Raw genomic sequence first — 55712 nt, forward strand, 5'->3', positions numbered from 1 at the left:
CCCCGCCCCGGCCCCCCCCCGCCGCTCCGGCTCCCGCGCCGGCCCCGGCCGCCGCACCGAAGCCCGCGGCCGCCGCACCGGCTCCCGCGAAGGCCGCCGCGCCCGCCGCGAAGCCGGCCGCCGCGAAGGCCGAGCCCGCCGCCGCGCCCGACGGCCCCGAGTTCGTGACGCTGCGCGGTCCGTCCGCCGCGGTGGCCAAGAACATGAACGCCTCCCTGGAGCTGCCCACGGCCACGTCCGTGCGCGCGGTCCCGGTGAAGCTGCTGTTCGACAACCGCATCGTCATCAACAACCACCTCAAGCGCGCCCGGGGCGGGAAGATCTCCTTCACGCACCTGATCGGCTTCGCGATGGTGCAGGCCATCAAGGCCATGCCGTCGATGAACTGGTCGTTCGGCGAGAAGGACGGCAAGCCGACCCTCATCAAGCCGCCGCACGTCAACCTCGGCCTGGCCATCGACCTGGTGAAGCCCAACGGCGACCGCCAGCTCGTCGTCGCCGCCATCAAGAAGGCCGAGACGCTGAACTTCTTCGAGTTCTGGCAGGCCTACGAGGACATCGTCCGTCGCGCCCGCGACAACAAGCTGACGATGGACGACTTCACCGGCGTCACGGTCTCCCTGACCAACCCCGGCGGCCTGGGCACCGTCCACTCCGTGCCGCGCCTGATGCCCGGCCAGTCGGTGATCATGGGCGTCGGCTCCATGGACTACCCGGCGGAGTTCCAGGGCACCAGCCAGGACACCCTGAACAAGCTCGGCATCTCCAAGGTCATGACGCTCACGTCGACCTACGACCACCGGGTCATCCAGGGCGCCGCCTCCGGCGAGTTCCTGCGCGCCGTCGCCAACCTGCTCCTCGGCGAGAACGGCTTCTACGACGACATCTTCGAGGCGCTGCGCATCCCCTACGAGCCGGTCCGCTGGCTCAAGGACATCGACGCCAGCCACGACGACGACGTCACCAAGGCCGCCCGGGTCTTCGAGCTGATCCACTCCTACCGGGTCCGCGGCCACGTCATGGCCGACACCGACCCGCTGGAGTACCGCCAGCGCAAGCACCCCGACCTGGACATCACCGAGCACGGGCTCACCCTGTGGGACCTGGAGCGCGAGTTCGCCGTCGGCGGCTTCTCCGGCAAGTCCCTGATGAAGCTGCGCGACATCCTCGGCGTGCTGCGCGACTCGTACTGCCGCACCACCGGCGTCGAGTTCATGCACATCCAGGACCCCAAGCAGCGCAAGTGGATCCAGGACCGCATCGAGCGCCCGCACACCAAGCCGGAGCGCGAGGAGCAGCTGCGCATCCTGCGCCGACTGAACGCGGCGGAGGCCTTCGAGACCTTCCTGCAGACGAAGTACGTCGGCCAGAAGCGCTTCTCCCTGGAGGGCGGCGAGTCCGTCATCCCGCTGCTCGACGCGGTGCTGGACTCGGCCGCCGAGTCCCGCCTCGACGAGGTCGTCATCGGCATGGCCCACCGCGGCCGGCTGAACGTCCTGGCGAACATCGTCGGCAAGTCGTACGCGCAGATCTTCCGTGAGTTCGAGGGCAACCTCGACCCGAAGTCGATGCACGGCTCCGGTGACGTCAAGTACCACCTGGGCGCCGAGGGCACCTTCACCGGCCTGGACGGCGAGCAGATCAAGGTCTCCCTGGTCGCGAACCCCTCCCACCTGGAGGCGGTCGACCCGGTCCTGGAGGGCGTCGCCCGCGCCAAGCAGGACATCATCAACAAGGGCGGCACGGACTTCACCGTCCTGCCGGTGGCGCTGCACGGCGACGCGGCCTTCGCGGGCCAGGGCGTGGTGGCCGAGACCCTGAACATGTCGCAGCTGCGCGGCTACCGCACCGGCGGCACGGTCCACATCGTCATCAACAACCAGGTCGGCTTCACCGCGGCCCCCGAGTCCTCGCGTTCCTCCATGTACGCGACGGACGTGGCGCGGATGATCGAGGCCCCGATCTTCCACGTCAACGGCGACGACCCCGAGGCCGTCGTCCGCGTGGCCCGGCTGGCCTTCGAGTTCCGTCAGGCGTTCAACAAGGACGTCGTGATCGACCTCATCTGCTACCGCCGCCGCGGTCACAACGAGTCGGACAACCCGGCGTTCACCCAGCCGCTGATGTACGACCTGATCGACAAGAAGCGCTCGGTGCGCAAGCTGTACACCGAGTCCCTGATCGGTCGCGGCGACATCACCCTGGAAGAGGCCGAGCAGGCCCTCCAGGACTACCAGGGCCAGCTGGAGAAGGTCTTCACGGAGGTCCGCGAGGCCACCGCGCAGCCGGCTCCGGGCAGCTCCCAGGACCCTCAGGACGGCTTCCCGGTCGCGGTCCCGACCGCGGTCTCCACCGAGGTCGTCAAGCGGATCGCCGAGTCCCAGGTCAACATCCCCGACCACATCACCGTCCACCCGCGTCTGCTGCCGCAGCTCCAGCGCCGGGCGGCGATGGTCGAGGACGGCACCATCGACTGGGGCATGGGCGAGACCCTCGCCGTCGGCTCCCTCCTCCTGGAGGGCGTCCCGGTCCGCCTGGCGGGCCAGGACTCCCAGCGCGGCACCTTCGGCCAGCGGCACGCGGTGATCATCGACCGTGAGACGGGCGAGGACTTCACCCCGCTGCTGTACCTGTCCGAGGACCAGGCCCGCCTGAACGTCTACAACTCCCTGCTCTCCGAGTACGCGGCGATGGGCTTCGAGTACGGCTACTCGCTGGCCCGCCCGGACGCGCTGGTGATGTGGGAGGCGCAGTTCGGCGACTTCGTCAACGGCGCGCAGACGGTCGTGGACGAGTTCATCTCCTCGGCCGAGCAGAAGTGGGGCCAGACGTCCGGCGTCACCCTGCTGCTGCCGCACGGCTACGAGGGCCAGGGCCCGGACCACTCCTCGGCCCGCCCGGAGCGGTTCCTCCAGCTCTGCGCCCAGAACAACATGACGGTCGCGATGCCGACCCTGCCGTCGAACTACTTCCACCTCCTGCGCTGGCAGGTGCACAACCCGCACCACAAGCCGCTGGTCGTCTTCACCCCGAAGTCGATGCTGCGTCTGAAGGCCGCCGCGTCGAAGGCGGAGGAGTTCACCACGGGCCAGTTCCGCCCGGTCATCGGCGACACGTCGGTGGACCCGGCCGCGGTCCGCAAGGTCGTCTTCTGCGCCGGCAAGGTCTACTACGACCTGGAGGCCGAGCGGGTCAAGCGCGGCGTCACGGACACCGCGATCATCCGCATCGAGCGCCTGTACCCGATCCCGGGTGCCGAGCTCCAGGCGGAGATCGCCAAGTACCCGAACGTCGAGAAGTACCTGTGGGCCCAGGAGGAGCCGGCCAACCAGGGCGCCTGGCCGTTCATCGCCCTGAACCTGATCGACCACCTGGACCTGGCCGTCGGCGCCGACGTGCCGCACGGTGAGCGTCTGCGCCGCATCTCGCGGCCGCACGGCTCGTCCCCGGCGGTCGGCTCGGCCAAGCGCCACCAGGCCGAGCAGGAGCAGCTGGTGCGTGAGGTCTTCGAGGCCTGACGTCCCCTGTCGCGCGGCTGGGCCGCACCCTCGTCCCGGGGGTGCGGCCCAGCCGTTCGCGCGCACTTATCCTTGACCCATGTACTTCACGGACCGTGGCATCGAAGAGCTGGAGAAGCGGCGCGGCGAGGAGGAGGTCACCTTCGAGTGGCTCGCCGAGCAGCTGCGGACGTTCGTCGACCTCAACCCGGACTTCGAGGTGCCGGTGGAGCGGCTGGCGACGTGGCTGGCGCGACTGGACGACGAGGACGAGGACGACGAGTAGACCTCGGTCGGTCATGTGCGAGGGCGCCCCTGGTGGGCGCCCTTTTTGCGTGCGGAGGTCCACGAGAGCCGGTGATGATCACCCGAACGGGTGCCTTGACTTTCGACGGCCGCGATATATCGTGAATTAGGTGAGACGCGATATGGCGTGTCGTGTCGTCGAGGAGGTCTGCACCATGTCCGAGTGGTCCGTCGCCGAGCCGCACAAGCTCTCTTTCGACGAGCCCGTCAGCGACCTGCGCGTACGCATCGTGGGCGGCACGGTGAACGTGGTGGGCACCGACGAGGGCCCCGCCCGTCTGGAGGTCTCCCACATCGAGGGACCACCCCTGCTGGTGAGCCATCGCGACGGCACCCTGACGGTGGCGTACGAGGACCTGCCGTGGAAAGGCTTCCTCAAGTGGCTGGACCGCAAGGGGTGGCGGCGCAGCGCGGTCGTCTCCCTGGCTGTTCCGGCGGACACGCGCGTGGAGGTGGGCGTGGTGAGCGCCGGGGCGGTCGTCTCCGGGATCGACGGGCGCACCGACGTGAAGGGCGTCTCCGGGGACACCACCCTCGTCGGACTCGCCGGCCCGGTGCGCGCGGACACCGTCTCGGGGAGCGTCGAGGCCCAGGCCCTCACCGGGGACCTGCGCTTCAACTCCGTCTCCGGGGACCTGACGGTGGTGGAGGCGGGTTCCTCCGTGAAGGCCGACTCGGTGAGCGGGTCGATGATCGTCGACCTCGACCCGGTGAGCCGCCCCACCGACGTCGGTCTGACCAGCGTCTCCGGTGAGATCGCCATCCGGCTGCCGCACCCGGCGGACGCGGAGGTGGAGGCGAACACGACGAGCGGCTCGGTCTCCAACGCCTTCGAGGATCTGCGGGTCAGCGGCCAGTGGGGCGCCAAGCGCATCACCGGCCGGCTCGGCGCGGGCAACGGCAGACTGAAGGCGACGACGATCTCCGGCTCGATCGCCCTGCTGCGCCGCCCGCCGACGGAGGAGGACGAGCCGTGGGAGGCGGCGGCTCCCGCCGACGGTCCTCCGACCGGTCCCGGGGACGATTCCCCTTCCGGCAGCCCGGCCGACAGCACGACCGACAAGAAGGTGCTCTGACATGCCTCCCGTCTTCGCCCACGGCCGCCTCCGCCTCTACCTGCTGAAGCTCCTGGACGAGGCTCCGCGCCACGGCTACGAGGTGATCCGCCTGCTGGAGGAACGCTTCCAGGGGCTGTACGCGCCCTCGGCGGGCACGGTCTACCCCCGGCTGGCCAAGCTGGAGGCCGAGGGCCTGGTCACCCACACCACCGAGGGCGGCCGCAAGGTGTACGCCATCACCGACGCGGGCCGGGCGGAACTCGCCGACCGCAGCGGCGAACTGGCCGATCTGGAGCTGGAGATCCGCGAGTCGGTGGCGGAGCTGGCCGCCGAGATCCAGGCCGATGTGCGCGGCGCGGCCGGTGATCTGCGCCGCGAGATGCGTGCCGCGCTCTCCCAGGCCCGCCGCACGCCCCCGTCGGGTTCCGGCGGCCGGGAGGAGACCGGCGGCCCGGGCGGCCCCGGTGTCCACGGCGACTTCGGCGACCACGGCGACTTCGGCGACCAGGAGGCGTGGCGTGCCGCCAAGGAGGAGATGCGCCGCGTCAAGCAGGAGTGGAAGGAACAGGCCCGTCGGGCCAAGGACGAGAGCCGCCGGGCCCGCGAGGAGGCCCAGCGGGCCCGCCGCCAGGCCAAGGAGGCGCAGGACCGGGCCCGCGCCCAGGCCCAGGAGGAGGTGCAGCGGATAGCGCGCCGCGTCCAGGAGCAGGTGCAGGACCACTTCGCGCGGGGCGACTGGCCGACGGGCGTGAGAGAGGGGCTGACCGAACTGGCCAAGGAGTTCGGCGAGTTCGGCAGGGACTTCGCGTTCGGCCGCACGGGCGGCAAGGAGGGCCCGGCGGCCACGGGGCCGGTGTACTCGCAGACCCCGGAGGACTTCCCCGCCGACTACGAACCGGCCTGGGCCCACGAGGACTCCAGCGGCGACCCGGCCCGCGACCTGGACCGGCTGCTGGACCGCTTCCGTGACGACATCCGCGACGCGGCCCGCGACCACGGAGTCACCACCGACCAGCTCCGCGATGCCCGCCGCCATCTGTCGACGGCGGCGGCTCACATCGGGGCGATCCTGCGGTCCCCGAAGAACTGATCGGTAGGTCCGCGCCGGGTGTCGCGGGGCGCCCCGCCCCGCCCCGTCAGCCGGCCCGGGCCTCTCCCTGGACGTACAGCACTCGGGTCAGGGAGGTGTGGGTGATGCCGTGGTCGGCGAGGGTTTCGGCGGCGAGGCCGGGGCGGGCGGTGAGGGCGAGCAGGATGTGCTCGTCGCCGATGCACCGGTCGCGGTGGGCCAGCGCCATGCGCAGGGACTTCTCCAGGACGTCCTTGGCGTCCCGCCCGAAGGCGGGGCGGGAGGTCCACCCGCCCCTGCCCCGCCGGTCACCGGACATCGCCCCGACGCCGTGCACCTCCTCGACGCGGGAGACGATCTCCGAGACGTCGATGCCGAGGCCGGCGAGGGCGTCGGCGTCGGCCCGGGACAGGCCCGCGCGCCGGCGGGCCTCGTGCAGCGCCCGGCGTACCGGCTCCCTGCGTTCGGGCGCGAGTCCGAGGGCGGTCAGCGCGAAGGAGCCGCGGCTCGCCTCACGGTCCAGCAGGGCGAACAGCAGATGCTCGGGCCCCACGGTCCGCGCCCCCGTGTCCTCGCACCGCTGGAGTGCGCCCCGCACGACTTCGCGGGCGTCCTTCGTGAACCGCTCGAACATCACTGCCTCCCGTACTTCTTGTGCACGGCCTGCCTGCTGACTCCGAGTTCCGCGGCGATCTCCTGCCACGACCAGCCCTGATGGCGCGCACTGCGCACCTGCACCGCCTCCAGCTGTTCCAGCAGCCTGCGCAGTGCGGCGACGGCGCGCAGTCCGACCCGTGGATCGCGGTCGCCGGCGCGCTCGGCGAGATCCGTTGCTTCGGTCATGCTGTCAACCTACATTGACACCACCGGGTCGTCAATCACGGTTGACACATGTCGACGGCCGGCCCGGAGAACCGGACCGGCCGTCGGACAGGACCAGCGGTCAGCCGTGGGTGAGCACGATCTTGCCGAACTGCTCGCCCGAGGCGAGGCGTTCGAAGCCCTCACGGGCCCGGTCGAGCGGGAGCACCTCGTCGATGACCGGGCGGACACCGGTCGCGGCGCAGAACGCGAGCAGGTCCTCCAGCTCGTCCTTGGTGCCCATGGTGGAGCCGACCACCTTGAGCTCCAGGAAGAAGATGCGGGTCAGCTCGGCGTGGGAGGGGCGGTCACCGCTGGTCGCGCCGGAGATGACGAGCGTGCCGCCGGGGCGCAGGGACTTCACCGAGTGGGACCAGGTGGCCGCGCCGACGGTCTCGATGACGGCGTCCACACGCTGCGGCAGCCGCGCCCCCGGCTCCACCGCCTCGACGGCCCCCAGCTCCAGTGCCCGCTTGCGCTTGGCCTCGTCCCGGCTGGTCGCGAAGACCCGCAGACCGGCGGCCTTGCCGAGGACGATCGCGGCCGTGGCGACCCCACCGCCGGCACCCTGGACGAGGACGGAGTCGCCGGGACGCACCCCCGCGTTGGTGAAGAGCATCCGGTAGGCCGTCAGCCAGGCGGTGGGCAGACAGGCGGCCTCCGCGAAGGACAGCTCCTTCGGCTTGGGCAGGATGTTCCAGGTCGGTACGGCGACCCGCTCGGCGAACGTGCCCTGATAGTGCTCGGTGAGGATGGAGCGGGGCTCTCGGGGGCCGACTCCGTGACCGGTCTGGCCGATGACGGAGTGCAGGACGACCTCGTTGCCGTCCTCGTCGACGCCGGCGGCGTCGCAGCCGAGGATCATCGGCAGCTTGTCCTCGGCGAGGCCGACGCCCCGCAGGGACCAGAGGTCGTGGTGGTTGAGGGAGGCGGCGCGGACGTCGACCGTGCTCCAGCCGGGGCGGGCCTCGGGGGCCGGTCGCTCCCCCAACTCCAGGCCGTTCAGCGGCTGGTCGCGGTCGATTCGGGCGGCGTAGACGGCGAACATGAAGCCGACGATAGGTTCCCGGGGCGGCCGGGGAAACCAGGGGGGCGTGTGAGACACGCCCTCTTGTCAACGCACCCGCGCCCCACTCCCCCGTGGGCGGGCAGGCAGCGGGACGGCCCCGTCCCGTGCGGCCGGAGCCGTCGGGGCGGGGCCGTCCATGCGGCCTCAGCGACGCGCGACGCCCTCCGCCCGGGCGGCGGCGGCGACCGCCGCCGTCACCGCCGGGGCGACCCGCTCGTCGAAGGGCGACGGGATGACGTAGTCCGCGGCGAGGTCGTCACCGACGACCCCGGCCAGCGCCTCCGCCGCCGCGATCTTCATGCCCTCGGTGATCCGGGACGCCCGCACCTGGAGCGCGCCGGCGAAGATGCCCGGGAACGCCAGCACGTTGTTGATCTGGTTGGGGAAGTCCGACCGCCCGGTGGCGACGACCGCCGCGTACTTGTGGGCGACGTCCGGGTGCACCTCGGGGTTGGGGTTGGCCATCGCGAACACGAAGGCGCCCTCCGCCATCGAGGCGACCGCGGCCTCCGGGACCGTACCGCCGGAGACGCCGATGAAGACGTCGGCGCCGGCCAGCGCGTCCTCCAGCGAGCCGGTGACACCCGCCTTGTTCGTGAAGCCGGCCAGCTCCCGCTTGACGTCGGTGAGGTCCTCGCGGTCCGCCGAGACGACGCCCTTGCGGTCCGCGACCGCCACGTCCCCGATGCCGGCCTCGACCAGCATCTTGGCGATGGCGACACCGGCCGCTCCGGCGCCCGAGATGACGGCGCGCAGGTCCGCGATCGACCGCCCGCTCAGCCGCGCCGCGTTGCGCAGCGCCGCCAGCGTCACCACGGCCGTGCCGTGCTGGTCGTCGTGGAAGACGGGGATGTCGAGGGCCTCCTGGAGCCGGCGCTCGATCTCGAAGCACCGGGGCGCCGAGATGTCCTCCAGGTTCACTCCGCCGAACGACGGCGCGAGGCGCACCACCGTCTCGACGATCTCGTCCACGTCCGTGCAGGCCAGCGCGATCGGGACCGCGTCCACGCCGCCGAACTGCTTGAACAGGATCGCCTTGCCCTCCATCACGGGGAGGGAGGCCTCCGGACCGATGTCACCGAGCCCGAGCACGGCCGTGCCGTCCGTCACGACGGCCACGACCGAGGACTTCCAGGTGTAGTCGTTGACCAGTTCCGGCTGTTCCGCGATCGCGGTGCACACGCGGGCGACGCCGGGCGTGTAGGCGAGGGACAGGTCGTCCTTGTCGCGGATCGGGACGGTGGCCTGCACGGCCATCTTCCCGCCACGGTGCAACGCGAAGGCCGGGTCGAACGAGTCGAGGGGCTCCGCACCGCCCTCCGGTCCCGTATGGTCCGTTTCGCTCTCGCTGCGAGGATTGACGATCTCCGCTGCCACTGTGTCGTACCCCTTAGGTGTTCATGGATGAGGGTGGCCACTCCTGGTTGAGAAGTGGGCGGGCACCGCCCAGGGCCCAGTGCTGATACGTACGGGCACCTGCGCGTCGGGCGCGCCGCACACGCGCCCTGAGCCCCGGATGAGGGGTGTAAAAAACCTTCTTACCGGACGGACACCACCGACGACGAGTCCAATCCGTGCAAGGTCACATCCTGGATATTGCAGGAGTCCCACAGACGGTCGCGCCGCGCCGCGGACAGTCATATCCCAGCGGCATGGCAGTGACATGACTCATGCGTCAAGAGTGGACAAGCGCTGGACATCCCCTTGACACGACCCCGGTTCAGTGCATTCACCGCGGCTCGTTGGCCCGCATTCTGAGACGGAACCGAAGATCTTCCGGCCGGAAGGAGGGATTCCCGTAGATGGTCCGGCCTACTCCGGTCGTGATGTACCGGACTGATGTGGTTCGGGGGTCGCCCGTTATCCGATTTTGACATGGCTGGCCCCCTGAATGCCGCCGTCCGAATGGCAAGATGCCGTAATCACACGAGGTCGCGACACCCGAAGGTGTGTGTTCTCGTCGACCCATCGGCATCTCCATCCATCCGCCGGAGGCACTCACCATGACCGCACGCTCCATCCGCCGTACCACCGCCGCGCGCACCCGGCTAGCCGCGGTCGGTTCACTCGCGGTCGCGGGCGCCCTGCTGCTCACCGCCTGCGGTGACCAGACCGACAGCGGCAGCGGCGGCGGCTCCTCCGAGGCGTCGGGCAAGGCCAGCACCGCGCCCCTCTTCTCCAAGCTGCCCAAGGAGATCCAGGACAAGGGCGTCATCGAGGTCGGCACGAACGCCGAGTACGCCCCGATGGAGTCCGTCGAGAACGGCAAGATCGTGGGCGTCGACCCCGACATCGCCGCGGAGCTGGGCAAGAAGCTCGGCGTCGAGTTCAAGTTCACCTCCGGCTCCTTCGACGGCCTGATCACGGCGGTCAACACCGGCCGCTACGACATCGCGATGTCGTCGATCACGGACAACAAGCAGCGCCAGGAGGGCCTGGACGACAGCGGCAAGAAGCTCGGTGAGGGCGTCGACTTCGTCGACTACTTCACCGCGGGCACGGCCGTCTACGTCAAGAAGGGCAACCCCAAGGGCGTCAAGTCCATAGAGGACCTGTGCGGTCAGACGGCCGCGGTGCAGCGGGGCACGACGTACGAGCAGGCCCTGAAGGACCAGTCCAAGAAGTGCACGGACGCCAAGAAGAAGGCCATCAAGATCGAGTCGTTCGAGAACGACACCGAGGCCCAGACCCGCGTGAAGTCCGGCGGTGCCGTGGCCGGCGTCAACGACTACCCGGTCGCCGTGGACATGGCCCGCAAGGCCGACGGCGGCAACGCCTTCGAGGTCGTCGGCGAGCAGTACGACGCCGGGCCCTTCGGCATCGCCGTCGACAAGAAGAACACCCAGCTGCGCGACGCGCTGAAGGAGGCCGTCGACGCGATCATCAAGGACGGCTCGTACCAGAAGGTGCTGGAGAAGTGGGGCGCCCAGAGCGGCGCGATCGAAGCTGCCCAGATCAACGGCGGCAAGTGATCTCCTCGCACCACTGAAGGGCAGTCCCCATGACTGACAAGCTCGACAAGTCCGCCGCGGGAGCACCGCCGGCCGACCGGCCGCCGGTGGCCGACGACTCGGCGTTCTCCGGCCCGCCGGCGGCCATCAAGGCCATCCCGGTGCGCCACTACGGCCGTTGGGTCAGCGGCGTCGTCGTCCTCGCACTGCTGGTGCTGCTCGTCATCGCGTTCGCGCAGGGCGACATCCAGTGGCAGGCGGTGTCGGACAAGCTGTTCGACTCCACCGTGATCGCCGGCGCCGGCCGCACGCTGCTGATCAGCATCCTGGCGATGGTGCTCGGCGTGCTGCTGGGCATCGTCCTGGCCGTGATGCGGCTGTCGAAGAACCCGGTGACCAGCAGCGTGGCCTGGCTGTACATCTGGTTCTTCCGCGGCACCCCGGTCTATGTGCAGCTGCTGCTGTGGTTCAACCTGGCGCTGATCTTCCCGATGCTGAATCTCGGTCCGATCTACAAGGACGAGATGACGGACGTCATGACGCCGTTCATGTGCGCCCTGCTCGGCCTCGGTCTGAACGAGGCGGCGTACATGGCCGAAATCTGCCGTGCCGGCCTGCTCGCCGTCGACGAGGGGCAGACCGAGGCGGCGCACGCGCTCGGCATGAGCCACGGCAAGACGCTGCGCCGGATCGTCATCCCGCAGGCGATGCGGGTGATCGTGCCGCCGACCGGCAACGAGTTCATCAACATGCTGAAGACCTCGTCGCTGGTGTACGCGGTGACCTACAACGAGCTGCTGCGTTCGACCTCGGTGATCGGCTCCACGTCGTACGCCGTGATGGAGATGCTCTTCGTCGCCTCGATCTGGTACCTGGTGATGACCAGCGTGTTCAGCGTCTTCCAGTACTACCTGGAGCGGTACTACGCGCGTGGCTCCAGCCGGAGCCTGCCGCCGACGGTCCTGCAGAAGATCAAGGCGAACCTGTTCGGATCGAGGAGCGTGGCATGACCGCGATGGTGAAGGCCGAGGGCGTGCACAAGTCCTTCGGCGCGGTCGAGGTCCTCAAGGGCATCGACCTGGAGGTGAACTCCGGCGAGGTGTTCTGCCTGATCGGTCCGTCCGGCTCCGGCAAGAGCACGTTCCTCCGGTGCATCAACCACCTGGAGAAGATCAACGCCGGCCGTCTGTACGTGGACGGCGAGCTGGTCGGCTACCGCCAGAAGGGCGACAAGCTGTACGAGCTGAAGGACAGCGAGGTCGCGCTGAAGCGCCGGGACATCGGCATGGTGTTCCAGCGGTTCAACCTCTTCCCGCACATGACGGCGGTGGAGAACGTCATCGAGGCTCCGGTGCAGGTCAAGGGCGTCAGCAGGGCCCAGGCCAAGGAGCGGGCGATGGAGCTCCTGGCCCGTGTCGGCCTGGCCGACAAGGCGGGGAACTACCCCTCGCAGCTCTCCGGCGGCCAGCAGCAGCGTGTGGCCATCGCGCGGGCGCTGGCCATGGACCCGAAGCTGATGCTGTTCGACGAGCCGACCTCGGCGCTGGACCCCGAGCTGGTCGGTGACGTCCTCGACGTCATGCGCGATCTGGCCGAGTCCGGGATGACGATGGTCGTCGTCACCCATGAGATGGGTTTCGCCCGCGAGGTGGGCGACAGCCTGGTCTTCATGGACGGCGGCGTGGTCGTCGAGTCCGGCAACCCGCGCGACGTCCTCACCGACCCGCAGCACGAGCGCACCCAGGCGTTCCTGTCGAAGGTGCTGTGACTCCATTCACCGGCGAGGGGCGGTACGGGATTCCCGTACCGCCCCTTCCGTCATGAGGGCGCTTGCCTGCGGGGCCACTCCCTCCACGGTTCCTCCGCGGGGTGACTCCCGGTGGGGGTCACTTCAGCGCGAGCAGCAGCGTGTCCGACGGGGAGGCCCACACCGGGCGCGCCTCGGCGAAGCCCTGTTCCCGCAGCGCGCGCGTGTGCCAGGCCACGGAGGGCATCTCACCGTCGGCGTGCTCGCCGTAGATCTCGAAGCGGCGGGCGGTCGGAGGGCCGAGGACCGGGTCCTTGGCGGCCAGCGCCCACCACTCGGACCAGTCGAGGGCGCCGTCGCGGCTGGCCTGATCCATGCGGGCGTGGCGCACGGCGGACTCGGCCGCGTTGATCCGGGGGGTGGTGTCGTCGATCATGTGGTCGGCGTTGAGGAAGACACCGCCCTCGCGGACCAGTCCGGCGAGGCGGCCGTAGAGCGTCTGGAGAGGGCCGGTGCGCAGCCAGTGAAGCGCCGTGGCGGTGAGGACCGCGTCGTAGCTGTCGTACGGCAGCAGCGCGGGCCAGTCGGGGTCGGTGAGGTCGGCCTCGACGAGGGTGACGCGGTCGTCTCCGGCGAAGGTGCCGCGGGCGATCATGAGCAGCGCCGGGTCGAGGTCGACCCCGGTGCTGACGGCGCCGGGGAAGCGGTCCAGGAGGCGGGCGGTGATGGTGCCGGTGCCGCAGGCGAGGTCCAGGACGCGCGGCTCGGGGCCGGCGAACGCCTCCACCATGTCCAGCATGACGCGGAACCGTTCCTCCCGGTCGGGCAGGTACCACTCCTGCTGCCGGTCCCAGCTCTCCTGCCAGGCCTGCCAGTCGGTGCCGGTGCTCGTGGTCATGCGAACCCCCTCCGCGGTCGCCCGCTCGTCAGTCGCTCACGCCATACCGCATGCGTAATACCCTGGAAGCACGATCAGCTGTTACCGACCGCACTCACGACCATAGAGCCCCTCCGTAAGGACTACAAGTGGAACTGGCCTATTACTCGGACTATGCCGTTCGCCTCGTCAACACCGAGGAACCGGCTCGGGGCAAAGAAGCGCTGACCTCCGTCGAGGCCGTCCGCGACCTGTTCGGCGGGAACCAGTCGGCGGCCCGCCGCGCCACCGACGCGGACGTCACCCGGTTCCGCTCGGTACGGGCCCGGCTGCGCGCGGTCTTCGAGGCGGCCGACGCCGGCGACGAGACCCTCGCGGTCGACCTGCTGAACTCGCTCCTGCTGGAGTTCCCGGTCAGCCCGCAGATCTCCGGCCACGACTTCCGTGACGACGACGGCCGCCCGCTGTGGCACATGCACCTGGCCGACCACCCGTCGAACGCGACCGCCGGCTACGCGGCCATCGCCGCGATGGGCCTGGCCTTCCATCTGACGGAGTACGGCGTGGACCGCCTGGGCCTGTGCGAGGCGGTCCCGTGCCGCAACGCCTACCTGGACACCTCCACCAACCGCTCCCGGCGCTACTGCTCCGACCGCTGCGCCACCCGCGCCAACGTGGCCGCCTACCGGGCCCGCAAACGCCTGGAGGCCGACCGGTCGGCCAGCACCGGCCTGGCGGCGGAGAGCGCCCAGCGCAGCAGCGCGAGCAGCGAGCGCTGATCCCGCTTCAGCGGCCGGTAGCGGAACCGCACGGTGCCGAGGACCAGTTCGTCGGGCACGGTCCCGTAGTCGGTGCTGTCGCCACCCGCGTACGCGTTGTCCCCGAGCACCCACCAGCCGCCCTCACGGCGCTCCGCGGCCCGTTTGACGACGAGCAGGTCCTGCTGGAAGGGGTGCCGCAGCACGACGACGTCACCGGGCCTGACCCTGGCGCCGTACTGTACGACCAGCTGGTCCCCGTGGTGCAGCGTGGGCACCATGGACGGCCCGGTCACCTCGGCCACCCCGAAAGGCACGGCAGTCCTCCCCCGCTCGCTCTCCTGCGACAGCTCCGGCATCGCCCGGCACCTCCCCGGTCCGTTCCTCCACCAGTCTCAGTCTCACCCCGGACTTTTGTCCTAAGCCCATGGGGGCACTCGCGAAATCCCGTCTCGCAGGGAGTAATGTCCCACCTGAGAAGACGATCACGAGGAAGGAACGCTCCATGCTTTCCCGCCTGTTTGCCCCCAAGGTCAAGGTCAGCGCGCACTGCGACCTGCCCTGCGGTGTGTACGACCCGGCCCAGGCCCGCATCGAGGCGGAGTCGGTGAAGGCCGTGCAGGAGAAGATGGCCGCCAACGACGACCCGCACTTCCAGGCGCGTGCCACCGTCATCAAGGAGCAGCGCGCCGAACTCGCCAAGCACCACGTCTCCGTGCTGTGGAGCGACTACTTCAAGCCCCCGCACTTCGAGAAGTACCCGCAGCTGCACCAGCTGGTCAACGACACCCTGAAGGCCCTGTCGGCCGCCAAGGCCTCGACGGACCCGCAGACCGGCGAGAAGGCCCTGCAGCTGATCGCCGAGATCGACAAGATCTTCTGGGAGACCAAGAAGGCCTGATCTTCTCCGCCTTCTGACCTGCGATCTTTTTTCGTAGCCAGTTCTCCCTGCCCGCACCCGGCCCGCAGACCGCCCAGCGCGGTGTCCTCGAGCGGCCGGGTGCGGTCTTGTTCCCGCTGAGCGTGCGGGTCAGCTCAGGACCAGCAGTACGGCCAGTGCGAGGAGCAGTGAGTCGATCCGGTCCAGCAGGCCGCCGGAGCCGGGGAGCCAGCGGCCGGCGTCCTTGGCCCGCGCCCCTCTTTTGATCATGGATTCGAGGAGGTCGCCGGCCGGGCCGCCGACCGCCACCGCGACCGCCGTCGGCCAGCTCAGCGCGGACAGCACGGCGAGGACGCCGAGACCGGCCGCGGCACCGGCCAGGGTTCCGCTCCACCGCTTGGCCGGGGACAGCGGCGACAGTCGCGGCCCGCCGAGCCGTCGACCGGCGAAGTACGCCACGATGTCGGCGATCGAGACCGCGGCGAACAGCGCCAGCCCGCTCGCCCCGAGCGGCACCAGCGCGGCCAGGACACCCAGCCAGGCCAGCCCGAGCAGACCGGCGCCGAGCCGGCGCCCGCCGTCGACGGCATCCCCCGTCAGAAGCGGTACCGCGGCCACCGCGAGCGCCCCGGCCGCGACCACCCGGAGCACCTGTCCGGGCGCCAGCCACGCCGCCAGCACCACCGCTGTCACCGCCGCGGCCAGCACGATCCGGTCGGGCCACCCCAGCCGCATCAGCCCGCCGTACTCCAGTACCGCGATCACCCCGACGACGACGGCGACAGCGGCGGCGCCCGGGCGGCCCCACCAGAACGCCGCGGTGACCAGGGGCACTCCGACCGCCCAGGCGCACCACCGGATCATCAGCTCACGTCGCCGGGACGCCACCACCGCGACCCCGCCGAGCGCCAGTGCCCCGCCGAGGTAGGGCGCCAGGGAGGCCACAGTGGTCATCGAGCGGGTCCGGCGACCGGAACGGCCACGGCGGACGGCGCGGGGGACGACTCAGAGACCGGCCGCAGGATGTCCAGGGCGGCCCGGCAGGCGGCCACGATGCGGGCGTTCTCGGCGGTGTCCCGGACCGCGACGCGCACGGTCCGCCCCTGGTAGCGCGGCGACAGCGGCGACAGGTCGCGCAGGTACACGTCGTGACGGCGGCACTCGCGCACCAGTTGCGCGGCGCTGGGCCCGCCCGGCGGCAGGGTCAGGGTGAGGAAGTTCGCCACGGACTCCTCCACCTCCACGGCCTCGTCCAGCCCGGCCAGGTCGGTGGCCAGCCGCCGGCGCAGCGCGTGGGTGCGCAGCCAGCGGTCGCCGTAGTACGCCGGGTCGCGCAGGGCCGCCACGGCGGCCAGCTGGGCCGGGAGGCTGATCTGCCAGGGCGGTGTCCGTCGGCGCAGCTCCGCCGCGGTGGCCGGCTCGGCCACCAGGTACGCGGCCCGCATGCCGGACAGCGCGTACATCTTGGACAGGGAGGTGCAGACGACCACCCTCGGATCCGTGGCGGCGAGGGCGGCGAGCGACTCGGCCGGGCCGACATAGCCCAGGTAGGCCTCGTCGATCCACCAGCGGGTGCGCTCCGGAGCGGTGGCGATCAGCGAGCGCAGCTCCTCGGCCGGCGCGTGGCGCCCGGTCGGGTTGTTCGGGTTGACCACCACCACGAGGTCGTAGCGGCCGGACCCGACGACGGCGGACAGCCGGTCCGGATCGATCCGCCAGCCGTCCTCGCGGCGCAGCGGGAACCGGTCCACCCGGCATCCGATGACCCGCTCCGTGACATGGGCGTACTCGCCGTAGCAGGGGTCGGTCAGCAGCACTCTGCTCTGCGGGGTCAGCCACCGGCCGAACGCCCTGAAAATCAGGTCGGAGGAACCGGCGCCGACCGCGAGCGTGTCCGCCGGCAGCGCCCTGGCCGCGGCGATCTCCGACAGCAGGCCCTCGGCACCGGCCGGCGGCGAGGTGCGGGCGGCCCAGGCCGGGTCCTCCGCGAGCGCCGCCCGCACCCCGGGGGCCGGCGGGAACCAGGCGTCCAGCACATCGGCCGTCACCACCTCGTGCCGGCGGCGCAGGGTACGGAAGTCGGTGCCGATGGCGGTGAACGAGGCGCCGCCGTGTTCGCAGCCGTCGGGGCGGGGAGCGAACGCCATGTCCAGCCTCCAGTCCACGGCGGACCGCAGCCGCTCCAGCGTGCTGCCGTGGCGTTCCATCGCCCGCCTCGTCAGTTCGCTCACGTCTCCGGTCAGCACCTCGAAGGTCACGGCGCCGCTGTGCACCGTACGGCCGACCGGACGCAGGCCGACGGCCCGGTACAGGTCGAGCAGCTCGGTACGGCCCATCGCCACGACCCGCCGACCGCCCCGGGCGGCGACCCAGCGCAGCGCGGCGTACATCAGCAGGGATGCCGCCGCGGTGGCCCGCCAGTGCGGTTCGACGGTGAGGACGCGCACCTCGAACACGTCGTCGTCGCTCAGCAGCGGCAGTTCGTCGCGGGTCAGGTACTTGTCCAGCGCGTACCGCCCCAGCCAGGGCGGGGTCAGGCTGACGAAGCCGATGCGGGCCGTTCCGCGCGCCGCGACCAGGTAGACGTTGTCTCCGTCCAGCCCGTCGCGCAGCCGCCCGGACGGGTCGGGCGCGTGCTGGCCCAGCTCCTGTGCGTACACCCGGTGGCGCAGTTCGTGGATCCACTGGAGATCCTCCGCGGTGGCGGTACGCAGCTGCAGCAGGTCAGGGCCCATGAGCACCTCTCTCGACGTGGGATGCCCCCTATCGTCGGTAACCCCGGACCGGCCGCGGCAGCGCCGAGCGACGCAGTGGCTCTGAGTACGCGTACTCAGGCGGGTGCTCTCGAGGACTCCTGCGGCGCGGCCGCCCCCGTCCGTCGCCGTCCTGTCGGCGGTGAACGCGGGTGCGGGCTTCAGCGTCCTGCCGCGTTGTGCCAGGAGGGGCCCTGCGCGTCGCCGTCCGGCAGGTCAGTGGAACTGCGGCACGATCAGACAGATCCCGTACGCCACCACCGCCGCGCAGGCGAGGAAGCACAGGCCCGCCTGGGCGAGGCCCGCGGCGGAGGTGGTGCCCGAGGTGTCCCGGGCGTCCTCGACCCGGGCGAGGCCCAGCACGCCGAGGGCGAAGACGACGACCACCGCGACGGTGACGCCGAGGCTCACCGCGGCGACCTGGCCGAGTGCGCTCCAGTCCAGTTGCATGGGAGGGGCTCCCGTCTCTCAGGCGGCCTCGCCGACGGGCGTCGGCGGCGCGGTGCGGAGGGTGACTTCATGGGTGTCGTTGACGTTGTGCGCGCTCACCGGGTTGCGGCGGGAGGCCAGGACGATGCCGCCCGCGAGCGCGGCACCGGCCAGCGCCACGACCGCCGTGCCGGTGTCCCCGCCGTGCGTGACCACGCTCGCCGCGAGGCCGCCGACCAGCGCCGCCGCGGGCAGGGTGATCAGCCAGGCGATCACCATGCGGCCCGCGACGCCCCAGCGCACCTCGGCGAGCCGTCGGCCCAGGCCCGCGCCGAGGATGCTGCCCGAGGCGACCTGTGTGGTGGACAGGGCGAAGCCGAGGTGGGCGGAGGTGAGGATGACGGTCGTGGCGGCCGTCTCGGCGGCGAAGCCCTGCGGCGACCGGATCTCCGTCAGGCCCTTGCCCATCGTGCGGATGATCCGCCAGCCGCCCAGGTAGGTGCCGAGGCCGATGGCGAGGCCCGCGGAGGCGATCACCCACAGCGGCGGACCGGCGTCATGGCCGAGCGCGCCCGCCGAGATCAGGGTGAGCGTGATGACGCCCATCGTCTTCTGCGCGTCGTTCGTGCCGTGCGCGAGGGAGACCAGCGAGGCGGAGGCGATCTGCCCGATCCGGAAGCCCTTCGTCACCGACGTCTCACGGGCCCGGGCGGTCAGCCGGTAGGCGAGGTACGTCGCGACGAGCGCCGCCAGGCCCGCCACCAGCGGCGAGGCCACGGCCGGGATCAGCACCTTCTCGACGACCTTGTCGAAGTGCACGCCGTGCTCGCCGGCCCCCACCCACACGGCGCCGATCAGCCCGCCGAACAGCGCGTGGGAGGAGCTCGACGGCAGTCCCACCAGCCAGGTCAGCAAATTCCACAGAATCGCTCCGACCAGCCCCGCGAAGATCATCCCTGGGGTGACCAGGGTGTCGTCCACGATGCCGCCGGAAATCGTCCTGGCGACCTCGGTGGACAGGAAGGCGCCGACGACGTTCAGAATTCCGCTGATCAGGACGGCTGTTCTCGGTTTGAGCGCTCCGGTGGCGATCGAGGTGGCCATCGCGTTGGCCGTGTCGTGGAACCCGTTGGTGAAGTCGAAGACCAACGCGGTGACGATGACCACCGCCACCAGGAACGTAATGTGATCCATTCCCCCATGCAAACAAGCCCAGGCCAATCCCGGGCCAACCACAGGCAAAGCTCGTGCCAGGAACACGCGCAAGAGTGAGGGAGAGCGCACCTGCCTGACGGCTAGCCGGCCGTCGGCCCGTCCTACGCTGTCCCCCATGAGTCTCCGCATCCGCTGGACGTACGCCTTCGTGGACCGGCCCGCCGAGGGTTTCGAGCGGGCCTGCGCCTTCTGGACCGCCGTCACCGACACCCGGCTGTCCGAACCGAGGGGTGACAAGGGCGAGTTCACCACTCTGCTGCCGCAGGGCGCGGACGCCTGTGTGAAGGCCCAGGCGGTCGCCGACGGACCGGGCGGCGCGCATCTCGACCTGTGCGTCGAGGATGTGCCCGCCTTCGTGGCGTCGGCGCTCGGCCTGGGCGCGCGGACCGCCGCCGCGCACGACGGCTGGACCGTCCTGCGCTCCCCCGCCGGCCAGTTGTTCTGCGTGGTCCCCTGGCACGGCGAGGCGGTTCGGCCGTCCGTCGTGGCCGGCAGCCGCCTGGACCAGGTCTGCGTGGACGTCCCGCCGTCCGGGTACGACGCCGAAGTCGCCTTCTGGAGCGCCCTGTTGCCGCAGTGGACGTCCCGGCCGGGAGCCCTGCCCGAGTTCCATGTGCTCGCGCCGCCGCCGGGCCTGCCGATGCGCGTCCTGCTCCAGCGGCTGGACGACGAACGTCCCGTCCGCGCCCACCTCGACCTGGCCTGCGGCCCGGACATCGACGCCGTGCGCGCCCACCACGAGCGGCTCGGCGCACGGGTCGAAGCCGTCCGCTCCCAGTGGACGGTGCTGCGCGACCCGGCGGGCGGCCTGTACTGCCTGACCGGCCGCGACCCGCGGACGGGCGGGCTGCCGACGCCGGACGCCTAGGCCCTGGCGTAGAGGCACTGGACGTAGTGGCCGCCCGCGGCATCGCCCGTCGGGCAGGCGGGGGCACGCCAGCGCCTCACCTCAGGAGGTGGGGGCGGCGGGGGTGTCGGCCTCCTCGGCCGAGCCGGGACGGTCCTGCTGTTCCGGCTCATGGGCGTGCTGCTCGGGGTGGCCGTGCTGTCCGGGGTGGCCGTGCTGCTCGGCGCCGGGCTCGACGTACGCCTCGCAGTCCGGGTTGTGACAGGGGCCCGCGACCCAGCGCGGAACCCAGGCGCCCAGCGTCTTGTGGCGTCGGACGACGGTGTCTACGGGCTGCCCGCAGGAGGGACAGACATGGTGTTCCCTGTCCATGTCACCAGGGTAGGCCCGTCAGCGCTTGCGTGCGTAGACACGGACCAGCACCCCGTTGGAGAAGGTGCGTACCGACTCCAGGGAGAAGTCGGACACGGAGAACCCGGTGCCGCCGAACATCGGCATACCGGAGCCGTACACCTGCGGATACGTCTTGATGACCAGCTCGTCGACCTCGTCGAGCAGCTCACCGGCGACCTGCGAGCCGCCGCAGAGCCAGATGCCGAGCTTGCCGTCCTCCGCCTTCAGCTCGCGGACGCGGGCGACGAGGTCGCCGTCGATCACCTCGACGTTCGGGTCGGGCGAGGTGCCGAGGCTGCGGGAGGCGACGATCTCGCGGAGATGACCGTAGGGGCTGGTGAGGCCGGCGTCGAGGCCGATCTGGTAGCTGCCCCGGCCCTGGATCACCGTGTCGAAGTTGGGGTTCTCCGCGTCCTTGACGCCCAGTTGCTCGCGCCCTGGGGCCGAGATGGTGTCGGGGTAGGTCGAGGTGAGGAAGGTGAGGAACTCCTCGTCCAGGTAGGCGAACATCGACGAGGCGTCTCCGTCGGGGTCTCCGATGAAGCCGTCGATGGAGCAGGCGACGAAGTAGGTGAGCTTGCGCAAGCGGGTCTCTTTCCCTGTGACCGGTCTCTGAACCACTCCAGTTGTAGTACTCCGGCTGGAGTGGTCGCAAGGGAATTCGAGATCCGTTCCGCGATCGGCGACAAGTGAGAGAAAGGGCTCCGGTACGCGCGGCGGGCCCCGCGCGTACGGAGGGACCGCGCGGGGCCCGGCACGGCCGGAACCCCCGGTGATCGCGCGGAGTCAGGGGCCGCGGGGTCCGGGGGTTCCGGGGTCTCGATGTGGTCGGGTGCCGGGACTCAGGTGGTGCGCCGCGTCACGAACTCCGCCAGGGACAGCAGCCCGCCCGCCGTCTCCGGGTCCGGCACCGCCCGGGCCAGCTCGGACATCGCCAGGGCCATCCGGTCGGCCGCCTGCTCCTGCGCCCACGCCCGGCCCCCGGCCCGCTCGACGGCCAGAGTGGTGCGCTCCAGGTCGCCGGGCGCGTACGGCAGCCCGTACAGCTCGGCCAGTTCCGCGGCGGCCGGGGTGCCGGAGACCAGCGCGGCGACCACCGGCAGGGACTTCTTGCGGGCGGCCAGGTCCGCGCCGGCCGGCTTGCCGGTGCGCCGCGGGTCGCCCCATATGCCGATGACGTCGTCGATGAGCTGGAAGGCGAGCCCGGCCTGCCGGCCGAACGCGTCCAGGGCGTCGACGTCCTGCGCGGGCACCCCCGCGTACAGCGCGCCGAGGGCGCAGGCGCAGCCGAGCAGCGCGCCCGTCTTCGCCTCGGCCATGGCGAGCACCTCGTCGAGCGTGACCTCGGCCGGGCCCCGTTTCTCCAGGGCCGTGTCGGCGTGCTGGCCGGCGCACAGCTCGACCACACAGGCCGCGAGCCGGGCGGCGGCCGCCGGGGACGCCGGGTGCGGGTCCTCCGCGAGCAGCCCGAGGGCCAGCGCCTGGAGGGCGTCACCGGCGAGGATGGCGTCGGCGTCACCGAACACCGTCCAGGCGGTGGGGCGGTGCCGGCGGGTGGTGTCGCGGTCCATCACGTCGTCGTGCAGCAGCGTGAAGTTGTGGACGAGCTCCACCGCGGCGGCGGCCCGGACGGCCGCCGTCCGGGCCGCGGGACCGCCGAGGGCGGCGGCCGAGGCGAGGACGAGCGCCGGGCGGATCGCCTTGCCCGCGTTGCCCGTGGCCGGTGTCCCGTCGGCGTGCTCCCAGCCGAAGTGGTAGCGCGCGATCCGGCGCATGGAGCCGGGCACCGCGTCGAGTGCCGTGCGCAGGGCGGGGTCGACCGACGCCCGGGTGTCCTCCAGGATCACCGCGGCCTCCTGCCCGTCGAGCGCTCCCGGTCCGCTGTCGGTCTGGTTCCCGATGGGCCCCCGCCTTTCCGTCGTCCCCTCCGGGTGCGGCCTGGTCTCCGTCGCGAAGTCGGTCATGGAGTCCCCCTCGCAGGGTCCGCGCCCGGCGGCGGCAGTGCCGCGACCGGGCGGGTTCCCCGGGGGTGTACCCGCCCGGGCGGGCGGGGACACGGCGTGCGCACGGGCGAGGTCACCGCCAGCGGCCGATCTCGACGTTCTCCAGGACGCCCAGCGCGTCCGGCACCAGCACGGCCGCCGAGTAGTAGGCCGTGACCAGGTACTTGATGATGGCCTGTTCGTTGATGCCCATGAACCGCACGGACAGGCTGGGCTCGATCTCGTCGGGGATGCCCGACTGGCGCAGGCCGATGACGCCCTGGTCCTGCTCGCCGAGACGCATCGCGATGATCGAGCTGGTGCGGGCCTCGGTGACCGGGATCTTGTTGCACGGGTAGATCGGCACGCCGCGCCAGGTGGGGATCCGGTTGCCGCCGACGTCGATGGTCTCCGGGACGAGTCCCCGCTTGTTCAGCTCGCGGCCGATCGCGGAGATCGCGCGCGGGTGCGCCAGCAGCATCTTGGTGCCGCGCCGCCGGCTGAGGAGTTCGTCCAGGTCGTCGGGGCCGGGCACGCCGTCGTGCGGCTGGATCCGCTGGTCGTACTCGCAGTTGTGGAGCAGCCCGAACTCCCGGTTGTTGACCAGCTCGTGCTCCTGGCGCTCCTTCAGCGCCTCCACCGTCAGCCGCAGCTGCTGCTCGGTCTGGTTCATGGGCTGGTTGTAGAGGTCGGCCACGCGCGAGTGGATGCGCAGCACGGTCTGGGCGATGCTCAGTTCGTATTCGCGAGGGCGGGCCTCGTAGTCGACGAACGTGTGCGGGATGTCCGGCTCGCCGGAGTGGCCGGAGGCCAGGTCGACCGCCTTCTCGCCGTACTTGTTGGTGCGCTGCTCGGGGACCGAGCGCAGCGACCGGAGGTGCTCGCGCAGGGAGTCGGCGCGCTCCGCCACCTGCTCGACGTCCTGCCGGGCCAGGATCAGCACCGTGCAGGCCGTGTCCGCGCGGGCGGTGTACTCCCAGATGGCGTCGGCGTCGAGCAGCGCCTGGTCACCGAAGTAGGCGCCGTCCGCGAGGACTCCGAGGACCTGGTCGTCGCCGTAGGGGCCGGTGCCGACCTTCTCGACCCTGCCGTGGGCCAGCAGGTAGACCTCGTCCGTCTGGCTGCCGAAGGAGGCGATGACCTCGCCCGGCCCGTACTCCCGCTGCCGGCAGCGCTGGGCCAGCTCCCCGAGCACCTCCTCGTCCTCGTACGAACGCAGCGCGGGCAGCTCGCCCAGCTCGGCGGGGATCACCTCGACGCGGTCACCGGTCTTGACGAACGTGACCCGGCCGTCGCCGACCGCGTACGTCAGCCGCCGGTTCACCCGGTACGTACCGCCCTGCACGTCCACCCAGGGCAGATTCCGCAGCAGCCAGCGGGAGCTGATCTCCTGCATCTGCGGCACGGACTTGGTGGTGGTGGCCAGGTTCCGCGCGGCCGCGGTGCCGAGGCTCTGCTGCGCCCTGCCCGACTCCGTGCGGACCTCTTCGCCTACCGACATAGAGAAACGCCCTCCCAGTCATACACGGGCGCCGTACTGCGCCGGTGCACTGTTCACGCGCCACCCTTCCATCGCGCGGCGTGCTCGTGCTATTACCCGAAAGAGCGGGAATGGATCATCGCGGGCTGGGCAGAGCGTTCTTTCGCACCGAACAGTGTTCGACAATGGCCTGGTGACCGACCCCGCCGCCCTGCGCCCGCGTCTGCCCTCCCCGCTCCAGGAGGTGGCCGACGAGCGGTTCGCGCGACGCGGCGTACGGTTGCTGCTCAAGCGGGACGACCTGGTCCATCCGGAGCTGATCGGCAACAAGTGGCGCAAGCTGGCGCCCAACCTGCGGGCGGCGGCCGGGCGGCCGGTCGTCACCTTCGGCGGGGCGTACTCCAACCACCTGCGGGCCACGGCGGCCGCCGGCCGGCTGCTGGGCCTGCCCACCGTCGGCGTGGTGCGCGGCGACGAACTGGCGGAGCGCCCGCTGAACCCCTCCCTCGCCCGGTGCGCGGCCGACGGCATGCGACTGCACTTCGTCGACCGGTCGACGTACCGCCGCAAGACCGAGCCCGGCACGCTCCGGGCCGTCCTGCGCGCGGCCGGCGCCGAGGACGCGTACCTCGTCCCCGAGGGCGGCAGCAACGCGGCGGCCGTCCTCGGCTGCCGGGCGCTCGGCGAGGAGCTGCGCGGCCACGCCGACGTGGTGGCGCTCGCCTGCGGCACCGGCGGCACCCTGGCCGGCCTGGCCGCCGGGCTCGCCCCCGGTCAGCGGGCACTGGGCGTACCGGTCCTCAAGGGCGGCTTCCTCGGCGAGGCCGTGCGGGCGCTCCAGACGGAGGCCTTCGGCGGGCCGGCCGGGAGCTGGTCGCTCGACGAGCGCTTCCACTGCGGCGGGTACGCCCGCACCACCCCGGAACTCGACTCCTTCGCGGCGGACTTCGAGCAGCGCCACGGACTGCCGGTGGAACGCCTCTACGTCGCCAAGATGCTCCACGGGCTCGTCACCCTGGCCGGCGAAGGCGCCTTCGCGCCGGGAACCAGGGTGGCGGCCGTGATCACGGGGGCTCCGTTCTGACGGCCGGACCGTCTCATTCCGCCTCCCGGTACGCGGCCGCCTCCTCCAGGTCCAGCCGGCGCAGCAGGGTGCGCAGCATCTCGTCGTCGATGTGGCGGCCGTCGCGGAGACGGACGAAGACCTCGCGTTCGGCGCTGATCATCTCGCGGGCCAGACGGCGGTAGGTGTCGTCGACGGTCTCGCCGGTGACCGGGTTGGTCTGGCCGAGGCGTTCCCAGACGGCGTTGCGGCGGCGTTCCAGGACCGTGCGCAGACGGTCGGCGAGGGGCGGCGGCAGGGCGTTGCGCTCGTCGTCGAGGAGGGCGTCGAGGCGCTCCTCGGCGACCCGGGAGGCCTGGGCCTGCGCGTTGGCCTCGGCGAGGGTGGCGGCCCGCGGGTCGGGATCGGGGAACTTCAGCAGCCGGATCAGCGGCGGCAGCGTCAGGCCCTGCACGACCAGGGTGCCGATGACGGTGGTGAAGGTCAGGAAGAGGATGAGGTTGCGGTGCGGGAAGGGCTCCGCGCCGTGGTCGACGGTGAGCGGGATGGAGAAGGCGATGGCGAGCGAGACGACGCCGCGCATGCCGGCCCACCCGATGACGACCGGTCCGCGCCAGGTCGGGTCGTCCTCACGCGCGCGGACGCGCCTGGACAGCAGGCGCGGCAGGAAGGTCGCCGGGTACACCCACAGGAAGCGGACCGCGACGACCACGGCGAAGAGGGCCAGCGCGTACCAGGCGGCGTCGACGCCCTCGTAGGCGCCGAGGCCTCTGAGGACGACCGGCAGTTGCAGGCCGATCAGGGCGAAGACCGCCGACTCCAGGACGAAGGCGACCATCTTCCACACCGCCTCCTCCTGGAGACGGGTGGCGAAGTCGACCTCCCACGCGCGGTGGCCGAGGTAGAGGGCGACGACGACCACGGCGATGACCCCGGAGGCGTGGAACTGCTCGGCGGCGGAGTAGGCGACGAACGGGATGAGCAGGGAGAGGGTGTTCTGGAGCAGCGGCTCCTTGAGGTGCGTGCGCAGCCAGTGCAGGGGGGCCATCAGGATCAGACCCACGGCGGTGCCGCCGACCGCCGCCACCAGGAACTCCTCGATGCCGCCGGCCCAGGAGGCGCCCTCGCCGACGACGACCGCGAGGGCGACCTTGTAGGCGGTGATCGCGGTGGCGTCGTTGAGCAGCGACTCGCCCTGGAGGATGGTGGTGATCTTCGACGGCAGGCCGACCCTGCGCGCCACCGCCGTCGCCGCGACCGCGTCCGGCGGCGCCACCACCGCGCCCAGCACCAGCGCCGCCGTCAGCGGCAGCCCGGGGACGAGCAGGTGGGCGGCCCAGCCGACGACGACCGTCGCGAACAGCACGTACCCGACCGACAGCAACGCCACGGGCCGCAGCTGGGCGCGCAGGTCCAGGTAGGAGCTGTCGGTGGCCGACGTGTACAGCAGCGGGGGCAGCAGCAGCGGCAGGACGACCTCGGGGTCGAGGGTGTAGTCGGGGACCCCGGGGAGGTACGACACGGCCAGGCCCGCGGCGACCAGCAGCAGCGGCGCCGGCACGGGGGTGCGCCGGGCGGCCCCGGCGATCGCCGCGCTGCCCGCCACCAGCAACAGCAGTGGCATCACGTCCATGTCCCGCCCACCCTCGTTTTTCCGCGCGGCCGTCCGCACGCGCGTCGTAATCTGGCAATCATGAAACAGTGCACGCACGCCGACGCGCTGCCGTACCCCGAGCCAGGTCCGCTCAGCGAGACCTGTCCGGAGTGCGCGCGGGACGGCACCCACCCGGTGCAACTGCGGCTGTGTCTGACGTGCGGCCACGTCGGCTGCTGCGACTCCTCGCCGGGTCGCCACGCCACCGAGCACCACAAGGACTCCGGCCACCCGGTCATGCGGACCTTCGAACCCGGCGAGAGCTGGCGGTGGTGCTTCGTCGACCACGTCCTCGTATGAGCCACCCGAGGACGGTGAGGCCGTCCAGCGGGTACGGTTCGAGCATCTGACGCCTGGGTACGTCAACCCGGCGCGCCGTCTCCCCTATTTGGTTCCACAGACCCCCTAGACACGGAGCGTGTTCACAGCTTTACTGTGAGTGACACCAGGGGGCTGGGGTCCCGGGGACAGGACGGATGCGAGCGCGATAGCGTCACCGCTGCACCACACACGCGTTACCCCGGGGGGCGACCCTCGGCCCCGAAAAGCTTGTACCACCTTGGAGGTGAGGGTGTCCCAGATCGCAGGCGAGCCCGCGGGCCAGGACTTCGTGGAAGTCCGGCTGCCGGCTGCGGGTGCCTACCTGTCGGTGCTGCGGACGGCCACGGCCGGCCTCGCGGCCCGTTTGGACTTCACCCTGGACGAGATCGAGGACCTGCGCATCGCGGTGGACGAGGCCTGCGCGATCCTGCTCCAGCAGGCCGTGCCCGGCTCGGTGCTCAGTTGTGTCTTCCGCCTGGTCGACGACTCGCTGGAGGTCACCGTCTCGGCGCCGACCACCGACGGCCACGCGCCCTCGCGGGACACCTTCGCCTGGACCGTGCTGTCGGCGCTGGCCGGCAAGGTCTCCTCCGCCGTGGACGAGGACAAAACCGTTTCGATCAGCCTCTACAAACAACGCGGCGCGGGACCCGGGCCGGCGTGAGGAACGGGGACGGGCCGGTGCGGGACGAAGAGCGCGGCACCAAGGGGCGGCCGGCCGAGAGCGCCGGGGAACCGGGCTGCGCGAGCGGTTCCCGGCGCATGGCGGACGGCATCGACGGCATTCCCGAGCAGGCCCGGCCGCATCCGGAGGGCACATCGGCCTCCGCCGAGGCCGGCTCCTCGGAGAGCGCCGTGCAGGGCTCGCCTCGGGAGAGGCGGATCGGGGGCACCCAGGGCCGGGCCGAGGTGAGGGCTCGACAGAGGGCGACGGGCGGGACGATGAGCGAGCACGAGCGAGACGACGACCAGGGAGTGCGGGGCGTGCCGGCCACGCAGCACGAACCGCAGGACCGCAGTGGGGCGCGGGCGATGTTCGTCGAGCTGCGTACGCTGCGGGAGGGCAGCACGGAGTACGCGGAGCTGCGCAACCAGCTGGTCCGGATGCACCTGCCGCTCGTCGAGCACCTCGCGCGCCGCTTCCGCAACCGCGGCGAGCCGCTGGACGACCTGACGCAGGTCGCCACGATCGGTCTGATCAAGTCGGTGGACCGTTTCGACCCCGACCGGGGCGTGGAGTTCTCGACGTACGCGACCCCGACCGTCGTCGGTGAGATCAAACGGCACTTCCGCGACAAGGGCTGGGCGGTGCGGGTGCCGCGCAGGCTCCAGGAGCTGCGTCTGTCGCTGACGACGGCGACGGCCGAGCTCTCGCAGCTGCACGGCCGCTCCCCCACCGTCCATGAGCTCGCGGAGAAGCTGGCGATCTCGGAGGAGGAGGTCCTGGAGGGCCTGGAGTCCGCCAACGCGTACTCCACGCTGTCGCTGGACGTCCCCGACACCGACGACGAGTCCCCGGCGGTCGCCGACACGCTCGGCGCGGAGGACGAGGCGCTGGAGGGCGTCGAGTACCGGGAGTCGCTCAAGCCGCTGCTGGAGGACCTCCCGCCGCGCGAGAAGCGGATCCTGCTGCTGCGGTTCTTCGGCAACATGACCCAGTCGCAGATCGCGCAGGAGGTCGGCATCTCGCAGATGCACGTCTCGCGTCTGCTGGCGCGGACGCTGGCACAGCTGCGGGAGAAGCTGCTCGTCGAGGAGTGACGGCCGGGTCCGGGGAGACCGCTACTTCCGGGCGCCGGTATCGGCGTTGCCCGGCCCCCGGATCCCGAGGGCCCGCGTCGTCTCGCCGTTGACGATCAGGACGAGCGCGGTGACGGCGACGACCGCGAGCGCGATGCCCGCCGGGATGGCCACACTGTCGGCCTGGAGCAGGTTGTAGGCGACCGGCAGCGCCATGATCTGCGTGATCACGGCCGGCCCTCGGCTCCAGCCGCGGCGCCCGAGCAGCCCGCGCGCGGCCAGCAGCGGCAGCAGCGCGAGCACGATCAGCGTGACCCCGCCGGTGACGGCCTGCTGCCGGTCGTCGGGGTCCCCGCCCACTCCGAGGGCGAGCATCCACACCCCGCCGACGACCAGCGCCAGTCCTTCCAGACCGGTCAGCGCGGCGGCGTACGTCAGTCGCCGCGGACGGGGGCCTGCGGGGTCCGGGACGGCGGGAGTCTGCTCACTGCTCACGCCAGAAGGGTAGCCCCCGCCCGGACCACCGACCGGACGTGAGATGTCTTACCCGATCCCTACCTCGGTCTGTGCCCGGTACCCCCCAGTAGGTACGCTGCGGTCCATGCGTGCACTTCTCGTGGTCAATCCGGCAGCAACCACTACCAGTGCACGGACGCGTGACGTTCTGATCCACGCGCTCGCGAGCGAGATGAAGCTCGAGGCGGTCACCACCGAGTACCGCGGGCACGCTCGCGACCTGGGCCGTCAGGCGGCGCAGAGCGAGGACGTCGACCTGGTCGTGGCGCTCGGCGGCGACGGCACCATCAACGAGGTCGTCAACGGCCTGCTGCACGCCGGCCCGGACCCCGAGCACCTGCCCGGCCTCGCCGTGGTCCCCGGCGGTTCCACCAATGTCTTCGCCCGCGCCCTGGGCCTGCCCAACGACCCGGTGGAGGCCACCGGCGCCCTGCTGGACGCCCTGCGCGAGGGCCGTGAGCGCACGGTCGGACTCGGACTGACCTCGGGCACGCCGGGCACGGAGGACGAGGCCGTCCCCTCGCGCTGGTTCACCTTCAACGCCGGGCTCGGTTTCGACGCGGGGGTCGTCGGCCGGGTCGAACAGCACCGCGAGCGGGGCAGGAAATCCACACACGCTCTTTACCTCCGGCAGGCCATGCGGCAACTGCTGGGCGAGCCGCACCGCCGGCACGGTTCGATCACCCTGGAGCGGCCGGACGCCGACCCGGTGACCGATTTGGTGCTGTCCATCATCTGCAACACGGCTCCGTGGACCTATCTGGGCAATCGCCCGGTGTACGCGTCGCCTAAGGCCTCGTTCGATACGGGGCTCGACGTACTGGGTCTCAGCCGTCTGTCCACCGCCGCGGTTGCCCGGTATGGCACCCAGTTGCTCACTTCGTCCCCCCAGCGGGGACCCCATGGCAGGCATGCCGTCTCACTGCACGACCTGACCCAGTTCACCTTGCATTCGAAGGTGCCGCTGCCCCTCCAGATGGACGGTGACCACCTCGGGCTGCGCACCAGCGTGACGTTCACAGGCGTACGCCGTGCACTGCGTGTGATTGTGTGAGCAGAAGAGGCTAAAGTCCTTTCACTCGAACGTTTAGGCCAGGATCCACCCCATGGAAGTACGGCTGTGACCTAGTCGACACCGAGGAATCAAAAAAAACTTTCCGGAAGGGGTTGTATCCGCCGCTGAGGTTTGCGAGTCTCTACGTGGCGATCGGGACAGCCCGCAACACCGGCATCCACGGATCACCGGAACCCCTCTTCAACTCACAGGACCACGCCAGGGAACCTGGCTGGTGGCCCTTCACTTGTTGAGGGATTCGTGAAAGCGTTCACATTCACAAGCAACCTGCATGTAATACCAAGGAGAGGTAGCAGCCATGGACTGGCGTCACAACGCCGTTTGCCGCGAGGAAGACCCCGAGCTCTTCTTCCCCATCGGCAACACCGGTCCTGCGCTGCTGCAGATCGAGGAAGCCAAGGCCGTCTGCCGTCGCTGCCCGGTTATGGAGCAGTGCCTGCAGTGGGCGCTCGAGTCCGGCCAGGACTCCGGCGTCTGGGGTGGTCTCAGCGAGGACGAGCGCCGCGCCATGAAGCGCCGCGCCGCTCGCAACCGGGCCCGTCAGGCCTCCGCCTGACAACACCCACCCCGCACACAGCCTGAGCTTGGCGGCGCGTACAGCGAGTACGCATCTCCCGCCCCCGAGCCGCAGCGCGCAGTACCCCCGATGCGCAGCACACGCTGGCAACGAGCATGTTGAGCCCCGGACCCCTGAACGGTCCGGGGCTTCTTGCTGTCTATTTCTGGGACCGTACCGGGATGTCCAGGATCACCTGCGTACCGCGCTCCGGCGCCCGGACCATGTCGAAGGTTCCCCCCAACTCCCCCTCCACCAGCGTCCGTACGATCTGCAGGCCGAGGTTGCCCGAGGTGTGCGGGTCGAAGCCCTCGGGCAGGCCGACGCCGTCGTCCTGGACGGTCACCAGGAGGCGGGCCTCCCTCGTCGTGCCGCCGCGCACCGCGGTGACCTCGACCGTGCCGGTGTCGCCCTCACGGAAACCGTGTTCCAGGGCGTTCTGGAGGATCTCGGTCAGCACCATGGACAGCGGGGTGGCGACCTCGGCGTCGAGGATGCCGAAGCGTCCGGTGCGCCGGCCGGTGACCTTGCCCGGGGAGATCTCGGCGACCATCGCCAGCACACGGTCGGCGATCTCGTCGAACTCCACCCGCTCGTCCAGGTTCTGGGACAGCGTCTCATGGACGATGGCGATCGAGCCGACACGGCGGACCGCCTCCTCCAGGGCCTCCCGGCCGCGCTCGGACTCGATGCGGCGGGCCTGGAGGCGCAGCAGGGCGGCGACCGTCTGGAGGTTGTTCTTCACCCGGTGGTGGATCTCCCGGATGGTCGCGTCCTTGGTGATCAACTCGCGTTCGCGGCGGCGCAGTTCGGTGACGTCGCGGAGCAGCACGAGCGAGCCGATGCGGGTGCCCTTGGGCTTGAGCGGGATGGCGCGGAACTGGATGACGCCGTCGTTGGCCTCGATCTCGAACTCGCGGGGGGCCCAGCCGCTGGCGACCTTGGCGAGTGCCTCGTCCACCGGGCCCCGGGTGGGGGCGAGTTCGGCGGTGATCCGGCCGAGGTGCTGGCCGACCAGGTCCGAGGCGAGGCCCATGCGGTGGTAGGCGGACAGGGCGTTCGGGGAGGCGTACTGGACGATGCCGTCCGCGTCGAGGCGGATGAGGCCGTCGCCGACCCGGGGGGCGGCGTCCATGTCCATCTGCTGGTTGGCGAAGGGGAAGGCGCCGGCCGCGATCATCTGGGCGAGGTCGGAGGCGCTCTGGAGGTAGGTCAGCTCCAGGCGGCTCGGGGTGCGCACGGTGAGCAGGTTGGTGTTGCGGGCGATGACGCCCAGGACGCGGCCCTCGCGCCGTACGGGGATGGACTCGACGCGGACGGGGACCTCTTCGCGCCACTCCGGGTCGCCCTCGCGCACGATGCGGCCCTCGTCGAGGGCGGCGTCCAGCAGGGGGCGGCGGCCGCGCGGGACGAGGTGGCCGACCATGTCGTCCTGGTAGGAGGTGGGGCCGGTGTTGGGGCGCATCTGGGCGACGGAGACGTAACGGGTGCCGTCGCGGGTGGGGACCCACAGGACGAGGTCGGCGAAGGAGAGGTCGGAGAGCAGCTGCCACTCCGAGACCAGCAGGTGCAGCCACTCGAGGTCGGAGTCACCGAGGGCGGTGTGCTGGCGTACGAGTTCGTTCATGGAGGGCACGCTGCGAGCGTACCCGGGGCATGGGAGGTGTCCGAAAAACACCCGCGGGCCGCGGCGCCTGGGAGGGACCCTCAACCCTCCCGGCACCGCAGCCCGGAGCAATATCGGCCGCGGGGTGTGCGGTCCCGGTCTCGGCCGAAGGTGAGGAGCCGGGGCAGTCAGGGCAGAGAGCTCCGGATCCTCGGTCCGCCTTCCTGTGCGGGGAGGGCGGAAGTGTGGTGGTGCTTCTTCGCACGGCTACACACGCATTGTGGACTAGACCACTCCATGTGTCCATGCGTCGGAGGCTGTTCGTTGTTGTCAGTTCCCGAGCCGGTCGACCCGGGCCCGGTCACCTCTTCGGACGTATGGTCGTCCACCACGCAGCCTAGCCTGTGTGGGTTCCTGTGCGGGGCCAGATGGACAGGGCAATTTCGGCGACCGCGGCCAGCTCTTCCCGGCTCGCCCCGTCACGGGCCTGTTGCGACATGCCCTGGAAGACGGCGCCGACCAGCCGGGCGAGGGCGGCGGCGTCGGTGTCCGGGGGCAGCTCGCCCGCCGCGAGGCCGGCGCGGACACGGCTCTCGATGGCGGCGAGGCTCGCGTTGCGCTGCCGGCGCAGCGCGTCCTCCACCTCGGGGGTCGAGCAGTTGGCGGCGGCGTGGATGACCAGGCAGCCGTGCGGGTGGCCGGGCGCGGTGAACTCGGTGGCGGCCTCGGTCAGCAGGCGTCGGACGGCGCAGCGGGCGGTCGGCTCCTCCTCCAGCGCGCGGCGCGCGAAGGAGCCGTACGTCGTGTCGTAGGCGGCGACGGCCTCCTCGAAGAGGGCGCGCTTGTCACCGAAGGCGGCGTACAGGCTGGGGGCACCGATGCCCATGAGGCGGGTGAGGTCGGAGACGGAGGTGGCCTCGTAGCCGTGCTCCCAGAAGGCCATGACGGCCTTCTCCAGAGCGGCCGCGCGGTCGAAGGAGCGGGGGCGGCCGCGCGGGCGGGATTCCTCGGTGCTCACCATGGCGGACATTTTATAGCGAATGCTAGAGAAATCCGGCGGTGAAGGGCGGGTGACAGGGGCGCGAAAGGTCGGAAATCGCGGGCGGCCACACTCGGCCGACCTGGGCCGGTTCTGTTAGATTGGTCTAAACCACTTCTCTGATCGGCAGGCCAGCGTGGAAGTTGTCATCGTTCCGGACGCCAGGTCGGGTGGCGAACTCATCGCCGAGGCCATGGCGCGACTCCTGCGGCGCAAGCCCGACGCCCTGCTCGGCGTGGCCACCGGTTCCACCCCGCTGCCCGTCTACGAGGCGCTGGCGGGCAAGGTGCGCTCCGGTGCCGTGGACACCTCGCGGGCGCGGATCGCCCAGCTCGACGAGTACGTCGGGCTGCCCGCCGACCATCCGGAGTCCTACCGTTCGGTGCTGCGGCGCGAGGTGCTGGAGCCGCTCGGCATCGGCATGGACGCGTTCCTCGGCCCGGACGGCACCGCCGAGGACGTGCAGGGGGCGTGCGAGGCCTACGACGCGGCGCTGGCCGAGGCGGGGGGCGTCGACCTGCAACTGCTCGGCATCGGCACCGACGGGCACATCGGCTTCAACGAGCCGTGCTCGTCGCTCGCCTCCCGGACGCGGATCAAGACGCTCACCCAGCAGACCCGGGTGGACAACGCGCGCTTCTTCGACGGCGACATCGAGCAGGTCCCGCACCACGTCATCACGCAGGGCATCGGCACGATCCTGGAGGCGCGGCACCTGGTGCTGCTCGCCACGGGCGAGGGCAAGGCGGACGCGGTCGCGGCGACCGTGGAGGGCCCGGTGGCGGCCGTCTGCCCCGCCTCGGCCCTCCAGCTCCACCCGCACGCGACGGTCGTCGTCGACGAGCCCGCCGCCGCCGAGCTGAAGCTCGCGGACTACTTCCGCCACACCTACGCCAACAAGCCGGCCTGGCAGGGCATCTGAACCGCGGAGCCGGAACGAAGGCGCCGGGCGCTCCTCACGGAGGCCCGGCGCCTTCGTCGTGGCGGCGGCGGAGACGGCGAGGCGCCGGGCCCCTCCCCTCAGGACCCGGCGCCGCCGCGCGGCCGTCACCGGCCCGTGAGCGCCTCCGCCCCCTTGCGGCCGTCACCGGCCCGTGAGGACCTCCGCCGCCGCCCGGCCGCAGGCGCGGGACGCGCCGTGGGTGGCCAGGTGGAGGGCGCCCCGGGCGGGGGCCTGGGGGACGCCCGTCTCCACGACGACGGTGTCCGGACGGGCGGTCAGCAGGGTGTCGAGGGCCCGCGCCATCCAGGGGTGGCGGTGTTCGTCGCGGACGACGGCGACGACACGGCGGTCACCGGCCGCCCGCAGCGCCGCGTGGCCCGCTCCGTCGCCGGTGAAGCTGCCGGTCTCGGTGCCGGGCAGCAGGCGGGAGAGCTCCGCGGCCACGCCCCAGGGCGTCTCGTCGCCGACGGCAATGCTGGCGGCCGGGGTGAGGGCGACGACGTAGGGCGCCTCGGTGAGCGGGGTGACGTCCTCGCCCGTGACCCGGAGGGCACGGCGGGCGGCGGCGAGGCCGATGTCGGGGCGGGGGCCGCCGGCGGCGGGCGTGCGCGAGGCCGTCCAGTGGGCCAGGGCCCGTACCCGCTGGGCCGCGTCCGCCAGGCGCTCCTCGGCGAGGTCGCCCGCGCGGACGGCGGAGACCAGGGCGTCGCGCAGCCGGCGTACCGTCTCGTCGTCGGCGAGGCCGCCGCCCACGCAGATGGCGTCGGCGCCGGCCGCGATGGCGAGGACGCTGCCGCGCTCGATGCCGTACGTGGCGGCGATGGCCCGCATCTCCATGCCGTCGGTGACGATCAGGCCGTCGTAGCCGAGGTCGCCGCGCAGGAGGTCGGTCAGGACGCGGCGGGACAACGTTGCCGGGCGGTCGGGGTCGAGGGCGGGGACGAGGATGTGGGCGCTCATCACGGCCCGGGTGCCGGCGGCGATCGCGGCGCGGAAGGGCGCCAGTTCGCGCGCCGCCAGGACCTCGGGGCCGGCGTCGATGCGGGGCAGGGCGAGGTGGGAGTCGACGGCCGTGTCGCCGTGGCCCGGGAAGTGCTTGGTGCAGGCGGCGACGCCCGCCGACTGGAGGCCGGTGACATAGGCGGCGGTGTGCCGGGCGACCAGGGCGGGGTCGGCGCCGAAGGAGCGGACGCCGATGATCGGGTTGGCGGGATTGGAGTTCACGTCCGCCGACGGGGCCCAGTTGAAGTTCACCCCGCAGGCGGCGAGCCGGCGGCCCAGTTCCGCGGCGACCTCCCTGGTCAGCTCGGTGTCGTCGACCGCGCCCAGGGCGTGGTTGCCGGGGAAGCTGGAGCCGGTGCGCACCTCCAGGCGGGTCACGTCCCCGCCCTCCTCGTCGATGGCGACCAGCACGTCGTCGCGTTCGGCGCGCAACTGGGCGGTCAGGGCCGCCAGTTGCTCGGAGGAGGCGATGTTGCGGCCGAACAGGCCGACCGAGGCGAGGCCCTCACCGAGCCGGCGCAGCAGCCAGTCGGGGGCGGTGGTGCCGGGGAAGCCGGGCTGGAGGACCGTCAGGGCGTCCCGCGTCAGCGTGTCGGTGCCGCTGGCGAGTGTCGTCATCGGAGGGCGTTATCCCTTCACTGCGCCCGCGGTCAGACCCGCGGCCATCTTGCGCTGGACCAGGAGGAAGAGGACGACGATCGGTACGGCCATCATGGTGGCGCCGGCCATCATGGGCGCGTACTCGGTGCCGTGCTTGGTGGAGAAGTTGCTGAGCCAGACGGTCGCGGTCTGGTTCTTCTGGCTGAGCAGCATCAGGGCGTAGAGGTACTCGTTCCAGGCCTGGATGAAGCCGTAGACCGAGGTGGCGACCATGCCGGGGGCGAGCAGCGGGAAGACGACCCGGACGAAGGCGCCGGTGCGGGAGCAGCCGTCGACCATCGCGGCCTCCTCCAGTTCCTTCGGGATGTTGACGATGAAGCCGCGCAGCGTCCACACCGTGAAGGGGAGGATGAAGGTCAGGTAGGTGATGATCAGGCCGGTCAGCCGGTCGTACTGGCCGAGGTCGTTCAGGAGCAGGAAGACCGGGATGATCATCGCGACCAGCGGGACCATCTGCACCGCGAGGATGCCGACGATCACGATCTTGCGGCCGCGGAAGGCGAACCGGGAGATGGCGAGGGCGGCCAGCATGCCGACGACGATGCCGATCAGGACGACGGCGAGCGAGACGACCAGGCTGCGGCCGACCGGGCCCCAGAAGTCCGCGATGTGCAGCGCCCGGCTGAAGTTGTCGAGGGTCAGGCCGGTGGGCAGCAGGCTCGGGTCCGGGTCGATGGCGTCCTTCGCCGGTTTGAACGCCGTGTTGAGCATCCAGTAGACGGGGAAGCCGGCGGTGAGGAAGACCAGCAGGCCGAGGAGGTTCCAGCCCGCGCGGGAACGCCGGCGGGGGGCGAGCGCGCTCATTCGACCTCTCCGATCTTCAGCATCTGGCGCATGTACACGGCGACCACGCCGAGCAGCAGCAGCACGGTGATCAGGGCGATCGCCGAGCCCTGTCCGTAGTCGTTGACGACGAAGGCGCGGTCGTAGGAGTAGGTCGTCAGGAGCTGGAACTCGGCCTCGGGGTGGCCGTTGCGCATGACGAAGACCTGCGGGAAGACGCCCATGTCCCAGATGACCGACAGGGTCGTGAGCATCACGATGATCGGCTTGAGGATGGGCAGGGTGACGTAGCGGAAGACGCCCCAGGCGCCGGCTCCGTCCAGCCGTGCCGCCTCCTCCAGCTCCTTGGGGACCTGGGTGAGGCCGGCGCTGAGGGTGATCACGACGAACGGGACCGCTCCCCAGACCACCAGCAGCATGATCACGGCCAGGCCCTGCGGTCCGCTCGCGAACCAGTTGTGGCCGATCAGCTCCACGCCGGGCAGCCTGCTCAGGACGGCGTTGAGGATTCCGTAGTCGGCGTCGAAGAGCCATTTGAAGACGGTGGTGGCGACGATGACGGGCATGCCCCAGCCGGCCACCAGCGCGATGTTCACCAGGGTCCTCACCCAGCCGGAGACCCGCTGGAGCAGCAGCGCGATCAGCATGCCGAGGACCATCGTGAAGATCACGCAGCCGGCCGCGAAGACGATCGTGCGCACGACGACCGCCCAGAACTCGCCGTCGCCCAGCACCTCGGTGAAGTTGTCGAGCCCCGCCGACTCGGCCGGCTGGAAGCCCCACAGCTGGGACTGCCCGAACTTCTGGAAGGCCAGGGTGACCAGACGCACCAGCGGATAGCCCATCACCAGCAGCAGGACCAGCAGGCAGGGGGCGAGCAGCAGCCAGGGCGTGGCGGCGGGCGCGGAGGTGCGCCGTCCTCGCGGCTGCTCAGGTGCGGGCGGTGGGGGCGCCGGCCGCGGCGGCGGCACCTTGGCGGGGGTGGTGGTGTCTGCGGCACTCATCGCGCGCTCCTCAGCGGTCCCTCAGGTCGTACGAAGGCGATGACCCGGACGTCGTACGAAGGCCAGGACCCGTGGGCCGGTGGGTCGTACGGACGGCGGGGCCCCGCCGCGGCGGAGCCCCGTCCCGGGTCACTTGGTGTTGATGACCTTGTCGATCGCGGCGTCCGCCTCCTTCGCGGCCTCCTCGACCGTCTTCTTGCCGGTGCCGATGTTCTGCAGCATGGTCTGCAGCACCTGGGCCTTCTCGACCTGGCCCCAGCCGGGGGCCATCGGGACGAACCAGTTGGACTCGGCGGCGGTGGCCGGGACGACGGTCGCGGGGTCGTTCTTCAGGGTCGCGAGGTCGGTCTTGTTGTTGGGCAGGTTGCCCTTGGCCATCAGGCCCTTCTGGCCGGCGGGACCGGTGAACGCGTTGATCCACTCGGCGGCGAGGTCCTGCGCGTCCGACTTCACCGGGACGGCGAGGTCGGAGCCGCCCAGGAAGACGGGGAGGTTCTTGCCGGACGGGCCGGGCATCACGAAGTTCTCGACGTTGCCCTTGAGCTTGCCGGTCTTGTCGTTCTCCGGGGCGGCGGCGGAACCGCCCTCCCAGGCCGGGGCGAAGATCATGCCGGACTTGCCCTGACCGTAGACGATGTACCGGTCGGACTCGTCCTTGGTCCTGTCGCCGTGCATGTAGTTGTCGACGACCTTCTTGAACTCCTTGAGGCCCTTGAGGGACTCGGCGGAGGAGAGGTTGGCCTTCCACTCGCCGCCCGACTCGACGGCTATGGAGCCGCCGGCGTCGTAGACGAAGGACATGGCCGCGTACCAGTCGCGGGTGGGCTGGTACCAGGCGGAGAACGTGTCGCCCTCCTTCTTCTGGAGCTTGTCCAGGGCGGCGGTCAGTTCCGCGTAGGTCTTGGGGGCGGACTTCACGCCGACCGAGGCGAAGAGGTCCTTGCGCCAGTTGGCGACCCGGCCGCCGGCGTAGTACGGGACGCCGTAGGTCTTGTCCTCGTAGGTCACGGAGGCCTTGAGGCCGTCCAGCCAGGCCGAGGAGTTGTCGAACTTCGCGGCGTCGAGGGGGGCGAAGGCGCCCTTGACCATGTAGCCGAGCATCTCGGTGTTGCCCATCTCGACCACGTCCGGGGCCTTGTCGGTGGCGAGGACCGCGTCGAGCTTGGCGTTCTTGTCCGGCCAGCCGTAGTACTCGTGGGTGATCTTGACGCCCGGGTGCTTCTTCTGCACCGCCGCGTCGGCGGCCTTGACCAGGTCGGGCCAGTTGTTCTGGGCGTCGACGGTGAGCCAGACCGTCAGCTCCTTGGCGTCGGCGCCGTTGTCCGAGCCCCCGTTGTCCTTGTCGCCCCCGCACGCCGCGATGGAGACCATCATGCCCGCGATACCGATCGCGGCTGTCAGCTTGCGCTTCACGCCACCCTCCTCAGGGATGCCACACAAACCCCCCTGCCTCCCCGCCGCGTTCGAGCGTCGACGCGTACCGTCCGTGGGGCCGGGACCTGGACCAATGGTGTAGACCAGTGCGGAGAGCTTGGCTCAGACCAATAGGGCTGTCAAGGGTGTGCAACCGGGCTCGCGGAGTCCGTTACGCGACCGCGATATGCAGGGACTTTTCAATTTTCGGGCGGTCGGACGGGCCCCGCGGCGAGGGTGTACCACCACCCTCAGGCGGCGTGCTGGACTAGACCAACAGAGAGCGCGAAGGTATACAGAGGGGATCACGGAGCGCGCGAGGTCACCCGGTCGGGACACCCCGCCCGAGAACCCGTGCCACCATGTGACCCCACGGCCGATGGACATGTCGGCCGCTTCGGCATCCGGAGCCGGGAAGGCAGGCCATGAGCACCGACGTCAGCAGTGCGGAGAACGAGGGTGGGGCGACCGTCCGTACCGCGCGCGTGCCCAAGTACTACCGCCTGAAGAAGCACCTGCTCGACATGACCGAGACGCAGGCGCCCGGCACCCCGGTGCCGCCGGAGCGGACGCTGGCGGCCGAGTTCGACACCTCGCGCACCACCGTGCGCCAGGCCCTCCAGGAGCTGGTCGTCGAGGGCCGGCTGGAGCGCATTCAGGGCAAGGGCACCTTCGTCGCCAAGCCGAAGGTCTCCCAGGCGCTCCAACTCACCTCCTACACCGAGGACATGCGCGCCCAGGGTCTCGAACCCACCTCGCAGCTGCTGGACATCGGCTACATCACCGCCGACGACCGCCTGGCCGGGCTGCTCGACATCGCCACCGGCGGGCGCGTGCTGCGCATCGAGCGGCTGCGCATGGCCAACGGCGAACCGATGGCCATCGAGACGACCCACCTCAGCGCCAAGCGCTTCCCGGCCCTGCGCAGATCGCTCGTGAAGTACACCTCCCTCTACACCGCGCTCGCCGAGGTCTACGACGTCCACCTCGCCGAGGCCGAGGAGACCATCGAGACCTCCCTGGCCACTCCGCGCGAGGCCGGCCTGCTCGGCACCGACGTCGGCCTGCCCATGCTGATGCTGTCCCGGCACTCCCTCGACAAGGAGGGCAAGCCGGTGGAGTGGGTGCGGTCGGTGTACCGGGGCGACCGGTACAAGTTCGTCGCCCGGCTCAAGCGCCCGCAGGGGTAGGCCGATTCGGGCACCGGCCGCCGTTCCGCTCCGCCAGGAGGAATTTGCGGATCGATATGCGGACAAGGTCTTCCGCCGCGCTTATCCGTCACCTACATTTCGCGTGCTTGCACCACGTGATCAGCGAGGAGACGGAGCCGCCCGATGCCAAAAGCGCCTGAAGTGTCCGAAGGGCCGGTGGTGACGCCCATGCGCGTCGTCATCGGGCTCTGTCTGTTCGCGCCCTTCGTGGCGATGTTGTGGGTCGGTTCGTACGCGAAGGTGGACCCGACGTTCATCGGGATCCCCTTCTTCTACTGGTACCAGATGGCGTGGGTGCTGATCTCCACCGCGCTCACGATGGTCGCCTACAAGCTGTGGCAGCGTGACCAGCGCTCCCGGGCCGCGCGCAAGGGGGGTGCGGCGGAATGAAGGACGGCGTGAACGGCGTCGCGCTCGCCGTCTTCATCTTCTTCTTCCTGGCCGTCACGGTCATGGGCTTCCTCGCCGCGCGCTGGCGCAAGGCCGAGAACGAGCACAGCCTCGACGAATGGGGGCTGGGGGGCCGGTCGTTCGGCACCTGGATCACCTGGTTCCTGCTCGGCGGTGACCTCTACACGGCGTACACCTTCGTCGCCGTTCCGGCGGCGATCTACGCGGCGGGCGCGGCCGGCTTCTTCGCGGTGCCGTACACGATCCTCGTCTACCCGCTGATCTTCACCTTCCTGCCGCGTCTGTGGTCGGTCTCGCACAAGCACGGGTACGTGACGACCTCGGACTTCGTGCGCGGCCGCTTCGGCTCCAAGGGCCTTTCGCTGGCCGTGGCGGTCACCGGCATCCTCGCGACCATGCCGTACATCGCGCTCCAGCTCGTCGGCATCCAGGCGGTGCTGGACGTGATGGGCGTCGGCGGCGGCGAGGACACCAACTGGTTCATCAAGGACCTGCCGCTGCTGATCGCCTTCGGTGTGCTGGCCGCGTACACGTACTCCTCGGGTCTGCGGGCGCCGGCGCTGATCGCGTTCGTGAAGGACACGCTGATCTACATCGTCATCGCCGTCGCGATCATCTACATCCCGATCAAGCTGGGCGGCTTCGACGAGGTCTTCGCCAAGGCCGGCGAGAAGTACACGTCGTCCGGCGCGGGCGGGCTGATCACGCCCGAGGCGGGCCAGTGGACGTACGCGACGCTGGCGCTCGGCTCGGCGCTCGCGCTCTTCATGTACCCGCACTCGATCACGGCGACGCTCTCCTCGAAGAGCCGTGAGGTGATCCGCCGCAACACCACGATCCTGCCGCTGTACTCCCTGATGCTGGGCCTGCTCGCGCTGCTCGGCTTCATGGCGATCGCGGCGGGCGTCAAGGTCACCAACGGCCAGCTGGCCATCCCGCAGCTGTTCGAGAACATGTTCCCGGCCTGGTTCGCGGGCGTCGCCTTCGCGGCGATCGGCATCGGCGCGCTCGTCCCGGCGGCCATCATGTCCATCGCGGCGGCGAACCTCTTCACCCGCAACATCTACAAGGACTTCATCAAGCCGGACGCCACGCCCGAACAGGAGACCAAGGTCTCCAAACTGGTCTCGCTGCTGGTGAAGGTCGGCGCGCTGGTCTTCGTCCTGACCATGGACAAGACGGTCGCCATCAACTTCCAGCTGCTCGGCGGCATCTGGATCCTGCAGACCTTCCCGGCCCTGGTCGGCGGCCTGTTCACCCGCTGGTTCCACCGCTGGGCGCTGCTGGCCGGCTGGGCGGTCGGCATGATCTACGGCACGGCCGTCGCGTACGGCATCCCCTCGCCGACCAACCCGTCCCAGAAGCACTTCGGCGGCTCGTCGAAGGAGATCCCCGGCATCGGCGAGATCGGCTACATCGGCCTGACGGCGTTCGTGCTCAACGTCGTCGTGACGGTGGTCCTCACCTTCGTCCTCAGGGCCGTCAAGGCCCCCGACGGCGTCGACGAGACCAAGCCGGAGGACTACACGGCGGACGCGGGCGACCCGGGCGTCCAGGTGGAGCTGCCGCCGGCGACGGCGGGCACCAGCCACTGACCGACCAGCCACCACAGCGGGCCGCCGAAAAGCAGGAACGACGGCGGCCCGCTGTCGTACACACTCACACCATGGACATACTGATCCGCCCCGCGCAGCCCGCCGAGTACACCGCGCTGGGCGACCTGACGGCCCGGGCGTACCTGGACGACAACCTCCTCGACTTCGGCGAGAGCGACGCGTATCTGCTCGAACTGAAGGACGTGGCGAAGCGCGCGGCCGCCGCCGAGGTCCTGGTCGCCGTGGAGGGCGACACCCTGCTCGGCGGCGTCACCTGGGTCCCGGCCGGCGGCCCGATGGCCGACATCGCGCGCCCGGGCGAGGCCGAGATGAGGATGCTCGCCGTCGCCCGCGAGGCGCGGGGCCGGGGCGCCGGGGAGGCGCTGGTCCGCGCCTGCGTCGACCGCGCCCGGGCCACCCCCGGCTGCACGGGCGTCGTCCTGTCGACCCAGCGCACCATGCACGCGGCCCACCGCATCTACGAGCGCCTCGGTTTCGTCCGCACACCGGAGCGGGACTGGAATCCCCTGCCGGAGCTGGACGACATCACTCTCCTCACCTACGAACTGACGCTCTGATACCAGCGCGACACAACATCTGGGGGTGGCGCCGCGCCCCGACACAAGATGTATGCTCATGCTCGCTGTCGCCGCAGGGGAATCCGGTGCGAATCCGGAACTGTCCCGCAACGGTGTACCCGCGTGTTTCCGCACGCCTGTTCAGTCCGAGGACCTGCCGACAGCGCACCCGGCCGTCCGGTCCGGGTGCCTGACGTCCGGGCCTCGTGGAATGGGCCGGTGGACGCGATGCGCCGTGCGCTCGTGTGCTGTCCGCTGCCCTCCGCCAGGCCCCCGCCGAGCGAGGGAGAGCCCCCACGTGACCATCGCGCCAGCCGATCCGGCTTCAGCGGCTCCGGAGACCGACGGTCCGGGAGCCGCGTTGCTGCGGACCCTGACCGAGCTGACCGCCGACCTCCCCGACGCCGACCCCGGCCGGGTCGCCGCCGCCGCGCTGCGCGGCCGGTCGGCGCGGGCGGACGAGACGGAGCTGCGCGAGCTGGCCACCGAGGCGGCCGCCGGTCTGATCTCCGAGGACCCCGCCTACTCCAGACTGGCCGCCCGGCTGCTGACCATCGGCATCGCCGCCGAGGCCGCCTCACAGGGCGTCACGTCCTTCACCGAGTCGGTCGCGGTCGGGCACCGGGAGGGGCTCGTCGCCGACCGGACCGCCACGTTCGTGGGCGTCCACGCCGCCCGCCTCGACGCCTTGATCGACACGGACGCCGACGACCGCTTCGGCTACTTCGGCCTGCGCACCCTGTACAGCCGGTACCTCCTGCGGCACCCGATCACCCGCAAGGTGATCGAGACGCCCCAGCACTTCATGCTGCGGGTGGCCGCCGGTCTCGCCAAGGACGACACCGCGAAGTCCCTCGACGAAGTCGCCGCGCTCTACGGGCTCATGAGCCGCCTCGACTACCTCCCCTCCTCCCCCACGCTCTTCAACTCCGGCACCCGGCACCCCCAGATGTCGTCCTGCTACCTCCTCGACTCCCCCAAGGACGAGCTGGACTCCATCTACGACCGCTACCACCAGGTCGCCCGCCTCTCCAAGCACGCCGGCGGCATCGGTCTGTCCTACTCCCGCATCCGGTCCCGGGGTTCGCTGATCCGCGGCACCAACGGCCACTCCAACGGCATCGTCCCGTTCCTGAAGACCCTCGACGCCTCCGTCGCCGCCGTGAACCAGGGCGGCCGGCGCAAGGGCGCGGCCGCGGTCTACCTGGAGACCTGGCACTCCGACATCGAGGAGTTCCTGGAGCTGCGGGACAACACCGGTGAGGACGCCCGCCGTACGCACAACCTGAACCTCGCGCACTGGGTGCCGGACGAGTTCATGCGCCGCGTCAACGCCGACGCGCAGTGGTCGCTGTTCTCCCCGGCGGACGTCCCGGAGCTGGTCGACCTGTGGGGCGAGGAGTTCGACGAGGCGTACCGCAAGGCCGAGGCGGCGGGCCTGGCGAAGAAGACCCTGCCCGCGCGCGAGCTGTACGGCCGTATGATGCGCACCCTCGCGCAGACCGGCAACGGCTGGATGACCTTCAAGGACGCCGCCAACCGGACCGCCAACCAGACGGCGCTCCCGGGCCATGTCATCCACTCCTCCAACCTCTGCACGGAGATCCTGGAGGTCACGAACGACGCCGAGACGGCGGTCTGCAACCTGGGGTCCATCAACCTCGGGGCGTTCGTGGAGGACGGCGACATCGACTGGGAGCGGCTGGACGCCACCGTCCGCACGGCCGTCACCTTCCTCGACCGTGTCGTCGACATCAACTTCTACCCGACCGAGCAGGCGCGCCGGTCGAACGCCAAGTGGCGTCCGGTGGGCCTGGGCGCCATGGGTCTCCAGGACGTCTTCTTCAAGCTGCGTCTGCCCTTCGACTCCGCCGAGGCCCGCGCGCTGTCGACCCGGATCGCCGAACGCATCATGCTCGCCGCGTACGAGACGTCCGTCGACCTCGCCCTGCGCCACGGTCCGGCGCCGGCCTTCGAGAAGACCCGCACCGCCATGGGGTGGCTGCATCCGGACCACTACGACGTGGAGCTGACCTGGCCGGAGCGCTGGGAGGCGCTCCGCGACGAGATGGCGATCGGCGGCCTGCGCAACACCCTGCTCCTCGCCATCGCCCCGACCGCCACCATCGCCTCCATCGCGGGCGTGTACGAGTGCATCGAGCCGCAGGTGTCGAACCTGTTCAAGCGCGAGACGCTGTCCGGCGAGTTCCTCCAGGTGAACTCCTACCTGGTCGCCGACCTGAAGAGGCTCGGTGTGTGGGACGCCCGCACCCGCGAGGCGCTGCGCGACGCGAACGGCTCGGTGCAGGACTTCGCCTGGATCCCCGAGGACGTGCGCGAGCTGTACCGCACCGCCTGGGAGATCCCGCAGCGCGCGCTGATCGACATGGCCGCGGCCCGTACCCCGTTCCTGGACCAGTCCCAGTCGCTGAACCTCTTCCTGGAGACGCCGACCATCGGAAAGCTCTCCTCGATGTACGCGTACGCCTGGAAGTCGGGCCTGAAGACGACGTACTACCTGCGCTCGCGCCCCGCGACCCGGATCGCCCGCGCCGCCCAGGCCCGAGCCGCCGTCCCCGCCCAGCAGGCCGCCGACCCGGATGCCGTCGCCTGCTCCCTTGAGAACCCCGAGTCCTGCGAGGCCTGCCAGTGATGTCCGACCGCTCCCAGAACCTGCTCGACCCCGGCTTCGAGCTGACGCTGCGCCCCATGCGCTACCCGGACTTCTACGAGCGCTACCGGGACGCCATCAAGAACACCTGGACGGTGGAGGAGGTCGACCTGCACTCCGACGTCGCCGACCTCGCGAAGCTCACCCCCGCCGAGCAGCACCTCATCGGCCGGCTGGTCGCGTTCTTCGCGACGGGCGACTCGATCGTGGCGAACAACCTGGTGCTGACGCTGTACAAGCACATCAACTCCCCCGAGGCGCGGCTCTACCTGAGCCGGCAGCTCTTCGAGGAGGCCGTCCACGTCCAGTTCTATCTGACGCTGCTGGACACCTACCTCCCCGACCCGGAGGACCGCGCCGCGGCCTTCGCGGCCGTGGAGAACATCCCGTCCATCCGGGAGAAGGCCGAGTTCTGCTTCACATGGATGGACTCGGTGGAGCGGCTGGACCGCCTGGAGTCCAAGGCGGACCGCCGCCGTTTCCTGCTCAACCTCATCTGCTTCGCCGCGTGCATCGAGGGCCTGTTCTTCTACGGCGCCTTCGCGTACGTCTACTGGTTCCGCAGCCGGGGTCTGCTGCACGGCCTCGCCACCGGCACCAACTGGGTGTTCCGCGACGAGACCATGCACATGTCCTTCGCGTTCGACGTGGTCGACACCGTCCGCAAGGAGGAGCCGGACCTCTTCGACGACGCGCTCCAGCAGCAGGTCACCGACATGCTGCGGGAGGCCGTCGAGGCCGAGTTGCAGTTCGCCCGCGACCTGTGCGGTGACGGCCTGCCGGGCATGAACACCGACTCGATGCGGCAGTACCTGGAATGCGTCGCCGACCAGCGGCTGACCCGGCTCGGCTTCGCCCCCGTGTACGGGTCGGAGAACCCCTTCTCCTTCATGGAGCTCCAGGGCGTGCAGGAACTGACCAACTTCTTCGAGCGCCGTCCGTCGGCGTACCAGGTGGCCGTGGAGGGCACGGTCGACCTGGACGAGGACTTCTGAGTCCACGTCCGGTCGCGCCGGCGTGCGTTCCGGGGCCGGGAGGCCACCCGAACGCACGCCGGCACAAGGCATGTCACCGCGCACTCACCGCGGCACGGCCCTCAGCCGCAGCCGCTGCGGACGCAGCGTGATGCCCACCCGGGTCGTGTCGACGGACCCGGCGACCTGCTCGAACCGGAACGTCGTCGCGAGCACCGCCGTGACCAGGGTGAGCAGGGCCATCGAGAAGTGGTCGCTGGGGCACTTGCGGTTCCCCACGCTGAACGGGCGCATGGCGTACTTCGGGATGGACTTCTCCCGCTCCGGAAGCCAGCGGTCGGGATCGAACTCCAGGTGCCGCTCGTAGGAACGCGGATCGCGCTGGATCGCGTACGGGCTGTAGATGATGTCGGACCCGGCCGGAATGCGATACCCGTCGAGTTCGGTGTCGGTGACGGCCCGTCGGGTCAAAATCCATACGGCGGGCAGCAAACGCATGGCTTCCACGACGACGTTGTTGGTGTGCGTGAGCTTGCGCACGTCGTCGAATCCCACCGGACGGCCTCCGGTTACGGCCTCGACCTCGTCGCGCACTTTGTCCGCGTGTTCCGGGTGGTCCGAGAGGACCAGCAGGAGCGACATGATCGTGGATGCGATGGTTTCGCTGCCGGGGGTGAGTATCGCGACGACCTGATCGTGGATCTCCTGTTCCCCGATGGGGTCGCCATTGTCGTCCTTCGCTTCCAGCAATGCCGTCAGCAAATCGTCCGGCTTTTGACCGGATGCCCGGCGTTCGGCGACGATCTCGTCGACCAGGAGATGCAAATCGGCCAGCGCCCGGTTGAATTCGCGGTTGGCCGGAAGCGGCAGTTTGTACAACGGTCCGAGCGGCACCACCATGCGGTGGTACATACCTTGGAACACGCTGGCGAGCGCGACGCACAGCCGCTCGGCCCGCTCGTCCATGAACTGCCCGCGCAGCAGACAGCGGGCGGCGACCCGCACCGCGACGCGGAACGACTCCGAGGTGCAGTCGACGATCCGGCCGCCCTTCCAGCGCTCGGTGAGCGCGTGTGTCTCCTCCTCCATGATCGGACCGTAGGCGGGGATGGCGTCGAGCCGGAACGCGGGCTGGATGGTGCGCCGCTGGCGGCGGTGGACCGGGCCGTTGGCGGTGGCCACACCCTCCTTTCCGAGCAGACCTTCCAGGGACTCCCACAGCGGTCCGGCGATGATGTAGTCGGGGCTGAGGGCCACCGCCCCGGTGAGGTCCGGGCGGGTGACGGCGTACACCGTCTTCGGGCCGAGCTTGATGCGGACCACGCCACCGTGGTCGCGCAGCCGGCTCATGAAGGCCAGCGGATCGCGGGCCAGCCGCCAGCCGTGGCCGAGGAGCGGAACACCACCACCGGCCAGGGGCGGCTCGCGCAGCTCCGCTGCGCCGGGCGTATCGGGCTTCACCGATTCGACGGTCATTTCTCACCTGCCGCTTCGTTGTTGACGTACGGGGGCGTGGACCGGTCGTCCCAGCTGTCGACCATGTAACGGCCGGACTCGTGGTGGAACCAGTACACGGAACTGAACCAGTTCCGCATGTTTCCGAGACAGGCCCGTACGGCGGCGCCGAGTTCTTTCCCGTGGACCGTGCCGTCCGCCAGCCCGTCGGCCAGCCGCAGCACGTCCTTTTGCACGACAAGGAATTCGGATATGCAGTTCTCGACGCGCCGCCTGACTTCGTCGACCGCTTCTTCCAGGGTCAGTCCCTCATGGGTGATGAGACTGATTCCGAGATTGTGCACCTCGTCTCCCGCGATCTCCTTCGGGAGCGAGCACAGATCGTTGTACCAGGCCGCGAATTCCTGGCTCAGCAAGGCCGCCCGTCGAAAGGACGGGTGTTTCCGCACGGCATCCGGGAGTTCCCGGCCGGCACTGGGTTCCAGCAGATCCGTCCAGATCCAGTGCGCGAAGGTGAGCCGGCGCAGCGCGAGATACTCCTCGACGGTCGGGACACGCCCTTCGGTGCGATTGTGGAATTCCCGGTCGTACGCCTCGATCACCGCGTGGAAGTGGCGGGCGAACCGCGCGTTCCAGGTGTCGGGCAGGAAGGAGTACAGCCGGCCCACGCTGTCGGCGAGTCCGGCGACCAGTGGGTCCGCGTGATGCAGATGTTCCGCCGGCGAGTCCAGCGCCGCATGCAAGCGGAACCTCAACTGCCGCCAGGCCGGGGCCCGTCCGTGGACGACGTCACGATCGTGGCGGTCGTCCCAGACGAAGAACCAGGCACTGTAGTCGGCGATGGCCTGGAGCACCTCGTCGGGCGCGCCGAGGTAGTAACCCGCCATCAGGTCGGTGTAGCACAGACCGTCGGCATATTCTGCGACCTTGTCCGCCGGCATGAGCTGCTTTTCCAGCAGCCAGGAGCGCGTCTTCTCCTGCAACTGCGGCCAATACGGATGCAGTTGCCGCGGAAAGGCCGCCTCGATGACCGGAAGTGAGAGCGAGGGAGGCACCGCGATCGCGGTCACCGTCGCTGTGGTGCGGTATGTGGTGCTGTATGGGAAGGCTGGCACGAACAACCCCTCTCAGCCGCCAGTTGACGCACACCCCTTCCGCCGTGCCGGGCGTGCGCCGTTGCGTATCTCCGCACTGCCCATTCAGCACTACAACTGACCGCTCTGGGAACGGATTTGCTTCATTCACTAGCCCAACATGCCGAGACTCTCCCTTGTGTGACTGGTTATGGATCAGCGGGTGCGCATTAGCGATCGAACGTGCGTCGGACACACGAACGACGCCTGGCCGGGACGGATCCCGGCCAGGCGTCGAAGAGTGAGCAGCGGTTCAGTCGTTGGCGACCACGGGGTAACGCGGCTCGTTCTCGGCCATCTGCCGCAGCGCGTCCTTGCGTTCGCGCTTGGAGAGACGGTCGATGTAGAGGTACCCGTACAGGTGGTCGGTCTCGTGCTGCAAACACCGAGCGAAGTAGCCGGTGCCGCGCACCTTGATCGGGTTGCCCTTCTCGTCCTGGCCGGTCACCTCGGCGTAGTCGGGCCGGGCGAGCGGCGCGTAGGCCGTGGGCACCGACAGACAGCCCTCGTTGCTGTCGTCCAGCCGGCGCTTGTCGGCGGGCAGTTCGACGAGCTTGGGGTTGCAGACCACGCCGACGTGCCGCACGCCCTCGTCGTCGGGGCAGTCGTAGACGAAGACCTTCAGGTCGACGCCGATCTGGTTGGCGGCCAGGCCCACGCCCTCGGCGGTGCGCTGGCTGGCGAACATGTCGTCCACCAGCTTCAGCAGCTCGTCGTCGAACTCGGTGACGTCCTTGCACTCCTTGTGCAGCACCGGGTTCCCGACCACGGTGATCGGCCGCGAGGTGCCGCGCTCGCGGTACGCCCGCTCCCGCTCCTCCGTGTCCCCGGTGTCGATGACGAAGCCCTCGTCGTCCACGGGGAGCACGCCCGCGTGCTGCTGATCGGTGTCCTGCTGCGCCATGACCGACGTATGCCTTCCTGGAAAACTGGAGGTGGTGCTGATACAGGGTACGGGGATCGGTCAGCAGACCTCTTCCAGATCCCGCCAATCCCTGGAGTCGGGGGAGTCCGCGACCCACCCGTCCAGCAACCCCCTCACCAGGGAAGCCGGCGCCGCCACCCCGCACTCCCGCTCCGGCACCCACAGCTGCCCGTCGGTCCGGTGCCCCAGCGGCCCCGGGTGACCCGGCTCGCTGTGGTCGTGGGGATCGAGATGGTCGCCGTCGCCCTCGTCGGACGGCATCCGCGACTCCGAGCACATCCGGCACAGCAGCCGCACCGACGACGACCAGTCCTCGGCCGCGAACCCGGCGTCGGCGGCGAGCTGCTCCAGCGCGTCCCGGTCGGCCTCGGTGGCGGCCTCCAGCAGAACCACCCAGGTCGGCACCGGAGAGGGCGCCCACAACTCGATCTCGTCGAAGACGGGGTAGGCGTGCCCCGCCGAGGTGGTCCGCTCGCCGTGCGGCACGCCGTCGTGCAGGACGACCTCGCCCCAGCGCCGACCGGACGACGGCAGCGGGATCGACAGCACCTCCATCCGGGCGGGGTCCAGCCGCCGCCCCCACACCACCTCGGCCTCCCCCTCGGGCGACAGCCGTACGACCGCGCTGCCCAGGTCCATGCCGACGGGCTCGCCGGAGGCGGTCGCCCCGCCCGGCACGTGCAGCCCGTAGGCCTGCCAGGCGCGGCGGGCCAGCGGCCAGTCCTGGAGGGCGGTGGCGGCGATACCGACGTTCCACCAGTCGGGCGCGCCGGTCTCCCGGTCGAGCAGGGCCACCGCGCGCAGACCGGCGGTACGGGCCTGCTCCCAGTCGTGGCGGAACTTGTGCAGCAGCGCGAGGTTGAACCAGGACTCCGACAGCCAGGGCTCCAGGTCGGCGGCACGTGTCAACAGCGCGCCCGCGTCCTCGTACCGGCCGTCGCCGATCAGCGTGAACGCCCGATCGGTGGCCTGCCGCCAGGAGGCGGAGGGCCGGTGCCGTCCCTTGCCGAAGATCCTCACGATTCCCGCCTGCCAGTTCCGTGACGTGGGCTGGCCAGTGCCCCCGGACACTCTCTCCCTCGCATCCAACCACGTATGGCTGGAAGGGCGCTCATTACCCATGGGTTACCCGCCCAAAGGCAAGGTCAGACCGCCCCCGGAGGGCAGGGTCAGACCGTCCCTGGACAGTACCCCGGCCAGCGCCTCCACCACCTCGGGGGCGTACTGCCCGCCCGTGCCCAGCCGCAGCTCCTCCAGGGCGGCCAGTGCCCCGCCGGGGCCGGCGTCACGGGCCTTCTCCTCGTAGGCGTTGACCACCCGCACGATCCGCGCGGCCCGCGGCTGCTCCGGGTAGGGGTCGGCCTGCCGCTCCACGACCGTCGCGACCTGCGCGCCCGCCCCGGTCTGGCGCACGACGGCCCCGCCGAGCAGCGCGATCCTGCGCTGTTCCTCCAGCGGCAGCCCGGCCGTGGCCCCGGCCGGCACCGGGTCGACGAGGCTGAGCTGCCCGATGTCGTGCATCAGCGCCGCGTACTCCAGCACGGTCAGCTCGGGCTCCGTGAGCCCCAGGTCACGGCCCACGGCCAGGCTGAGGGCGGCGACCCGGCGGGCGTGCCCGGCCGGGGTGTACCCGGCGATCTCGGTGGCCCGGGCCAGGGAGGCCATGGTCTGCCGGTAGGTGGCGCGCACGGCGGCGTACCGGCGCAGGGACATCTGTGTGAGCAGCAGCGGCACCGAGAACACAGGCAGCGCCCACAGCCCGACGACGGCCACCGCGAGCGCCATCACCGCGCCCGTCGCGCACACCGCCGACCCGATCCCCGGCACCGAGCGCAGCTCCTCGCGCAGCAGCGGGCCGAACGGCCAGCCGGTGCGGCAGTGCGCGAGCGCGGCGGCGACCACGGCGTCGCACAGCGCGGTGAGGACCAGCAGCGCGAGCAGCAGCAGCGCGTACGCCGGGCCGCTCCAGCCGTCGAACACCCCGCGGTTGTAAAGGGGCTGGAAGCACACGGCGGCGAAGCCGACGGCCAGCACCCGGCGGACCAGGTGGTCCAGGACGGGTCCCCGCCCGCGCGCCAGGTGCGGCACGCTGCCCAGCAGGGAGGCGGCGACGACCACGGACACCACCTGGGCGACGCCGTGGTGCGTGGGCTGCCCGGCGTGCTCGCCGAGCAGCGCGTACGCCAGCGACGCGGCGGCCCCGAGCGGCGCGTGCTCCCGCAGGGCGGGCCCACTCCTGGAGGTTCCACCGCCGGAGCGGGGGCGGGAGTGCGGCAGGGCCAGTTCGCCGACGACCACGAGGACCCCGAAGGCGAGCGCGACCGGCCGCTCCTCGACGCCCGTGCGGAAGGTGACCAGGAGGGAGACGGTGGCGAGGACCGCGGCCGTGGTGTGCAGGGCGACGAGCGGGCATCGGAAGGTCATCGGCGGGCTCCGGGCCGGTCGGGGACGGGAGCCTGGGGCGGCACCGACGGCCGGGTCTCGTCGGCGGTCACGACCGGATGCCAGCCGTCGCGTTCGACGACCCGGGCCAGCGCGTCGACCATCCGGGGGTCGAACTGGCTGCCCGCGCACCGCTGGAGCTCCTCCAGCGCCACCGGCACCGGCCGGGCCCTGCTGTAGCAGCGCGTCGAGGTCATCGCGTCGAAGGCGTCCGCGACCGCCACCACCCGCGCGCACTCCGGGATCTGGCTGCCGACCAGCCCGTAGGGGTAGCCGCTGCCGTCGACCCGCTCGTGGTGGTGGAGGATCGCCGAGCGGGCCTCACCGAGGAAGGAGATGCCCCGGGTGATCTCATGGCCGTACTCGGGGTGCAGTTCGATCACGCGCCGTTCCTCGGGGGTCAGCGGCCCGTCCTTGCGCAGCAGCCGGGTGGGGACGCCGAGCTTGCCCACGTCGTGCAGGATCCCGGCGAAGCGGAGCACCTCGACGCGGCCCTCGTCCATGCCGAGTTCGCGCGCGATCAGCATCGACGCCTGGCCGACCCGCTCGCTGTGGCCGCGGGTGTAGCCGTCCTTGATGTCGACGGCCTGCACCAGCGCGCGGATGGTGGCCTGGTGGGCGGCCCGCTCGCGGTGGTACTGCGCGAACACCCACCAGGAGACGCCCATCGGGAACAGCACCAGCAGCGCGGCGACCGGCCCGTAGGGGCTGCGCCACAGGACGGCCATCATCAGTCCGGCGAGTCCGTGCACCGCCACCGGTGCGAGCAGCCGCAGGAACAGTCCGTGCCAGGCCCGCCGCAGCGGCAGCCCCTCGGCCAGCGCGAGGATCCCGCCGTCGAGCGTGGCGAGGACGAGGCAGAACACCAGCACGGCGGCGCCCGCCGACAGCAGGGCGCGCGGCACGTCGGACGCCATGACGGCGTCCCGGGTGTCCAGCGCGCAGTGCATCGCGGCCGCGGCCCACACGCCGATCACCAGATGGGCGGCCCGCCAGATCCGCCGCAGCAGGAAGGGCCGTTGTTCGACGAGCAGGAGCAGTGCGCCGGGCAGCGGGACGAGCGCGGCGGCGGGCGGCGGCAGCAGGAAGGTCCCGGCGAGCAGCACGGGGTAGAAGGTGCCGGCGAACCAGCGCCGGGCGATCTGCTCACCGCCCGCGTACAGCGCGGCGAGCAGCACGACGGCCCACCAGGGCGTGGATATCGTCGGCAGCGGCGCCAGACAGATCAGCGCCCCGAGGGCGACGCAGACGACGTACGCGCGTGCCCGCGACGGAATCCCCTCCATGTCGCCCTCCCCCGGCCACACTTTCTCCAGGCTCCGGAGCCTAGGGTGGCGGGGGGCGGCGACACGGGCGTATCAGTCGCGGATTAGCACATTCGGGTGACGGTGTCCGACTCCCGGGCGGTCAGGACTCCTGAGGGGTCGCTGTCACGTCGTGCTCGGGCACGGCCTGGCCGGAGCGGATCAGGTCGATCCGGCCCATGACCTTGGCGCGCAGGTCGGTGGGCACGTCGTCCTGTCCGCAGCACCGCTTGACCAGCTTCTTCACGGCCTGCTCCAGGCCGTACTTCTCCAGGCAGGGCGAGCACTCCTCGAAGTGGTGCTCGAACTTCGTGCAGTCGGCGTCCGGCATCTCTCGGTCCAGGAACTCGTAGAGATGGTCCAGGACCTCACTGCAGTCCGTCTCGTGCGGCTCTCCGCAGCTCATGAGCCCGAGCCTTTCGCTTCGTCCGACTCTCCGGCGCCGGCCGGGACCAGTCCGCGCTCACGCGCGTAGTCCTCGAGCATGCCGCGCAGTTGCCGGCGGCCCCGGTGGAGCCGGGACATCACCGTACCGATGGGTGTCCCCATGATGTCCGCGATCTCCTTGTAGGCAAAGCCCTCGACGTCCGCGAGATACACGGCGATGCGGAACTCCTCGGGGATCGCCTGGAGCGCTTCCTTCACGTCCGAGTCGGGCAGATGGTCCAGCGCCTGCGACTCGGCGGAGCGCAGACCGGTCGACATGTGCGACTCGGCGCGGGCCAACTGCCAGTCCTCGATCTCCTCGGCCGCGCTGCGCTGGGGTTCGCGCTGCTTCTTGCGGTAGGAGTTGATGAAGGTGTTGGTGAGGATCCGGTACAGCCAGGCCTTGAGGTTGGTGCCCTCGCGGAACTGGTGGAAGGACGCGTACGCCTTGGCGTAGGTCTCCTGCACCAGGTCCTCCGCGTCCGCCGGGTTGCGCGTCATGCGCAGCGCGGCGGAGTACATCTGGTCGAGGAACTCGAGCGCGTCCCGCTCGAAGCGCGCGGTGCGCTCGGCGGGGGTCTCCGAACCCGTGTCCACGCTCACGCCCTGGCCCTCGGGCAGCTCCGCCTGGCCGTTGTCGGTCCCTGCGTCGGTACCGGTGACCGGACCCACCTCCTCAAGATCGCGGGCAGAACCCATGCCGGTCCCGCTCGAATCGGAGGATAGACGACTACCCGCGCCTGCCGCCGCTCGAATAGGAGCGGTCTTGGCCGCGTGCAGCACCGTCCAGTCCAGATCGGCACGGCTGCTGCGGCTCGGGCACATAGTCGAACCCATGCGGCGGACTTCCTCTCCCCATGACGTCGGTGCTGCGTGTTCAGCACTTCTGTCGGGCTCAACAGCGGTCCGCCCCGCAACATTCCCCGTTCTTTACCCGAGGACGGCTCGCCCGAGTGACCCGACCCACCGGACGACCGCCGACGTGACGATCTCCAGGGCCTCTTCCTGGCTGATTCCGGCCCGTTTGGGCACGGCGAGGC

Annotated in this window: 54 protein-coding genes and 1 riboswitch (1 of these 55 running past the window's edge); of the genes, 23 read left to right on the forward strand and 31 right to left on the reverse strand. The window is 70.8% G+C overall.

Translation table 11 applies throughout. The features are described 5' to 3' along the window. From ALMP_RS32050 to ALMP_RS32065, 4 genes are all read left to right on the forward strand, one after another. A partial coding sequence (locus tag ALMP_RS32050) for a multifunctional oxoglutarate decarboxylase/oxoglutarate dehydrogenase thiamine pyrophosphate-binding subunit/dihydrolipoyllysine-residue succinyltransferase subunit (protein ID WP_264934792.1) occupies nucleotides 1-3518 on the forward strand: 3518 nt, incomplete at its 5' end. A 79-nt stretch (nucleotides 3519-3597) separates the two neighbouring features. Next, a complete protein-coding gene (locus ALMP_RS32055) occupies nucleotides 3598-3783 on the forward strand; it encodes a DUF6104 family protein (RefSeq protein ID WP_007266501.1) in 186 nt (61 codons plus the stop codon). A gap of 175 nt (nucleotides 3784-3958) precedes the next feature. Then, nucleotides 3959-4879, forward strand: a complete 921-nt coding sequence (locus tag ALMP_RS32060) for a DUF4097 family beta strand repeat-containing protein (RefSeq protein WP_264934801.1) — start codon at nucleotides 3959-3961, stop codon at nucleotides 4877-4879. Between the two features lies 1 nt (nucleotide 4880). Further along, nucleotides 4881-5951, forward strand: a complete 1071-nt coding sequence (locus ALMP_RS32065; RefSeq protein WP_264934803.1) for a PadR family transcriptional regulator — start codon at nucleotides 4881-4883, stop codon at nucleotides 5949-5951. Nucleotides 5952-5997: 46 nt separating this feature from the next. Here ALMP_RS32065 and ALMP_RS32070 read toward each other — a convergent pair whose 3' ends face one another. The 4 genes from ALMP_RS32070 to ALMP_RS32085 form a co-directional block, all read right to left on the reverse strand. Further along, nucleotides 5998-6564 carry a Clp protease N-terminal domain-containing protein gene (locus ALMP_RS32070; RefSeq protein WP_264934804.1) on the reverse strand — a complete coding sequence of 189 codons (567 nt, stop codon included), beginning with the start codon at nucleotides 6562-6564 and terminating at the stop codon, nucleotides 5998-6000. Beyond that, the gene (locus tag ALMP_RS32075) at nucleotides 6564-6773 is read right to left on the reverse strand and encodes a helix-turn-helix domain-containing protein (RefSeq protein ID WP_037674056.1); all 210 of its coding nucleotides are present in this window, start codon (nucleotides 6771-6773) and stop codon (nucleotides 6564-6566) included. Before ALMP_RS32075 ends, ALMP_RS32070 begins: the two co-directional genes overlap by 1 nt. A 100-nt stretch (nucleotides 6774-6873) precedes the next feature. Continuing rightward, entirely contained in the window at nucleotides 6874-7839 is a 966-nt protein-coding gene (locus tag ALMP_RS32080) for a zinc-binding dehydrogenase (protein WP_264934808.1), read from the reverse strand. A gap of 165 nt (nucleotides 7840-8004) precedes the next feature. Next, nucleotides 8005-9237: an NADP-dependent malic enzyme gene (locus ALMP_RS32085; RefSeq protein ID WP_264934810.1), complete on the reverse strand. Its 1233-nt coding sequence runs from the start codon at nucleotides 9235-9237 to the stop codon at nucleotides 8005-8007. A gap of 626 nt (nucleotides 9238-9863) precedes the next feature. Between ALMP_RS32085 and ALMP_RS32090 the strand changes: the two genes are divergently transcribed. Genes ALMP_RS32090 through ALMP_RS32100 form a run of 3 tightly spaced genes read left to right on the forward strand, consistent with a single transcriptional unit; the run spans nucleotide 9864 to nucleotide 12579 of the window. Continuing rightward, on the forward strand, nucleotides 9864-10832 hold the full coding sequence (locus ALMP_RS32090) for an ABC transporter substrate-binding protein (protein WP_264934812.1): 969 nt from the start codon (nucleotides 9864-9866) through the stop codon (nucleotides 10830-10832). A gap of 29 nt (nucleotides 10833-10861) precedes the next feature. Then, nucleotides 10862-11821 carry an amino acid ABC transporter permease gene (locus ALMP_RS32095; protein ID WP_264934813.1) on the forward strand — a complete coding sequence of 320 codons (960 nt, stop codon included), beginning with the start codon at nucleotides 10862-10864 and terminating at the stop codon, nucleotides 11819-11821. Continuing rightward, nucleotides 11818-12579, forward strand: coding sequence for an amino acid ABC transporter ATP-binding protein (locus ALMP_RS32100; RefSeq protein WP_309299566.1), 762 nt, complete (start codon nucleotides 11818-11820; stop codon nucleotides 12577-12579). Before ALMP_RS32095 ends, ALMP_RS32100 begins: the two co-directional genes overlap by 4 nt. 118 nt (nucleotides 12580-12697) lie before the next feature. On the opposite strand, the gene ALMP_RS32105 is transcribed toward ALMP_RS32100, so the two are convergent. Continuing rightward, nucleotides 12698-13456 carry a trans-aconitate 2-methyltransferase gene (locus ALMP_RS32105; protein WP_264934815.1) on the reverse strand — a complete coding sequence of 253 codons (759 nt, stop codon included), beginning with the start codon at nucleotides 13454-13456 and terminating at the stop codon, nucleotides 12698-12700. 128 nt (nucleotides 13457-13584) lie between these two features. On the opposite strand from ALMP_RS32105, the gene ALMP_RS32110 reads away from it, so the two are divergent. Then, complete coding sequence (locus ALMP_RS32110) at nucleotides 13585-14214, forward strand: CGNR zinc finger domain-containing protein (protein WP_264934816.1); 630 nt, start codon at nucleotides 13585-13587, stop codon at nucleotides 14212-14214. On the opposite strand, the gene sodX is transcribed toward ALMP_RS32110, so the two are convergent. Next, nucleotides 14118-14552 (reverse strand): nickel-type superoxide dismutase maturation protease, encoded by a 435-nt coding sequence (gene sodX / locus ALMP_RS32115; protein ID WP_264934818.1) that lies wholly within the window; start codon nucleotides 14550-14552, stop codon nucleotides 14118-14120. The genes ALMP_RS32110 and sodX overlap by 97 nt on opposite strands. A 146-nt stretch (nucleotides 14553-14698) precedes the next feature. Here sodX and sodN point away from each other — a divergent pair, with 146 nt between their 5' ends. Next, nucleotides 14699-15094 carry a superoxide dismutase, Ni gene (sodN, locus tag ALMP_RS32120; protein WP_264934820.1) on the forward strand — a complete coding sequence of 132 codons (396 nt, stop codon included), beginning with the start codon at nucleotides 14699-14701 and terminating at the stop codon, nucleotides 15092-15094. Between the two features lie 129 nt (nucleotides 15095-15223). Here sodN and ALMP_RS32125 read toward each other — a convergent pair whose 3' ends face one another. The 4 genes from ALMP_RS32125 to ALMP_RS32140 all read right to left on the reverse strand — a co-directional run bounded on the left by ALMP_RS32125 (nucleotide 15224) and on the right by ALMP_RS32140 (nucleotide 19449). Continuing rightward, nucleotides 15224-16027, reverse strand: a complete 804-nt coding sequence (locus ALMP_RS32125; RefSeq protein WP_264934822.1) for a phosphatidate cytidylyltransferase — start codon at nucleotides 16025-16027, stop codon at nucleotides 15224-15226. Beyond that, nucleotides 16024-17808 carry a histidinol-phosphate aminotransferase family protein gene (locus tag ALMP_RS32130; protein WP_264934824.1) on the reverse strand — a complete coding sequence of 595 codons (1785 nt, stop codon included), beginning with the start codon at nucleotides 17806-17808 and terminating at the stop codon, nucleotides 16024-16026. The genes ALMP_RS32125 and ALMP_RS32130 overlap by 4 nt, the downstream gene beginning before the upstream one ends. A gap of 234 nt (nucleotides 17809-18042) precedes the next feature. Beyond that, entirely contained in the window at nucleotides 18043-18276 is a 234-nt protein-coding gene (locus ALMP_RS32135) for a hypothetical protein (protein ID WP_264934826.1), read from the reverse strand. An 18-nt stretch (nucleotides 18277-18294) separates the two neighbouring features. Beyond that, nucleotides 18295-19449, reverse strand: coding sequence for an inorganic phosphate transporter (locus ALMP_RS32140; protein WP_264934828.1), 1155 nt, complete (start codon nucleotides 19447-19449; stop codon nucleotides 18295-18297). 136 nt (nucleotides 19450-19585) lie between these two features. Here ALMP_RS32140 and ALMP_RS32145 point away from each other — a divergent pair, with 136 nt between their 5' ends. After that, nucleotides 19586-20338, forward strand: coding sequence for a VOC family protein (locus ALMP_RS32145; RefSeq protein WP_264934830.1), 753 nt, complete (start codon nucleotides 19586-19588; stop codon nucleotides 20336-20338). An 81-nt stretch (nucleotides 20339-20419) separates the two neighbouring features. On the opposite strand, the gene ALMP_RS32150 is transcribed toward ALMP_RS32145, so the two are convergent. The 4 genes from ALMP_RS32150 to ALMP_RS32165 all read right to left on the reverse strand — a co-directional run bounded on the left by ALMP_RS32150 (nucleotide 20420) and on the right by ALMP_RS32165 (nucleotide 24193). Further along, nucleotides 20420-20689, reverse strand: coding sequence for a hypothetical protein (locus tag ALMP_RS32150; RefSeq protein WP_264934832.1), 270 nt, complete (start codon nucleotides 20687-20689; stop codon nucleotides 20420-20422). 18 nt (nucleotides 20690-20707) lie between these two features. Next, nucleotides 20708-21295, reverse strand: coding sequence for a dihydrofolate reductase family protein (locus tag ALMP_RS32155; RefSeq protein ID WP_264934834.1), 588 nt, complete (start codon nucleotides 21293-21295; stop codon nucleotides 20708-20710). A gap of 257 nt (nucleotides 21296-21552) precedes the next feature. Continuing rightward, nucleotides 21553-22674, reverse strand: a complete 1122-nt coding sequence (locus ALMP_RS32160) for a family 2 encapsulin nanocompartment cargo protein polyprenyl transferase (RefSeq protein WP_264934836.1) — start codon at nucleotides 22672-22674, stop codon at nucleotides 21553-21555. Between the two features lie 112 nt (nucleotides 22675-22786). After that, on the reverse strand, nucleotides 22787-24193 hold the full coding sequence (locus ALMP_RS32165; protein WP_264934838.1) for a family 2B encapsulin nanocompartment shell protein: 1407 nt from the start codon (nucleotides 24191-24193) through the stop codon (nucleotides 22787-22789). A 172-nt stretch (nucleotides 24194-24365) separates the two neighbouring features. On the opposite strand from ALMP_RS32165, the gene ALMP_RS32170 reads away from it, so the two are divergent. Continuing rightward, entirely contained in the window at nucleotides 24366-25256 is an 891-nt protein-coding gene (locus tag ALMP_RS32170; RefSeq protein ID WP_264934840.1) for a 1-aminocyclopropane-1-carboxylate deaminase/D-cysteine desulfhydrase, read from the forward strand. Between the two features lie 13 nt (nucleotides 25257-25269). On the opposite strand, the gene ALMP_RS32175 is transcribed toward ALMP_RS32170, so the two are convergent. Beyond that, complete coding sequence (locus ALMP_RS32175; RefSeq protein ID WP_264934842.1) at nucleotides 25270-26868, reverse strand: Na+/H+ antiporter; 1599 nt, start codon at nucleotides 26866-26868, stop codon at nucleotides 25270-25272. Between the two features lie 60 nt (nucleotides 26869-26928). Here ALMP_RS32175 and ALMP_RS32180 point away from each other — a divergent pair, with 60 nt between their 5' ends. From ALMP_RS32180 to ALMP_RS32190, 3 genes are all read left to right on the forward strand, one after another. Beyond that, nucleotides 26929-27189: a UBP-type zinc finger domain-containing protein gene (locus ALMP_RS32180; protein ID WP_264934843.1), complete on the forward strand. Its 261-nt coding sequence runs from the start codon at nucleotides 26929-26931 to the stop codon at nucleotides 27187-27189. Nucleotides 27190-27460: 271 nt separating this feature from the next. Further along, a complete protein-coding gene (locus ALMP_RS32185; protein ID WP_264934845.1) occupies nucleotides 27461-27874 on the forward strand; it encodes an anti-sigma regulatory factor in 414 nt (137 codons plus the stop codon). Nucleotides 27875-27891: 17 nt separating this feature from the next. After that, on the forward strand, nucleotides 27892-28971 hold the full coding sequence (locus ALMP_RS32190) for an RNA polymerase sigma factor SigF (RefSeq protein WP_375803555.1): 1080 nt from the start codon (nucleotides 27892-27894) through the stop codon (nucleotides 28969-28971). Between the two features lie 21 nt (nucleotides 28972-28992). Here the strand turns inward: ALMP_RS32190 and ALMP_RS32195 are convergent, their stop codons facing one another. Beyond that, nucleotides 28993-29445 carry a hypothetical protein gene (locus tag ALMP_RS32195; protein WP_264934849.1) on the reverse strand — a complete coding sequence of 151 codons (453 nt, stop codon included), beginning with the start codon at nucleotides 29443-29445 and terminating at the stop codon, nucleotides 28993-28995. A 106-nt stretch (nucleotides 29446-29551) separates the two neighbouring features. On the opposite strand from ALMP_RS32195, the gene ALMP_RS32200 reads away from it, so the two are divergent. Further along, nucleotides 29552-30520, forward strand: a complete 969-nt coding sequence (locus ALMP_RS32200) for a diacylglycerol kinase family protein (RefSeq protein ID WP_264934851.1) — start codon at nucleotides 29552-29554, stop codon at nucleotides 30518-30520. Nucleotides 30521-30839: 319 nt separating this feature from the next. Beyond that, entirely contained in the window at nucleotides 30840-31097 is a 258-nt protein-coding gene (locus ALMP_RS32205; protein ID WP_016639615.1) for a WhiB family transcriptional regulator, read from the forward strand. A 160-nt stretch (nucleotides 31098-31257) separates the two neighbouring features. Here the strand turns inward: ALMP_RS32205 and ALMP_RS32210 are convergent, their stop codons facing one another. Beyond that, nucleotides 31258-32724, reverse strand: a complete 1467-nt coding sequence (locus ALMP_RS32210; RefSeq protein ID WP_264934959.1) for a sensor histidine kinase — start codon at nucleotides 32722-32724, stop codon at nucleotides 31258-31260. A gap of 376 nt (nucleotides 32725-33100) precedes the next feature. Further along, nucleotides 33101-33724 carry a TetR/AcrR family transcriptional regulator gene (locus ALMP_RS32215; RefSeq protein ID WP_264934887.1) on the reverse strand — a complete coding sequence of 208 codons (624 nt, stop codon included), beginning with the start codon at nucleotides 33722-33724 and terminating at the stop codon, nucleotides 33101-33103. Between the two features lie 154 nt (nucleotides 33725-33878). Here ALMP_RS32215 and nagB point away from each other — a divergent pair, with 154 nt between their 5' ends. Beyond that, on the forward strand, nucleotides 33879-34664 hold the full coding sequence (nagB, locus tag ALMP_RS32220; RefSeq protein ID WP_264934888.1) for a glucosamine-6-phosphate deaminase: 786 nt from the start codon (nucleotides 33879-33881) through the stop codon (nucleotides 34662-34664). A 162-nt stretch (nucleotides 34665-34826) separates the two neighbouring features. Here nagB and ALMP_RS32225 read toward each other — a convergent pair whose 3' ends face one another. From ALMP_RS32225 to ALMP_RS32240, 4 genes are all read right to left on the reverse strand, one after another. Further along, complete coding sequence (locus ALMP_RS32225) at nucleotides 34827-36305, reverse strand: glycoside hydrolase family 3 protein (protein ID WP_264934889.1); 1479 nt, start codon at nucleotides 36303-36305, stop codon at nucleotides 34827-34829. A gap of 9 nt (nucleotides 36306-36314) precedes the next feature. Continuing rightward, a complete protein-coding gene (locus ALMP_RS32230) occupies nucleotides 36315-37151 on the reverse strand; it encodes a carbohydrate ABC transporter permease (protein WP_264934890.1) in 837 nt (278 codons plus the stop codon). Next, nucleotides 37148-38134, reverse strand: coding sequence for a carbohydrate ABC transporter permease (locus ALMP_RS32235; RefSeq protein ID WP_264934891.1), 987 nt, complete (start codon nucleotides 38132-38134; stop codon nucleotides 37148-37150). The genes ALMP_RS32230 and ALMP_RS32235 overlap by 4 nt, the downstream gene beginning before the upstream one ends. A 129-nt stretch (nucleotides 38135-38263) precedes the next feature. Continuing rightward, nucleotides 38264-39547 carry an extracellular solute-binding protein gene (locus tag ALMP_RS32240; protein WP_264934893.1) on the reverse strand — a complete coding sequence of 428 codons (1284 nt, stop codon included), beginning with the start codon at nucleotides 39545-39547 and terminating at the stop codon, nucleotides 38264-38266. Between the two features lie 425 nt (nucleotides 39548-39972). Here ALMP_RS32240 and ALMP_RS32245 point away from each other — a divergent pair, with 425 nt between their 5' ends. From ALMP_RS32245 to ALMP_RS32270, 6 genes are all read left to right on the forward strand, one after another. Then, nucleotides 39973-40737 (forward strand): GntR family transcriptional regulator, encoded by a 765-nt coding sequence (locus ALMP_RS32245; RefSeq protein WP_264934894.1) that lies wholly within the window; start codon nucleotides 39973-39975, stop codon nucleotides 40735-40737. A 144-nt stretch (nucleotides 40738-40881) separates the two neighbouring features. Then, the gene (locus ALMP_RS32250) at nucleotides 40882-41148 is read left to right on the forward strand and encodes a DUF3311 domain-containing protein (protein ID WP_264934895.1); all 267 of its coding nucleotides are present in this window, start codon (nucleotides 40882-40884) and stop codon (nucleotides 41146-41148) included. Beyond that, complete coding sequence (gene mctP, locus ALMP_RS32255) at nucleotides 41145-42764, forward strand: monocarboxylate uptake permease MctP (protein WP_264934896.1); 1620 nt, start codon at nucleotides 41145-41147, stop codon at nucleotides 42762-42764. The genes ALMP_RS32250 and mctP overlap by 4 nt, the downstream gene beginning before the upstream one ends. Before the next feature lie 71 nt (nucleotides 42765-42835). Next, nucleotides 42836-43342 carry a GNAT family N-acetyltransferase gene (locus ALMP_RS32260; RefSeq protein ID WP_264934898.1) on the forward strand — a complete coding sequence of 169 codons (507 nt, stop codon included), beginning with the start codon at nucleotides 42836-42838 and terminating at the stop codon, nucleotides 43340-43342. 77 nt (nucleotides 43343-43419) lie between these two features. After that, a riboswitch (cobalamin riboswitch) is annotated at nucleotides 43420-43497 on the forward strand. A 143-nt stretch (nucleotides 43498-43640) separates the two neighbouring features. Next, a complete protein-coding gene (locus ALMP_RS32265; protein ID WP_264934900.1) occupies nucleotides 43641-45995 on the forward strand; it encodes a ribonucleoside-diphosphate reductase subunit alpha in 2355 nt (784 codons plus the stop codon). Continuing rightward, nucleotides 45995-47008: a ribonucleotide-diphosphate reductase subunit beta gene (locus tag ALMP_RS32270; protein ID WP_264934902.1), complete on the forward strand. Its 1014-nt coding sequence runs from the start codon at nucleotides 45995-45997 to the stop codon at nucleotides 47006-47008. Before ALMP_RS32265 ends, ALMP_RS32270 begins: the two co-directional genes overlap by 1 nt. An 84-nt stretch (nucleotides 47009-47092) precedes the next feature. On the opposite strand, the gene ALMP_RS32275 is transcribed toward ALMP_RS32270, so the two are convergent. From ALMP_RS32275 to ALMP_RS32315, 9 genes are all read right to left on the reverse strand, one after another. Continuing rightward, nucleotides 47093-48463 (reverse strand): cytochrome P450, encoded by a 1371-nt coding sequence (locus ALMP_RS32275; RefSeq protein WP_264934910.1) that lies wholly within the window; start codon nucleotides 48461-48463, stop codon nucleotides 47093-47095. Next, a complete protein-coding gene (gene cyc1, locus ALMP_RS32280) occupies nucleotides 48460-49512 on the reverse strand; it encodes an epi-isozizaene synthase (RefSeq protein ID WP_264934912.1) in 1053 nt (350 codons plus the stop codon). Before cyc1 ends, ALMP_RS32275 begins: the two co-directional genes overlap by 4 nt. Nucleotides 49513-49828: 316 nt before the next feature. Beyond that, complete coding sequence (gene def, locus ALMP_RS32285; protein WP_264934913.1) at nucleotides 49829-50479, reverse strand: peptide deformylase; 651 nt, start codon at nucleotides 50477-50479, stop codon at nucleotides 49829-49831. A gap of 60 nt (nucleotides 50480-50539) precedes the next feature. Next, entirely contained in the window at nucleotides 50540-51520 is a 981-nt protein-coding gene (locus tag ALMP_RS32290) for a hypothetical protein (protein WP_264934915.1), read from the reverse strand. 105 nt (nucleotides 51521-51625) lie between these two features. Further along, on the reverse strand, nucleotides 51626-52924 hold the full coding sequence (locus ALMP_RS32295; RefSeq protein WP_264934917.1) for an HD-GYP domain-containing protein: 1299 nt from the start codon (nucleotides 52922-52924) through the stop codon (nucleotides 51626-51628). Then, complete coding sequence (locus ALMP_RS32300) at nucleotides 52921-54228, reverse strand: HD-GYP domain-containing protein (RefSeq protein WP_264934919.1); 1308 nt, start codon at nucleotides 54226-54228, stop codon at nucleotides 52921-52923. Before ALMP_RS32300 ends, ALMP_RS32295 begins: the two co-directional genes overlap by 4 nt. A gap of 121 nt (nucleotides 54229-54349) precedes the next feature. Continuing rightward, nucleotides 54350-54652, reverse strand: coding sequence for a mycothiol system anti-sigma-R factor (rsrA, locus tag ALMP_RS32305; RefSeq protein ID WP_264934921.1), 303 nt, complete (start codon nucleotides 54650-54652; stop codon nucleotides 54350-54352). Further along, nucleotides 54649-55344, reverse strand: coding sequence for a sigma-70 family RNA polymerase sigma factor (locus ALMP_RS32310; RefSeq protein ID WP_264934960.1), 696 nt, complete (start codon nucleotides 55342-55344; stop codon nucleotides 54649-54651). Before ALMP_RS32310 ends, rsrA begins: the two co-directional genes overlap by 4 nt. A 258-nt stretch (nucleotides 55345-55602) precedes the next feature. Then, nucleotides 55603-55712, reverse strand: the final stretch of a protein-coding gene (locus tag ALMP_RS32315; RefSeq protein WP_264934922.1) for an alpha/beta family hydrolase. The gene runs 535 nt beyond the window's last position; only the last 110 of its 645 coding nucleotides appear in the window; its start codon lies off the right edge, out of view; the stop codon is at nucleotides 55603-55605.

The sequence above is a fragment of the Streptomyces sp. A012304 genome (assembly GCF_026008495.1).
Taxonomy (GTDB): domain Bacteria; phylum Actinomycetota; class Actinomycetes; order Streptomycetales; family Streptomycetaceae; genus Streptomyces.

Excerpts from the sequence above, each read along its gene's own strand:
- ALMP_RS32055 (WP_007266501.1), top strand. The coding sequence starts at position 3,598 with ATGTACTTCACGGACCGTGGCATCGAAGAGCTGGAGAAGCGGCGCGGC.
- ALMP_RS32060 (WP_264934801.1), top strand. The coding sequence starts at position 3,959 with ATGTCCGAGTGGTCCGTCGCCGAGCCGCACAAGCTCTCTTTCGACGAG.
- ALMP_RS32065 (WP_264934803.1), top strand. The coding sequence starts at position 4,881 with ATGCCTCCCGTCTTCGCCCACGGCCGCCTCCGCCTCTACCTGCTGAAG.
- ALMP_RS32070 (WP_264934804.1), bottom strand. The coding sequence starts at position 6,564 with ATGTTCGAGCGGTTCACGAAGGACGCCCGCGAAGTCGTGCGGGGCGCA.
- ALMP_RS32075 (WP_037674056.1), bottom strand. The coding sequence starts at position 6,773 with ATGACCGAAGCAACGGATCTCGCCGAGCGCGCCGGCGACCGCGATCCA.
- ALMP_RS32080 (WP_264934808.1), bottom strand. The coding sequence starts at position 7,839 with ATGTTCGCCGTCTACGCCGCCCGAATCGACCGCGACCAGCCGCTGAAC.
- ALMP_RS32090 (WP_264934812.1), top strand. The coding sequence starts at position 9,864 with ATGACCGCACGCTCCATCCGCCGTACCACCGCCGCGCGCACCCGGCTA.
- ALMP_RS32095 (WP_264934813.1), top strand. The coding sequence starts at position 10,862 with ATGACTGACAAGCTCGACAAGTCCGCCGCGGGAGCACCGCCGGCCGAC.
- ALMP_RS32100 (WP_309299566.1), top strand. The coding sequence starts at position 11,818 with ATGACCGCGATGGTGAAGGCCGAGGGCGTGCACAAGTCCTTCGGCGCG.
- ALMP_RS32105 (WP_264934815.1), bottom strand. The coding sequence starts at position 13,456 with ATGACCACGAGCACCGGCACCGACTGGCAGGCCTGGCAGGAGAGCTGG.
- sodX (WP_264934818.1), bottom strand. The coding sequence starts at position 14,552 with ATGCCGGAGCTGTCGCAGGAGAGCGAGCGGGGGAGGACTGCCGTGCCT.
- sodN (WP_264934820.1), top strand. The coding sequence starts at position 14,699 with ATGCTTTCCCGCCTGTTTGCCCCCAAGGTCAAGGTCAGCGCGCACTGC.
- ALMP_RS32125 (WP_264934822.1), bottom strand. The coding sequence starts at position 16,027 with ATGACCACTGTGGCCTCCCTGGCGCCCTACCTCGGCGGGGCACTGGCG.
- ALMP_RS32130 (WP_264934824.1), bottom strand. The coding sequence starts at position 17,808 with ATGGGCCCTGACCTGCTGCAGCTGCGTACCGCCACCGCGGAGGATCTC.
- ALMP_RS32135 (WP_264934826.1), bottom strand. The coding sequence starts at position 18,276 with ATGCAACTGGACTGGAGCGCACTCGGCCAGGTCGCCGCGGTGAGCCTC.
- ALMP_RS32140 (WP_264934828.1), bottom strand. The coding sequence starts at position 19,449 with ATGGATCACATTACGTTCCTGGTGGCGGTGGTCATCGTCACCGCGTTG.
- ALMP_RS32145 (WP_264934830.1), top strand. The coding sequence starts at position 19,586 with ATGAGTCTCCGCATCCGCTGGACGTACGCCTTCGTGGACCGGCCCGCC.
- ALMP_RS32150 (WP_264934832.1), bottom strand. The coding sequence starts at position 20,689 with ATGGACAGGGAACACCATGTCTGTCCCTCCTGCGGGCAGCCCGTAGAC.
- ALMP_RS32160 (WP_264934836.1), bottom strand. The coding sequence starts at position 22,674 with ATGACCGACTTCGCGACGGAGACCAGGCCGCACCCGGAGGGGACGACG.
- ALMP_RS32165 (WP_264934838.1), bottom strand. The coding sequence starts at position 24,193 with ATGTCGGTAGGCGAAGAGGTCCGCACGGAGTCGGGCAGGGCGCAGCAG.
- ALMP_RS32175 (WP_264934842.1), bottom strand. The coding sequence starts at position 26,868 with ATGGACGTGATGCCACTGCTGTTGCTGGTGGCGGGCAGCGCGGCGATC.
- ALMP_RS32180 (WP_264934843.1), top strand. The coding sequence starts at position 26,929 with ATGAAACAGTGCACGCACGCCGACGCGCTGCCGTACCCCGAGCCAGGT.
- ALMP_RS32200 (WP_264934851.1), top strand. The coding sequence starts at position 29,552 with ATGCGTGCACTTCTCGTGGTCAATCCGGCAGCAACCACTACCAGTGCA.
- ALMP_RS32205 (WP_016639615.1), top strand. The coding sequence starts at position 30,840 with ATGGACTGGCGTCACAACGCCGTTTGCCGCGAGGAAGACCCCGAGCTC.
- ALMP_RS32210 (WP_264934959.1), bottom strand. The coding sequence starts at position 32,724 with ATGAACGAACTCGTACGCCAGCACACCGCCCTCGGTGACTCCGACCTC.
- ALMP_RS32215 (WP_264934887.1), bottom strand. The coding sequence starts at position 33,724 with ATGGTGAGCACCGAGGAATCCCGCCCGCGCGGCCGCCCCCGCTCCTTC.
- ALMP_RS32225 (WP_264934889.1), bottom strand. The coding sequence starts at position 36,305 with ATGACGACACTCGCCAGCGGCACCGACACGCTGACGCGGGACGCCCTG.
- ALMP_RS32230 (WP_264934890.1), bottom strand. The coding sequence starts at position 37,151 with ATGAGCGCGCTCGCCCCCCGCCGGCGTTCCCGCGCGGGCTGGAACCTC.
- ALMP_RS32235 (WP_264934891.1), bottom strand. The coding sequence starts at position 38,134 with ATGAGTGCCGCAGACACCACCACCCCCGCCAAGGTGCCGCCGCCGCGG.
- ALMP_RS32245 (WP_264934894.1), top strand. The coding sequence starts at position 39,973 with ATGAGCACCGACGTCAGCAGTGCGGAGAACGAGGGTGGGGCGACCGTC.
- ALMP_RS32250 (WP_264934895.1), top strand. The coding sequence starts at position 40,882 with ATGCCAAAAGCGCCTGAAGTGTCCGAAGGGCCGGTGGTGACGCCCATG.
- mctP (WP_264934896.1), top strand. The coding sequence starts at position 41,145 with ATGAAGGACGGCGTGAACGGCGTCGCGCTCGCCGTCTTCATCTTCTTC.
- ALMP_RS32260 (WP_264934898.1), top strand. The coding sequence starts at position 42,836 with ATGGACATACTGATCCGCCCCGCGCAGCCCGCCGAGTACACCGCGCTG.
- ALMP_RS32270 (WP_264934902.1), top strand. The coding sequence starts at position 45,995 with ATGTCCGACCGCTCCCAGAACCTGCTCGACCCCGGCTTCGAGCTGACG.
- ALMP_RS32275 (WP_264934910.1), bottom strand. The coding sequence starts at position 48,463 with ATGACCGTCGAATCGGTGAAGCCCGATACGCCCGGCGCAGCGGAGCTG.
- def (WP_264934913.1), bottom strand. The coding sequence starts at position 50,479 with ATGGCGCAGCAGGACACCGATCAGCAGCACGCGGGCGTGCTCCCCGTG.
- ALMP_RS32295 (WP_264934917.1), bottom strand. The coding sequence starts at position 52,924 with ATGACCTTCCGATGCCCGCTCGTCGCCCTGCACACCACGGCCGCGGTC.
- ALMP_RS32300 (WP_264934919.1), bottom strand. The coding sequence starts at position 54,228 with ATGGAGGGGATTCCGTCGCGGGCACGCGCGTACGTCGTCTGCGTCGCC.
- rsrA (WP_264934921.1), bottom strand. The coding sequence starts at position 54,652 with ATGAGCTGCGGAGAGCCGCACGAGACGGACTGCAGTGAGGTCCTGGAC.